The organism is Mycobacterium sp. IDUB_37, assembly GCF_055419245.1.
In genome coordinates, this window is sequence record NZ_JBVAXG010000003.1 from 178,739 (window position 1) to 236,409 (window position 57,671).

Genomic DNA, 57,671 nt, shown 5'->3' on the forward strand with positions numbered 1-57,671 from the left:
GCTTGCGACCGTCACGAAACCTGATGGCGCCGGCCCGCTGCGCCCGGCTCCGCCGCGCTTGCGACCGTCACGAAACCTGATGGCGCCGGCCCGCTGCGCCCGGCTCCGCCGCGCTTGCGACCGTCACGAAACCTGATGGTGCCGGCCCGCTGCGCCCGGCTCCGCCGCGCTTGCGACCGTCACGAAACCTAAACCAGCGGCCGGAACACCTGCAGCGCCCGGTATTTCGCGCTGAAGGTGGCCTCGTAGTACTCCTCGCCGACCTCGCCGTCATGGGCGACGACGGTCGCGGCATCCAACGAGGTGAAGCTGAATTCGGGAACCTGCATCTCGTGGTACAGCGGGCTGCGTTCCAGCCGGCCCAGCAACAGCGCCGTCAAGATCCGGGTCCGCGCCAACCGGCGACCCGTCTCGAGGATGCGTACATCGAGCAGGCCGTCATCCATGCGGGTGCGCCGCGAAGGCGCGAATCCCGTTGGGAGATATAGCGAATTGCCAACGAAGAACAACGACGTGTGCAGGATCTTGTTGTCGTAACGGATGCGCACCGGCTCTTCGTTGCGCAGCGTGTGCAGCATCGCATACAAACCGGCCAGCGGCTTGCCGATTCGATTTTCGAGCTTCTCCCGCTGTTGGACGAACGCGGGATAAGCGCCGATGCTGGCGGTGTTGACCACCATCTGGCTCTCGTTGAGGCGCACCAGGTCGACCGACGCCACGCTGCCCCGCCGGATCGTGTCGACGGTCTTGGCTACCGAGTCACAGCCGATGTCCTTGGCGAAATGATTGAACGTCCCAGCCGGGAAGACCGCCAGCGGCAGGCCCGTTTCGACCGCAACCGCCGCCGCTGCGGACACGGTGCCGTCACCGCCGGCCACCCCGAGCACCTCGGCACGTTCGGCGGCGGCGCGCAGCACCTGCAAGGGTTCGTCACCCTCGCCCAGCTCGACGATCTCGGCTTTCGGCAGTTCGGCGCGGACCTCGTCGGCCACCCGGGCTCCGGTGCCGCTGCCGGACGCAGGGTTGATCACCAGCACGACCCCCGCGCCGTCGGGCCGTTCCGGCGTCTCGATCCGAAGCGGTTCAGTTCTGGGCAGTTTGGTTTCAACGATCGGTGGCACCAGGCGGCTGCCCAGTACGGCAACACCCGAGCCGATGCCGAACCCGATGACGACATCGCCGGGGTAGTGCGCCCCAGTCGCCACCCTGGACAGCCCAACCAGCCCGGCCAGCAACGACAGGCCGAAGCCGAGCGTCGGGCTCTCCAACCCGACTCCGACCGCGAATGCGGCCGCGCTGGCGGAGTGCCCCGACGGCAGCGAGTTGGATGTCGGCCGGCGCCGGACCCGCCGGACCAACGGCACCGACTCATACAGGGGCCTCGGGCGCTGCCGGAGTCGCTTGGCCACCTGATTGGTCAGCAGGCTGGCAACCCCGAGTGACACCAAGCCGCGGGTCGCGCCGCGCTGCGCGGAGTTCTTTCTGGACGCGAACAGCACCCCGGCGATGGCGAACCACAGCTTGGAATGGTCGGCGGCCCGAGTCAGTGGCGGCATTGCGATGTCGAGCAGGGGTGTGGGGCTCTCGGCGATCGCCTCGAACAGTTCGCGATCGAGGCCGCCTAGGCCCTTGGTGATCTGTTTGATGCTGCGCGTAGGTCGCCAGGGCCGCCGGTTCATTGGGTACACCCTAGGGGCTTAATTCATCACTGCGCCGGGCGCTCCGCTTTACGCCGCAATGTCCAGGCCGGTATCCAGTGCGTCACCGTCTTCTGCTTGGACCCGAACTGCACCGGGTAGGTGACCAAACCCCACCAGTCACCCTGCTCGCAAACACCCCAACAGCTCAGCTTGCCCTCGACCACCTTGTGCAGCTGCAGGCCGTTGGGCTGGTAGCGGCCGGAGCGATGCGGCTCGCGCGGAAATAGCACGGTCAAGTCGATCAGCACCGTGACCGGCGGTTGCACCGGGCGAAACGGGCCCCGGAGCGGCTGCCCGTTGTATCCGATCGACGCGAGCCGCCCCATCGATCGATCATACGTTCGAATGCGGCCCGCGTAGACCCACCGGGCTGAATTGCCTTAGTAGACGCGCACCCAGTCGATGAGCATGTCCGACGGGTAGTTGCCGGCCGCAGGGTCACCGCCGCCGGAACCACCGACCGCCAGGTTGAGGACCGGGAAGACGGTGTAGTCAGGGTCGTTAAACGGCCACTCGCGGATGGGTTCGTCGAGGTTCTCGATGCCGGTAGCCGGAACCGAGAAGTAGGGCTGGGCACCCTCGGTGTAGTCGACCCAGAAGTACATTCCGGTCACGTCCCACCGGACCCGCCAGTTGTGCCAGTTGCCGTCCACGCCAATCGGGTTCGTCTCGAATGCCGTGCCGTCCGGGTTCGCGTGGACCGTGGTACCCGACGGCCAGGTGCCGTTGCCGTACCACTCGATGAGGTCGATTTCGCCACTGCGGCCTGGGTCGTCGTTGGACAACCACCAGGCCGGCCACATGCCGGGCCCCAGGCAGTTCATCTTGATCCGGGCTTCCCAGGTGGTACCGACACCGCCGCGCCAGAGGCCGTGGACCAGGCCGCCGAAGATGCCGCCGGCGTTGGTGGCCCGCAGCACCAGGTTGGAGTTGCCGTCCAGGAACACGTTTGCGCGGCTGTCGCGGTACTGGCCCCAGAACTGCGGCTGATCGAACCCGACCGGGTTCCGGATCGGCGTCCGGAAACCGGAGATACGCCACTTGGACGGGTCGGGCGCCGAGCCCGCGGGACCGTCGAACTCGTCGTGCCAGATGTAGGAACCGGTTCCGCCAGCTGCCGGAGCGGCAGGTGCGGGGGTTCGAGACGGGCTGGCACCCGCTATCGGGGCCGGGATCGCGGCAGCCAATGCGCCAAATCCCGCCATCATGATCATGCGGCGACGGTCCATCTGTGGCATGGCATGGAAGATAGCAGCCCAATTGACGTTACGCGGACTCTGGCGACTCGACGTGACCTAGCTCCCAGTCAGCTCTAAGGTCGGCGGCGCCGCCGCGGTTAGCGGGGCTCGCTGACCTTCACCAACGTCTTGCCGATATTGGCCCCGGTGAACAGCCCGTTGAGGGCGTCGACGCACGACTCGACACCGTCGAAGATGGTCTGTCGGTGCCGCAGTCGCCCCTCGGCCTCCCATTGCCGCAGATTCGCGAACGCTTCGTCGAAGCGCCCCCACTGGTCGAGTGAGTTGAAGCCCTGCATCGACGCGGTTTTCGACAGCAGATTCACGTAATTCGCCGGTCCCGGGTGCTCGCCGGTGAGGTAACTCGAGATGACGCCACACAGCACCACGCGCGCCTTCTGCGCCAGCCGACCCAGCACGGCGTTGAGGATCGGTCCGCCGACGTTGTCGAAGTAGACGTCCACCCGGCGAGGGCAGTGCTCCTTCAGGCCGGCCACCACGTCGCTGTTCTTGTAGTCGATGCACGCGTCGAAGCCGAAGTCCTCGACCACCGCCCGGCATTTCTCCGGCCCTCCGGCGATGCCCACCACCCGGGCCCCGGCGACTTTGGCGATCTGCCCGGCCACCGAGCCGGTAGCGCCCGCAGCGGCCGAGACCACCACCGTCTCGCCCGCCCGAGGGCGGCCGATGTCGGTCATCCCGAAGTAGGCGGTGGCACCCGTCGGGCCGTACACCGACATGATCGCCAGCTGATCGGTTTCACCCGGGATGGGTGTGCTGAAGATGTCGTCGCGGATGATCATGTACTCCTGGAATCCGGTCAGCGTCGTCACGATGTCGCCGACGGCGTAAGCATCACACCGTGATTCGACGACCTCTCCGATGCCAGCGGCCCGGATCACTTCGCCTAACTGCACCGGCGGCAGGTAGCTGGGCTGGTCATCGAGCCACGTCCGGACGGCGGCGTCGAGGCCCACGTAGGTAGTGCGCAGCAGCGCTTCACCTTCGGCGGGCTCCGGCGCCGGGCGGGTGACCAACTCGGTGTCGCCGGGCTGGACCAGCCCAACGGGACGACGGCGCAACAAGATCTGGCGATTCGGCAATTCAGGCACGTTGCCGAGCCTATTCGCCGCGGCAAGTGGTATGGGAGCATCTCACCATGAACTCAGAGGATGACCCCGAAGCCCGGATCAGGGAGCTGGAGCAGCCCCTGAGTGATCGGGCCAGCGCATCCGAACTGGGGCAGCCCGGCGGCTACAGCTATCCACCGCCCCCGTCCGGGCCGGTGCCGCCTCCCCTGTCCCTTTCGAAAAACCAGGCACCGCCTCCCCTGCCGGGGAACCTGACCCCGCCTCCATACGGCTACAACAGCCCGTACCCCGGGACAACGCCCCGCCCATCATCGGGAATCCGCTGGTTCTGGATCCTGGCGGCGGTTGGCATCGTCGGCGTTCTGTTGCTGGTGGGCGGTATCGCGGCCTACGCAGCCCGGCAGTTCTCACATGGCGACCTGGTGGTGATGTCGCCGACCGAAAGCACTTCGCCGGGCGGGCCCGCACCATCCGGCGACCCCCCCGGCAAGACCCACGTACCGGGTTCGGCGCCGCCACCCGCATCTACCGCGCCGGCCGGTCAGCCGGTGATCGTCTCCGGCATCGACCAGACCAAGACGATCCCGTGCAGCGGCAACACCATCACCGTCACCGGCATTTCCAACATCATCACGATCACCGGCCACTGCGGGACCGTGAACGTGTCAGGCCTGAACAACATCATCACCGTGGATACCGCCGACACCATCGAGGCGTCCGGCCTCAACAACAAGGTGACCTACCACTCGGGTTCGCCGAAGATCAATAAGGCCGGCAGCGGGAACGAGGTAAACCAGGGCTGACGGCTGTGCGCGATCAGGCCATCGCCTCGGCACGTGCCGCGTAGCCCTCGTACCCGGACTCCCTCGCCAACGACCCGAAGCGCTCGACCAGCTGCCGATACCCCGGCTCGTCGTCGCGTGCTCGTGCCACCAGCGCCCGTAGCAGCAGCACCGGAAGCTCGTGCAGCACAAAGCCCGGCTCGGTCGGTACGTTTGCCAGCCGATCGATCGCACGCTCACTGTCTTCGATGTCGGCCGCGGCGCCACGTGCCAGCAATGCCTCGACCAAGACCACCGTGGCGGGGCCGCGGAAGATCATCTCGCCACAGGCGTATTGCTCGTCGAGAACCGTTGCAGCCAAAGCGATCGCGCTGTCCAAGTCCCCCGATCTCGTCTGCTCTCGGGCAACCTCGATATCGGACATACGCCGCAGCGACAGGGTGAGCTCCTGATCGATGAACATCTGTCGCGCCTCGGCCAGGCATTCCAGTCCGCTGGCCACAGAATCGGTGTGCAACAACGTCGTTGCGCGATTGAGCAGTGCGTAAGCGAGTGCGACATTGTCGCCGGAGCGTTGGGCGATCTCCAAGGCCTTGGCACTGTGTGCGGCGTCCTGCGCATTGAGCAACACGGCACCGTTGTGTAGGGCAGACTGGTACTTGTACAGCTGCATGAACGGCTTGGCCGCCATGTCAACGGTTTTGGCGAGCGCGATGCCCGCCTCGAGATCGTCGCGCCATCCCGGTCGTCCCAGGTACATTCCCGCGGCGCCCTTGACGGTGATCGCCCACGCCAGCGGAGAACCGATGATGAAATCCCCCATGGTGGCATCGCCGTCGGCCAGATCGATCACCCGCTGTAGTAGCCGCAGGGCTTCCGTCGCTTCGCCGGCTTCCCACTTGGCTTGCGCTGCCGCGTAGAACAACCCCACCGTCATTGCCGGATCGCCGATCGACTCAACCAGCGTGGCGAACTCCGACGCCATCTCGGCCGCTTCGGAGTGCCGGGAGTTGAACACCAACGTGGTGAGGTGACCCGCCATTCCCAACGCCAGTGAAGCCTTGTCACCAGCGGCGGTGGTCAGCTCCCGCAGTTCCTCGAAGCCGGTGTCCGCGGGAGTGCCGCCTGCCTGAAAGGCACTGCCGCACAACAGGGCTCGCGGCGCGATACGCATGGCCAGCAACTCGGGTTCGTCGTCTGCGATCTGGTCCGCCGCGCTGACGGCCTGCTGCCAGCTGTCGCGGGCGGCCCGAATGTCGCGCGCGCCATACCATGTGGCCGCCTGCATGTGCCAGTCGTACGCGTCGCGCATGTCACCGGCCGCCGCATACTGGGTGGCGACGATCGCGGCTTCCTGACCAGTGAACCCACCGCGCGTTCGTTGCATCACACCGGCGACCCGTCGGTGCAGTTCGGATCTCCCGGACTTCAATTGAGACTCGTAGGCCACCGTCTGGATCAGCGGATGACAGAACGCAAAGGTCGCGTGCGGGGTGAACCCGACCTGTTCGACGAGTTCGGCTTCGACGAGCGGCGACACATCAATCGAATCCAGCAGGCTCTCCAGCAATTCCGTGTCGAACCGCGCGCCGACGACTGCGGCCGCGTTCAAGGTGCGCTTCGCCGTCGCCGACAGTCGGTCGATGCGGGCTCCGATGATGGCCTGCAAGCTGGCGGGTACGTGAATATGACGCACCTCGCGCTGGCACACGAAGGCGCCCGGAACGCCCTCGAGCTCACCTCGCTCAGCCAGATCCCGGACGATCTCCTCGGCAGCAAACGGTATGCCGGCAGCACGGTCGGCGATCACGGCAGCCAGGCTGCGGACTGAAGGATGCTCGCCGAGCAGTCCTTTGATCAGCTCGGCGCTGTGGGAGTCATCGAGCGGCGCGAGGTTGAGGTGATGCGCTCCGGGGGTCTGCGCAAGCGCTCCGGAATATTCGGGCCGGTAGGCGACCAGCAAAATCGCCCGCATCTTGACCACCGTTGCCGCGAATTCGGCAAGCATCGATTCACTGACGTTGTCGATCCAGTGTGCGTCCTCGACGATGTACGCCACCGGTTCCGTGCGTCGCGACGCCATGATCCTGATCCGATCGCCGAGACGACGGCGCCGGGCATCGGGACTGATGTCGGGCATTGGCGTGTCGCTGTCACGGATGCCGAGTAGGTCGTCCAGCAGCACCAGATCCTCGGCGCTGGCATCAGGGTTCTTGGCGCGGACCCGGGCACGCGCCGCTTCGACGGTGACGTTGGCGACACCGAACACCGCGCGCAGTAGTCGCGAGACGGCATGGATCGGGATGTCCTTAGTGTGCGACTCGCAGTAGGTGACGAACGCCTCGAAACCCGCGCTCGTCGCGGTCGCCACCGCTTCGCGGACCAACCGGGTCTTGCCGACGCCCGGGCGGCCGCTCACCGTGATGACGGCTCCGTGGCCGCCAGCGGCCCGGTCCAGCAACTCGGCGATGGCTTCCGTCTCGGACTGCCGCCCCACCAGGCGGGATTCGTGGCGAACCTTGCGGCGACACTCGAGGTCGGCCGCCAGCAGTTGCCGCGCCGGCACCCCGGCCGCGACCCCCTTGATGTGCACGACCTCACGGTCAGCGAGGACAACCCGATCCTCGACCAGCCGGGCGGTTGACTCGCTGAGCATGATGCCGCCCGGCGGGGCAGCCGATTCCATCCGCTGCGCCATCCCCACCTGCTCACCGACCGCGGTGTAACCGAGGTGGGTGGCGCCGACCTCGCCGGCGATGACCTGACCGGAATTCAGGCCGACGCGCAGTCGCAGGTCGATCCCGTCGCTGCGCGCCACCTCAACCGCCAGTTGCCGAGCCACCTGCTGCAGGTCCTGCGCCGCTAGGCAGGCACGAAATGCATGGTCTTCCAGCGCGATCGGCGCACCGAACAGCGCCATGATGCCATCACCGGTGAACTTGTCCACGGTGCCCGCGTAGCGCTGCACCACGGCGGCGCAGCGATCGACCAGTTCGGTGATCACCTCGCGCAGCCGCTCCGGACCCAGCGCCGCCGCGATGTCCATGGAGTGCACCACGTCGGCGAAGAGCACCGTCACCTGCTTGTATTCGGCCGGTTCGACGACCACCGTCAACGGCGAACCGCAGGCGTCGCAGAACCGGGCCCCCTTACGCGGCTCGGACCCGCAGCTGCGACATACGGACGAGGTTGCGGCCACAATATGGAGAGAATAGGCCGCGCTCGGCTACGCCGTATCGTCGGCCGATTCGGGCTTCGGATCGTCCCGGTGACGGGCGGAGGCATCGTCGAGGACGCTCACCGCGATGCCGTAGGGCAGGAACCGCACTTTGCGCTTCGGGTCTGTGTTGTTCTTGTTGGCACGCAAGGCGTCCAACTCGTTGGCATACACCTGCTCGACGAAGGCGCCGCCGTCGTCGTCGACGGTATAGATGGCCCACACCCCGTCACCGGCCTGGCCGGTGGTCTCCGGCTCCGGGCGGCTGCGCCGGGACACATCCTCAAAGATCGTCGACCATGCGGTTCGCCCGACGGGGCCACCGACCAACCTGCCGACCTTCTCGAACGCGTCGCGCAGGCCCTCGGTGCCCTCGCGGATCACCCGATCGAAATCGTCGGGGTCAAAACCAAATCCACCCTTGTCGCTCACGCGACCTCCTAGCCGATAAGACTGATAATGCCCAGTCTGCGCTCACGCGGCCGGATTCGCCACGCGGTTAAGCCCTGGGCTTAAGGCCCAGGCTCCGCCGGCGGCGGCGGTGGCGGCGGCGGGTTGAGCGGAATCGGAATCGAGACGAAGGGTAGGTGCAGGTACAACGTCGGCACCGGCGCCTGTGGTGCGGCGGGAGCCGGCGCGGCCGGCGGAGGCGCCGCGGGCGGCGGTGCTTGTACGGGCGCTTGCACGGGTGCCTGCTCGACCGGCGCCGCCTGTCGAGTCGGCACCCGACGGGGCTGCGGCGCCGGGGCCAGATAACCCGGGTTCTGAGCCGGTCTGGTGACCGTCTGCGGCGGTGCCTGTACCACCGGCGGAGGCGCGGGTGCCGCCACAGGCACCTCCACAGGAGGCGGCGCGGGCGGTGCCGAGCTGGGAATCGGCAACAGAACCTGTGCCGGCAACTCGGTGGCCGGCCCCTGCATGGCAGGCGTACCGACGTTTTCGGCGATGCTGGGCTGCTGAGCCGCCGTCGGCCGCACATTCGAGGCCAGCGAAACGATCAGCATCGCCGCCGCGACCAGACCGACGCCGGCCAACGCTCCACTGACCAGTGCCAGCGGCCGGCGCTTGGGTTCGGCCTCGGCAGTCGGGACGACGGTGGTTTCGTCCGCGTCCCCCGCTTCGTCTTCTACAGCGCTGTAGGCCAGGGCACCGTCGCCGACACCGGCCATGGCGCAGACGTCGAGGTAGCTCGGGGTGAGCGCCCGCGGGTTCACCTCGCCGGTGCCCGGATCCAGCGCGTAGGCCAGCGCGGACGTCGACGACGCGAACAGCGGCGCATTCGCCGAAGCCAACGCCGCTCCGCGAGCCAATGCCATCTCCGGCTCCTCCGGACCGCTGACGACAAGTGAAGTCGCAGCCTCCAGCGCGGGCTTGATCTCGACGATGTCGACGCCGCAGCCGATCAGAAACACGCCGTCGGCGCGCGACCTCGGTGCATCGAGACCAGCGACCAACGTCACCAACTCCGCGGCCACCGAGGTGCCCTTCAGCGAGTGGCGATGCAAGTCAACGATGGAGCCGTCGGCGATATCGACGACTGCCAACGTCGCACTACCGACTTCGACGAACAACATCGCGATGTGCCGATAGTCGAGCGCCGAACCCACCGTCTGCGCCAGCGCGGCCGCCGCGAGCAACGGAGACACCAACATCACGCTTCCGGCGTCATGCAGGGCCAGTTCAGCGCGCAGCGCCACGACCTGGCCGGGGTCCGTCCATGTCACCCCGGTCGATACCAGCTGATGACCGCCCTCGAGCACGCCTTCGCGAGTGCCGACCAACCCGGCGATCACCTGACCGGGCGCATATGACGCGTCCGTCTCTTCGTCTCCGTCGGTGCCTGACGCAGCGACCTCGATGCTGTCTTCTTCGACAGTGACACCGTCGGCGCTGGCCCCCTCGATCAGCACCAAGCGGACTGCTGTGGGTTCCATCGAAACCCCAAGCACTATGTCCATAGCCCCTCCCCGCCATGTACGGGCCAGCTTCGGGGTCTAGGCAACCGGCGCGCCGCGCGGGCCGCCGTCAACATGGTTCGCGCCCCACTGCTGGAGCAACCGCTTAGCTGGCCTGTATGCAGTTTGCCAGCTCAAACCTTACTCGCGCACATCGAAGTGGGGAGTGATTCTGATCAAGCTCAAATGAGACAGCTAAACGCGAGGTTGAGACTTTATGGGCTCCCGGGGGTGAAGAAGGGATTCTGTGCGCCCGGATTCTGCGGGAGCTGATTCTGCGGAACCCGATTTTGCGGAATCTGATTCTGCGGAGCCTGATTCTGCGGAGCCTGATTCGCCGGAACCTGGTTCGCCGGGACCTGAATCGGTATCGGGATCGGGATCAGCGGCACTTTCACCCACTGGGTGGTCATCTTCACCGAGGACGGGTCCGTCGCAGGTGGCTCCGAGGGCGGTGACTCCGCCGCCGGTGACTCCGGCTGGGTTGTGGTCGGCGTCATCGAGGGGGTCGTGTTGGCCGGCGGTCGCACGGTGGTGGTGACCGGCGCCGGCGGCCTTGTCGTCATTGCCGGTGGCGGTGCCGGAGGTGGCGACGGTGCCGGCGGCGGAGGTTCGACGCTGGTGGGCGCCGCGACACTGGGCGGCGGCGCTTCGCTCGGCGGCGGCGGAAGGGGGCTGGCCTCAACCGGACTGGTCGGAATGGCAGCCGGCAGCTTGGCAGCGGGCGATGACGTTATCGGTGCGACGCTGGGCACCACCGGGGCGTGATGGTTGGTGTGACGCTGCTCGACGGCAGTCAGCGTGATCGCCACCCCGCCAATCGCCGTCATGGCTACCGCGGCACACAAACCGATGAGCACCTGGGACACCCGAATACGGCGCCACGGCGGCTCTTTCGGCCGGTCGATCACGTTGAGCCGCATGGAGAAGCACGCGCCGTCATCGTTATAGGTCTCCGGGACCGACGCCCGCGTCAGTACCTCGGGGAACTCGGTTTGCGACCAAGCCAATTCGCGGTCGGTCAACGCATCGTGGTCGATCACCAGCACGTCGCGGGCGGGCGGGTCGATCACGCTGGTGCCGGCGGCGGCCTTGGCGGCCTGCGCCATCAAACCGATGGACGTTCGGGTTCGCATATCGAACCCGTCCCCGCGCTCAGCGAGCAGCAAGGCCCCCTTGGCCGCAGCGCTAACCGGCTGCGAAGACGTGAAGATGGGCAACCTGGTGTGGAATGAAAGACGCTGAGCGACAAGCGGAATAGCGGCTCCGCCGCCGACCGTCACTACGGCCGCGAGGTCGGCGAAGCTCGACTTGTTGCGGGCCAGCATGTCATCGAAGGCGTAGATGAAACCGGTCAGCCGGTCGGAGATCAGATCGTCGAACTTGTCCCGGCTCAGTTCGATACCGGTGGTGGAGCCGGCAATCTCGACGGCCAACTCGGTGAAACCTTCGGTGGACAGCCGCTCTTTGGCCTCACGGCACTGTTCGCTCAGGCGGCTGAGTTGACCGAGGACGGCGGTGCCGGAGGAGTCGTCATCCTCGTGGCCGAGTTCGTCCATGACATGCAGCAGCAACGCCTGATCGATGTGATTACCGGAGAAATCGTCGTAACGCATTGTGTCGCTGACGGGTTCGATGTCGCGCTTCATCTCCAGCAGCGTGACATTGGTGCCGGAAGCCCCGAAGTCCAGCAGGCCTACTACCCCTTCGCTGGGGACAGCTGCTTCGGCGTTGACCGCGGTGAGTGCAGCGATCGCATCGGGCACCAGGCGCGGCGCCATACCGCTGCGAACGAAGCCGACGTGTGTGCGAAGCGCGTTGCGCAACGCCTGCAAGGTGGCCGGCTTCCAGTGCGCCGGAACGGCAATCGCGATCTCCGACGAGCTCGCATCGGCTTCGGCCGCGATGACCATCGCGTCCAACGCCTCGACAGTCAGCAGGTCGGGATCGTGCGCGGAGCCGTCCGGGGAAATCAACGCTACAGAATCACCGATGCGTTCCACGAAGGCACTCATCAGAGTCCCGGGCTCGACCAGATTCGAATTCTGGCAGAGCACACCAAGTTTCGGGGCGCAGTGCGGATAGAGCGTCAGCACAGCGCGACGGATAACCGGAGAACTCTCGTTGGTCGCAGCAACCAGGTTCATGGTCCCGATCGACAACCCCAGCGGGTCGTACATATGGCGGATACCTCGTCGATTGCGGGTCGGTAGTCAGCGGGATAACCATATCCACTGGCACGCCGTATGTGCTTTGGCCGCAAGCCCATTGGTATACGGTCGATGTCGTGTCGTCACCGAAAAGGTATAGTCGCCAACTTGACAGATCACATCCTTTTTGGGCCCTCAAATTCGGGCGACAGAAACAGTGTGTTGCAATGACCTGGTGAGCAATGAGACTTACCCGGTGGCAGACGTCGAAGCGATCAAGCAGGTCAAGTACCGCTACCTGCGGGCGATGGACACCAAGCACTGGGACGAGTTCGCCGACACGATGACCGAGGACATCGTCGGCGCCTACGGGTCGTCACTGGGCAAGGAACTGCACTTCGACAATCGCAAGGATCTGGTGGAGTACCTGAGCTCGGCGATGGGGCCCGGTGTGGTCACTGAGCATCGAGTGACGCATCCGGAGATCACCGTCACGGGCGACACCGCGTCGGGCATCTGGTATCTGCAGGACCGTGTCATCGTGGCCGAGTTTGACTTCATGCTGATCGGTGCGGCGTTCTACCGCGATCAGTACCGGCGCACTCCGGACGGGTGGCGGATCAGCGCAACCGGCTACGACCGCACCTATGAGGCGACGATGTCGGTGACGGATCTCAAGTTCAACGTCAAGCCGGGCCGGGCCCGCGCAGACCTCAAGGACTGACGGACCTACTTCGCGATCGCGATCACGGCGCCGGGCTTCAGCCACTTGATGATCGACACCAGCGTGGCGTCGTCGATCGCCACGCAGCCCTCGGTGGGGCCGCCGTCGGTGGTGTGAAAGAAGAACGCGGCGCCACCCCCGGGAACCTTGTTCTTGTTGACGCCCATCACCACCGAATGTTTGTACTGCGGGATCTGCAGGTTCTCGCTGTCGCCGGTGTTGAAGGGGCACTGCGCCTTCTGACACACCTGCATGCTGTTGAAGGTGGGGCTGTTGTCGTCGCCGCTCCACCAGTGGTTCGGTCCAACCTGCGTATAAGGCAGTCCGCCACCGGGATTCGGCGCGGTGCCGAATGCCGAATCGAGGCTGTAGACCCCCATCGGGGTGGCCGGATAGCCGCTCTTGGCCTGCGCAGCCATTCCCGCGGAACCGACATGGGTGGGAATGCCGGTCTTGAGCGGCTGCCAGCCGGCCGCGGTGCGTTGGTAGACGTCCATCTTTGCGTTCGAGCCTCCGGTCGAGACGACCGAAACCACTTGCGTCGCATTACCAACCGAGTTTGCGAACCACGGGTTACCGGCCGCTCCCGCTGCCGGGGCCAGCGCTGACGCAAACGCCGCGGCGACAGCGATGGTGCCCACCACAGCACATAGCAGAGCCAGCAGTCTGCGCATCGCTTTATCGTCCGGCGGACGGAACCGGGGGTCAAGTAAAGGTTCAGATTCGGTTGTATTACGCCGTCGTGACAGGTCTGGGCCGAAAAGGGGGCGTCGGCCGAAATATCCATAGACACAGCAGGAAGTAGACGTAGCCCAGAGCCCAGCCGGCGACCACGTCCGAGGGGTGATGCACGTTCAACGCCACTCGGGCAATACCCACGGTGAATACCGCGAGTGCGCCCACCACGATCGCGAAGATCCGCAACGGCCGGCTCTTCACCATCGGCAGCACAAAGGTCAGCAGCGCCAGCACACACGCCATCGCTTCGAGCGCGTGCCCGGACGGGAACGACGTCTCCGGAATGTGCACCAAGGCGGTCGCCGGACGCGGTCGGCCGGCCAGTTCCTTGGCCACCAGCGTCACGAACCCGTTGAGGGGCGCACACGCGAGCAGCAGCAGCCCGATTCGCACGCGGCGTCGCGCCAGGGCGTACAGGCCCACCGCCAGCCCCAACAGTCGCAGCGGGTAAGGCCCCAGCCAGAAGGACACGTCAACCCAGAACCGCACCCAACCCGGATGCTTGATCCCGATGTCGTGCGCCGGGTTCAGCAACGACCAATCGAAGGCGCCGACCCAGCCCCAATGGTGCCGGTGTCCGATCCACAGTGCGGCGTAGAGCACCAGGGCCGCCACAGCAAGCGACGCGGCCTGCCAGACCACGGGGGAAACGCGAGGAGCAACTGGCTCAGGTGTTTGTCGGTCGGTCACGGGCTACCCGGACACCAGCATCGGTGCAGCGATAGTGAAACATCTCCATACTGGCGTCATGGCCGTGATTCTTCGTAGATTGTTCGGCGTCGGCAAATTGCCTGCCGACCTGCATGCTCAGATCGACGACGAGGGACTCATCCACCTCGCCGAGTTTGTCGCGGTCACCAGGAAGTTCAGCGGCTCGATTCCGGGACTGCGGTCGCAAGGCACCATCGCCAGCTACTCGGGTTCGCTGGCGTTCACCTCGCAGCGAGTTCTCGCGACGCTCTCCGTGGTGCCCAAGCTGGCCGGCCGTGCCGTGGACGTGCGATGGGACGACTCCCAGAGTGGCGCGGCGAAAGCGGAGATTTCCGCGACGGGATTGCAACTCGATCTCGACACCGCCGACGTCGACGAGCGGTTTCACGGCCACCTCTCGCTGCACTTCAAGGACGCCATCAGCGACGATGTGCTCGCACGCCTGCCGAAGCGATCGCTGGCTTTCGACGTCCCACCCGAGTACGTTTTCCGGGCGGTGGGCGTCACCTACAGTCCGTGACGGTCACGTTCCTACGATGGCCGAGTGACGGATCACGCGTTCACCGCAGCCGAGCGCCGCGCGGTCTACCGCGCGATCTCGCAGCGACGCGACATGCGCCGCTTCGTGCCGGGCGGCGACGTACCCGAGGAGGTGTTGACACGGCTGATGCAAGCCGCACACGCCGCGCCCAGTGTGGGTCTGATGCAGCCGTGGCGTTTCATCCGAATCACCGACCGGCAGCTTCGGGGACGCATCCACGCGCTCGTCGACGAGGAGCGCGCACTGACGGGGGCCGCTCTGGGACGACGGGAAGCCGAATTTCTCGCGTTGAAGGTCGAGGGCGTCCTCGAGTGCGCCGAGTTGCTCGTGGTGGCGTTGTGCGAGGACCGGGAGTCGCACATCTTCGGGCGGCGCACGCTGCCACAGATGGATCTGGCGTCGGTGTCCTGCGCAATTCAGAACCTCTGGCTCGCGGCTCGCTGCGAGGGCCTGGGCATGGGCTGGGTGTCACTTTTCGACCCGTCCAAGTTGGCGGCCCTGCTGCAGATGCCCGCCGATGCGGATCCGGTGGCAATCCTGTGTCTGGGGCCGGTGCCCGAATTTCCCGATCGGCCCGCACTGGAACTGGACCATTGGGCCGTCGCGCGCCCGTTGGCGGATTTCGTCTCAGAGAACCGATGGGCCCCAGGCCGGACACGAGAGGACGGTGCGGCAGACGGTGACGGATGAGCACTCTGAGCAAGTCCCACAGAACGTCCTGCTCGTGCACTGGCACGACCTCGGTCGTTATCTCGGCGTCTACGGCCACCCGGACGTGTCGAGCCCGCGGTTGGATCGCCTGGCCGCCGAAGGCATCCAGTTCACCAGGGCCCATGCCACCGCACCGCTGTGCTCGCCCTCTCGCGGATCGCTGTTCACCGGCCGCTACCCGCAGAGCAACGGCCTGGTGGGCCTTGCCCACCACGGCTGGGAGTACCGCTCCGACGTGCGCACCCTCCCCCAGCTGTTATCCGAATCAGGCTGGTATTCAGCTCTTTTCGGTATGCAGCACGAGACGTCCTACCCCAAGCGGCTGGGTTTCGACGAATTCGACGTGTCGAACTCGTTCTGCGAGTACGTGGTGGAGAAGGTCCAGCAGTGGCTGCAGGACTGGGCTTCGGTTTCCGATTCTTCCGACGGAGGCGCCCCCCACCCGTCCGGTCAGCCGTTCCTGCTGACGGCCGGCTTCTTCGAGACGCACCGGCCCTATCCGCACGACCGCTACGACCCGGCCGACACCGCGGCCGTGGCGCTGCCCGACTACCTGCCGGACACGCCCGAGGTGCGCCAGGATCTCGCGGATTTCTACGGATCCATCACCACCGCAGATGCCGCGGTCGGTCAGCTGCTGGACACGCTCTCCGCGACGGGTCTGGATGCTGACACCTGGGTGGTGTTCTTCAGTGACCACGGGCCGGCATTCCCCCGCGCCAAATCCACCCTGTACGACGCGGGCACCGGCATCGCCATGATCGTCCGTCCGCCCACCCGGCTGGCGTTGCCACCGCGGGTCTACGACGAGTTGTTCAGCGGCGTCGATCTGCTGCCGACGCTGCTGGGCCTGCTCGGCATCGAGGTGCCTGCCGACGTCGAGGGCACCTCGCATGCGGAGGCCTTGTTCGCGCCGGAAGCCGGTGGCCCGGTGCGCGACTACGTGTACACCACGAAGACCTACCACGACTCGTTCGATCCCATTCGGGCCATCCGCACCAAGGAATACAGCTACATCGAGAACTACGTGCCGCGCCCACTGCTGGACCTGCCGTGGGACATCGAAGAAAGCCCGTCCGGCCTGGCCGTTGCGCCTTTCGTCACGGCGCCACGACCGCAGCGGGAACTCTACGATCTGCGCGCCGACCCCACCGAGACGCGCAACCTGCTGGTCACCGAGGCCGGTGATGCCGGCAATGCCAGTAAAGCTGATGTCATCGCGGCGGACCTTGCCGTGCTGCTCAATGACTGGCGCCAGCGCACCGGTGACGTGATCCCGTCAGATTTTGCCGGCACCCGGATCGCCGAGCGCTACACCGAAACCTATCGGCAGATTCACCACACCACCCCGACCAGCAGGTCCGCGATCGCCACCGATCGCGGTATCGAGGACGGAGTCGAGCCCGGGTTAACCGGCTGAACGGCGCGCCCCGCCGACCTGCGCCACGATGAACACCCGACGGAACGGGAAGATGGTGGTGCCGTCGGGCCGGGGCGGGTAGGCGTCATCTAACAGCGGCACGAGTTCGGAGCGGAACTGCTCCCAGCCCTCGTCGTCGAGGCGCTCCCGCACCGGCACGAGCGCGGTACCGGTGATCCATTCCAGCACCGGATGCTGGCCGGTCAGCTGGTGCAGGTAGGTGGTCTCCCAAACATCCACCCGGCAGCCCGCGTCCATCAACAGATCCGCATATTGGGCCGGCGGGTGAACGACGGCGCCGACCCGAAACGGTATGTCCCGCATGATTTTCGCGTACGGCTCGCGACGCGCCAAGGCTCGCACCGCGGCGTGCGCCGCCGCCTCGAAGTTGCCCGGGATCTGGACGGCGATCCACGACGAGTCACTCAGCTGGCCCACCCACTTGGCCAGCAGTTCGGAGTGTTCAGGCACCCAGTGCAATGCTGCGTTGCTGACCAGCACGTCGGTGTCCGGCTGCGGCTTCCAGTTGCGGACGTCCCCGGTGGTGGCGTTGATGCCCCGCTCGCGGGCGGCCGCCACCATCTCCGGCGAACTATCGATCGCTTCGATCACCGCGCCGGGCCAGCGCTTGGCGAGGTGCCGGGTCAGGTGGCCGGGACCGCAGCCCAGATCCACCACCCGGCGCGGACGTTCCGCACCCACCCGCGACAGCAAGTCGTAGAACGGACGGCTGCGATGATCCGCAAATGCCAAGTAGACGTCGGGATCCCACATATCGACCTCCTGCTCGACACCCGAAATGGTCAAGGTCCGTCGGGTATGACAAACAAACCGTAATACCGGAACGGCTCGCAATGCGCACCCAACGGTACGAAATTAAATGACGATGCTGTCGAGTCCTCTCGCGCCCGGCAAAATGGGCGGGTTACCATCGGCGTAATGGCTGATATCTCGGGGATAGCCGAGGAGGCAGATCCGATCAATCCGCCGGTGCCCATTCCTGATGTGCCCGGCGGCGATGCCACTATCGAGGGATTGCCCCCTCGGTCCGCCTTGACGGCCCGCCAGCGCATCGTCGTCGAGGCTTCGGCGATCAGCGATCTCGCGCTGCGCACCACGGCCTCGTCAGTGCTGTCCACCACGGTCGCCCCGGCTGTCATCAGCAACAACCTGCGCCGGATCAACTCCCGGAGCGAGCGCGACAATCTGAAGTTCTATGCCGAACTCGCAGCCGAACACGACCCGCGGGTGTCCTTCCCGGCTCCCACGGAGCCGCCGGGCACAGTGACTCGGCGCACCAGCCCGCTCGCCGAACGGGTCGCGCTGGCATCCATCGACAACATCGCTTTCCCCAGCAGCTTCCAGCCCGTCAATCCGGCACTGCGCAAACGCTGGAGCTCACTGTCTGCCAATAACGTTGTGCGGGCACAGCATTGGCGCCACGACGACGGCCCGCGACCGACCCTGTGCGTGATCCACGGGTTCATGGGATCGTCCTATTTGCTCAACGGCTTGTTCTTCTCGCTGCCCTGGTATTTCCGGTCCGGCTACGACGTTGTGTTGTACACGTTGCCATTTCATGGCAAGCGAGCCGAAAAGCATTCGCCGTTCAGCGGTTACGGGTATTTCGCCAACGGACTGAGCGGGTTCGCCGAGTCGATGGCCCAGGCCGTTCACGACTTCCGTTCCCTCGTCGATTATCTGCACGGTACCGGCGTGGAACGCATTGCTCTGACCGGGCTTTCGCTCGGTGGGTATACCTCGGCGCTGGTGGCCTCCGTCGACGACCGGCTCAAAGCCGTGATCCCGAACTGTCCGGTCGTCACGCCTGGGGACCTTTTCGAGCAGTGGTTCCCGTCCAGCAAGCTGATCGGGCTGGGCTTGTGGCTGACCGGCATCTCCCGTGCGGAGTTGAAAGCCGGGCTGGCCTACCACGGCCCGCTGAACTACCAGCCGCTGCTCGCCAAGGACCGCCGGATGATCATCACCGGGTTGGGCGATCGGATGGCACCACCGGACCACGCGGTAGCCCTGTGGGAGCACTGGGACCGGTGCGCGCTGCACTGGTTCCCGGGCAGCCACGTTCTACACGTGAGCCAGCTGGACTACCTGCGCCGGATGACGCCGTTCCTGCACCGGTTCATGTACGACTGAACGATCACCCCTTGTCTGTAACCAATATCCAAAATCTGTAACCAATATCCAAATCACTCGATAGATGCCTGTTCGGCACGTCAGTTACATGTGTAGGCAGTGGGCAAGTCGACCTCTTACGTCTGACGCATGTGCATCGGGACATTCCCGTGGGGATCTGGGTTAGGCGACACACGCTTCGCTAGAGCCCACAACGAACGTGTACTGGTCGATCACGCATTCATCGTGGCTGGCGGCGAGATCACCAAGTCTGCACGCAACTGATCGGCAACGCCTTGAACGCCTCCAAACGCAGCTAAATCATGTTCATCGACCGCGATGACATCCCTAACGTCGACGTGGTCACCAAACCTGCCATTGCCCGCGGCCGCGCTCCCGCCACGTCAGACCCCTGGGTCGACGAACCACCCTTCTGATGCCACCCCGTGCCACGCGACGAGAGATTAGACCGTGCCAATGATCGATAGTGAGGCGATTCGCGGATAGAGGATTGCTGGTCCGAGCCACCGGGCTAGGAAACGGCGCAGTTCGGTTCCTTGACGTGTCGGCTCGCTTGGGTCGGTGAGCAGCGATTGCACAGTGCGTAGGGTCATTTCCGCAAGTTCATGAAGCGCGCTGTCGTCGAAGCCGTGAAGCTTCCAATCGATATCGAGGCGCCGAAACGCCGACAAGCAGAATGAGATCGCCGTGTCCGAGGTGAGGGAAACGGCAGGTTGGTCCTCGCCTCGCTGGCTGAGTAAGCCCTCCAATTGCGGGTCACCGGTGAGGTTCTCTACTGCGAACGCAATGATTTCAACGAGTGCAGTGACGGGGTCGTCGAGGCCGTTGACGTGAACCACAACTTGGTCGATGAAACCGTTGACGGAACGCATGGCGCTGGCGATCAGTAGTGCGTCGGCGTTGGGGAAGTAGCGGTACACCGTTTGGCGGGTGACTCCGAGTTTGCGGGCGACGTCGGCCAGACGCAGCGTTGATCCCTGTTCGGCGACCACTTCGTCGACCGCATTGAGAATGCGGGCGATTGCCTCTTCGTCTGAGGCGGGTGTGACACCCGCCCAGCCTCGGCTACGCATCCGTGGCCACCAGGATGTCGCTGTCGAACTCAATCTGCAGTGTGGTGGGGCCGGTCATTCCCAGCAGAGATTTCCAGGGGGCCGGGCCGACGCGGTGGGGTGCGGTGAGGCGACGAGTGAGGATGATGAGTGCTTCTGCCAGTTCCCGGCGTGCGAGGTTTGCCCCGAGGCAGTAGTGCGCACCACCGCCGAAGGTGAGGATCGCGGGCGCGTCCTGGCGGGTGATGTCGAAGCGGTCAGCACTGTCGTAGATTGCTGGATCGCGGTTGGCGGCAAGGGTATTCACTAAGACGAAGGTCCCGGCCGGGAACGTATAGCCGCCGAATTCAACGTCGCCTTGAGCGGCCCTGGGGGCGATACAGACCGCCGGTGAATGGCGCATGCTCTCTTCGACTGCCTGCATCGCAAGCTCGGGATGGTCGCCGAGTTTCGCCCACTGATCGGGATGCTCGCAGAGCACCTGCACCGAGGCGGCCAGTTGGTGTCGGGTGGTATCTGTTCCCGCCATGAGGAAGCCGGCCACCAGCATGCGCAGTTCGTCGAGATTGAGCCGGTCGCCGTCGCTTTCGGCGCGAATGAGCTCCGAGAGCAGATCGTCCGTCAGGTGGTTGCGGCGCTCGGCGACCATCTCGTCGACGTAGGCGTCGAGTTCGCTCCAGGACCGCATGATTGCGGCTTCATCGAAGTTGGCGTCGGGCTGGAAGTTGAAGGCCGTAAATATTTGGTCGGTCCAGTCTGAGAAGAGGTGCCAGTCCACGCTTGGCGCACCGATCAGCGCGCACATGATCGGCGTGGGGTAGGGCCGGGCGATGTCGGTCACGACGTCGCACTGACCACTGTCGATGACCTCATCGATCAGCCCGTTGACCACCTCGTGAATCGTGTCCTGCAGGCGTGACGTCGCGCGGGGAGTGAATGCCCTGGAAACCAGTTTGCGCAAGCGAGTGTGGGGCGCACCGTCAAGACCGAGAAGGCTGCTCATCATCTTGTCATACAGCGGGCCTGAGGTGATCCCCTGCGCTGCCAGCGTGATGCCAGGAGGCATTCTGAATCTGTTGTCGCGCAGCATATCCCGAGCCATGCGGTAGGACAGGATCTCCGGACCGAGGGGCCCGATCGCGATAGGAGCGCATGCCTGCGCCTCCCGGACGTCCCTCAGGATGTCATGCGGGGTGGCGTCCAGGCCGTAGTTGAAGGTAGGCAGACCGGCGTCGAAGACGCTCGGAGCGGTACTCACAGTCATCAATGACTCAACTTTCCGTGGCTACTAAGAATCAGCAGCACATATACGTTCCTGGCTTGAGCGTATGACCAGATTGGGCGGTCGTCAACATATCCGCCGGATATTCGCAGCTGGAAGCCCAGTCGGGCCGCCACGGTCATGCGTTATTCGATATGACGTCTATGTCATTGATGCGCAGACTCCGTCGCCGGGGTTGCACTTTGGCAGTGAGGAGCGAGTAACGACCGTTCACCTTCATCGCGGGCCATGAATCGGCGGTCGCACCAGTTCAAACGAGAACGGTCGCCCCCGCTTAGTTACACCTAAAGAGCAGGACCACTTTGCCCAAACCTGTTGACACAGACAGGCTTACACGACGGTTACACCGTTACAGATAACACTGTTCCCCACGATGCAAACCACGTTGCCGGCTGACGTCGGTAACTGTCTTTGTACACCTCTCAAACCGTTACAGATAACGCAAGGGCGGCGAAGCCGGGCGCAGCGGGTCGCGACCATCGGACCACGCCGATATCAACTGAGCGATATCACCTGCGTCGCGGCCTCGCTGGCCGGAACCCGGTGCGCCCCCGACGCGGGAGTAGGCCAGTCCAGGCTGCCGAGCAGGTCGGCCGACGCCTCGGTGTGCCCTTCCAGTCGCTGAGTGGACAGCGGGTCCAGTGCGGTGAGTACCGGCCGCTGGTTTCCTCGTTCCAGCGTCAGTCCTGCCACCGGTGCGGCATTGGTCGGGGCGGCTTCGGTCCGCAACGCACAGGCCGCGGTAACCGTGTAGTGGCCTCCGGGTCCGGCCTGGGCAATTTCGACCGCCGTCCAGATCTCCCGGGCCGACTGCGAGCGAACCTCGGCCAGCGTGGCCGGCAAGTCAGCGTCGGCGTTGACCCGGTATACCGCAACAAAGTCAGAATCGCCCTGCTGCACCGAGCGCCAGGTTTCGCGAGATGCCTTCTGCGCCTGGAAGTCCAGCAACTCGGGGACATCGTCGGAACTCACCGTGCCGGCTTCCCAGCCGATCTCACGAAGATGGTCGGCGAGCCGGCGGCCCGCCACTTCGGCGGTCTCGTGCAGCGGGACCTGCGCCGAGCGAGCCTGCAGCGCCGCCAGGTTGTCGACGGCCGACACGGTCAGCCCGATCCACGTCTCCAGTTCACCGGATGCTGTGTTCCGGTTGGTGACTCGGATGTGATCCGCCCGGATGCCGTAGCGGTCCAGGTAGCCGGCGATGAGCGCCAACGGCAGCACTTCGCCGTCCGACGGAGCCGCCGCGACCCGCAGCAGCGCGGTACTGCGAATGTTGGCTTCCGGCTCGGCGGCTCGGCTCGCCTGGTTCGAGGCGCGACCGGCTATCGCCAGCCGACGGCGCAGGATCGTGGTGAAGTACAGACCGCGCGACCAGCCGAACAGCAAGATCACCACTGCGACCGCGATGCCGATCAGCCAGTAGGCACGCGTGGACTGCCAGGGATAAGCCAGGACCGCAGGCACGACCACCAGTAGCGCCAGGGTTATCCTCCCGACGCCAGGCTTTGGGATTGAACTCTGGCTCACGAGGTGGGCTCCTTCCGGCGGCGCAATACCGCCACGGTCGCTGCGGTGATCACGACTATCAGCGTCAGCACGCCGGCTCCCGCCAGCGCGACGTTACGAGGTTTGGTGTCTTTGGCTGCCGGCGGCGGCGGGACCGTGACGGGCTTCACCGACGGGGGCGCACTCCGGTCCCCGGCGGCGGGTAGCTGCCAGGTCAGCGCGGCGACCGCATCCACGGTGCCGTTGCCGACGACGTTGGAGGGCTCCCGCGGGCCGTTCTGTGCCGTGGCGGTGATGCGGCGGACCACCTCGGCAGCCGGCAGACCGGGATACTTCGAGCGAACGAGCGCCGCGACACCGGAGACATAGCCGGCCGCATAGCTGGTGCCGCTGAGTGCAATCAGTTGCTGGTGGTCGTCGGGCAGACCGTTGGCCAGGCCACCGCCGTCCGCGTTGCTCACTGACGCGATGTTCTCGCCGGGCGCCGCAATGCCCACCCAGGGGCCGGCCATGGTGAACTTCGACGGCCGTCCGTCCGACGCCACCGAAGCGACCGACAGCACATAGGGCTGCCACCAGGACGGCACGGAGACCGACGTGACGCCGGCCCAGTTGCGCGGGTCGTTGGGATGGCTGAGGTCGGTCAGCGGGTTGGAGTCGCACGATGTGCCGCCAGCGACAGATCCGGTGGGTCCGCTGTTGCCCGCGGCGGCGACGATCACCACGTCCTTCTCCACCGCCGCGTACTTGATCGCCGCGCCGAGAGCAGCCTGATCGACCGTCCGATCGGCGGGCAGGCAGGTGATCGCGGAAATGTTGATCACCCGGGCCCCGCGGTCGGCCGCGTGCACAATGGCCCGGGCCAGCGCCTCGATGTCGATGGCGGCGCGCGCCAGCGTCGGGTCGCCGCCCGGCGTGCGTGGCGAAAACTTGGCCGAAGTCACCCGGATGGACAGCAGCCGTGCGGCCGGCGCGACGCCGGAGAAGCCATCTTCTTGACCGGGGGCACCGGGTTGGCCGGCAACGATTCCGGCGACCAGGGTGCCGTGGCCGTCACAGTCGGTCAGGCCGTCGGTGGTCTCCACGAAGTCACCGCCGGCGTCAACGTTGTTCAGCCGCGGGCCGGGCCGTACCCCCGTGTCGATGATGGCCACCAGTTGGCCGTCACCACGGGAAAACTGCCATGCCGCAGGAAGATTCAGCATGCCCTGGCTGGGTGTGGGTACGCCGGCATCGGTGCCGGGCAGGACTCCCGACACGCTGCACGGCCCACGCTGCTCCATCGGCTGCACCGGTCCCGGCGTCCCGTTCGGCGGTGGCGCGGCAGCGTCGACCACCGGCGGGCTGACCGCCATTGCCGGCGGCGCCACCATGCCTGCCATGCCTGCCTGCACCGCAATGAGTGCGGCCGTCAGGCAGGCCGATCCGGCACGCATCATCGATTGAGCACCCACGCGAACAGCCCGACCAGGTACGCCAACACCGGGATCAGCGACGCATCCAGCCCGGCGGCGACGAAGCCCAACAGGCGACGCAGCGGCAGCGAGTAGGTGTCGGCGGAGGCGATCGACGGGTTCAGCGCCACCACAACCCAGGCCAGAACGAGCACCGCGAGTACGACCACCGCGCCGACGGCACCGACAAAACGTCCGCTCGCCGTGTAGATCACCAGGAGCACTCCGGCCACCAGGAACGGCTGAGTGAGCAGCCATGCCTTGCAGGCGGCCGAATCCCACACGCGGGCGCGCAGGGTCGCCGCCAGCGATGTCGCCGCCACCGCATACCAGCCCGCGACGCTCAACGTCTCGGGACGCAAAGCGATGGCCACCGATCCGAGGACACTGAGCAGCACGGCGGCGGCGATGAACCCGTTCTGGTGGGCGTCGCTGATCCGTACCCGTCGCGGCAGATCTTCCAGGACCCGCAGCGATGGCGCCGATGGGGTCGGGTCGCCCGGCGCCGGGATGACCGGCAACGGGAACCGCGCCCACAACGCCGAAAGCTGTGCCGCCTGAATGGTGACGAGCAAGGCGACCACAATGAGCCCGGCGCCGAGAGCCAATGCCGAGAGCTGCCAGAGCAATTCAGCGCCCGCGGCCAGTGCCACCGCCAGGCCGATCACTGCCGCCGCGGTGAAGAAGCCGACCGCGCGTTCACGTTCCGCGCTGGGCACGATCAGTGAGATCAGCGACCAGGCGGCGACACCCGCCGCTGCCAACAGCACCTGAGCGGGCCCGAACTTGCCCGGCACCGCCAAGGCCAGTGCCGCGGCGATGGGCGCCAGCGCGGTGATCGACAACGCGATCCCGGTGCGTGGCGAGCGTGCGGTAGTCAGCAGGCCGGTGATCGCGACCACCGCCGCGATGGCGCCGGCTGCCACCAGTCCGGCAAGTGCACCGGTGGCATACCGATGCGCGACCGACAGGCCGGTTGCGACCAGCACGACGCCGACCACCGCGGCTAGCGCACCACGCTGGATTTGGCTGGTGCCCCAGGGGTGGCGCCGCGATGTCGAGAAGATCGCAGCAGCGTCGGCGATGTCCTCAACGATTCCCGGCGCAGCCGGACCGGCAGGTACCGGCTGCAACGCGAGCAGATCCCCGTCGACCACACCCACCGTGTCCAGGCTGGCGTCCAAACTGAACGGTGCCCCGCCGATGGGGGCCAGGCTCAGGTAGGGGGCCGCGCCTGCGTCCGCTTCACCCGCATTGCCGTTCTGCGCCGCCGGAACCACCAAACGCTGTACCGCAGGCAGGATTTCACGCAACGGCAACTCGGCGGGCAGAACCATCTCCGTCAACCGACTGTCCGCGAGGATTGCGACGCGGACGATCGGCAGGACGGTACCGGCCGTCACTGGACCCTCGAGTTGCGTTGGGGCCGTTGCTGAGACATCGTGCTCTCTTTCTGATTCTTGTTATGAGGTCTTGCTGTCAGGTTTTGCGCTCGTGGTGAGCCGTGCTCTATGACGTCTGTGCCGAAAAGTCTCGAGATAGCCGGTGGTCGGGGAACCATTCCCCGTCCGGCAAACAGGCTGTGAGTTGTTCTATCGCGACTGCGGTCGCAAAGGGTGTGCCCGGGCTGAACGTCGACACCCATTCGCCGTCGAAAGCCCGGGTTGGACTCACCAGTACCCGACCTGCCTTGGCGTCGACGAGGCTGAGACCCACCTCGGTGGTGGTGTGGTGTCCGTTGCGGTTGCAGCCCGCCACGATCTCGACATAGCTGCGGGGCCCGGAGAATACCGACTCCACCACCGCTCGCGCCGATGCCGGAATGCCAAGGTAGTCAAGGACTTCAGCGAGTGGCGTACCCGAACGCAGCCGCTCGTCGGCCCGTGCGCCGACGCGGGTCGGCATGCTGAATGCCTCGAACTTCGCGGGCGCCCGCTGCGAAAGTCCGACACCGAGGACGGGTACCAGCGCCCGCGGGTCATCGATGTCCATCACGGTGAAGGTGACCAGTTGCGCGCTGCGCAAAGCGACGACGGTGTTCGCTGCCGGCGCAGCCCTCCCAGCGACCCCGGCACGCTGCGCGACGATGCCGCGCAGCATCTCACCGGCGCTGCCGGCCTCACCGTTGGAGAGGGCGGGACCCAGGTAGCGCAGGTCGAGCCACCGGTCGGGGAAGCAGACCAGTTTGATCCACTCCGCGACCGTCGGGTTGATGACGCCATCGGCTGTCATCAACCCCATCCGAGTGAGCTCGTCCTTCTGGCGGTCGAAGAACGCGGTTCGTTCTGCGCTATCGCGATACGGTGTCGTGATCGCGAGCACCCACGGAAAGCTGCCCGCCCCAACAGTTTCCGCGATGAACCACGCCTGGTCGACCGTCAGCTCGACGGCATTGGGCTTTGCGTTCATCTAAGCGGTTGCTAACCGCCCCATTTGGCGGCTTCGGCCCCGTCCCGGGCCAGCATCGCCATGGTGTTCGACTCGTGCGTGCTCGCCATCGACTGGTAGGCCCGCACCAGGTCTTGCATCGCCTGGTTCCACTGCGCCTGCCACGCCTGATACGTCAGCCCGGTGTCACCCTGCCACGCGTTCTGCAGAGCAGCCTGCTCAGCGGAGATATCCGCACCCAACCCGCTCATCGTGCCCGCGTAGCCCGACATCTCCCCAGCGTGCGCCAGCATCGCCGGGTAGTTGTACATGATCTGCGACATAACTAAACCTCTCTAGACCTTCTCTAGCCTGTCCCGTGAATTCCGGCTCAGAATCCGGTGTAACTCGAAGCAGCAGCAGCGTCAGCGGCCACATACGTACCGGCGGCGTCACCGAGGTTCGCCTGCGCGATGTCCAGCAACGTGTTGACCCGTGCCGCCACCTCGACGAACCGGGCATGTGCGGCCTGAAACGCTGCCGCCGACTCGCCCTGGTGGAAAGCCTGCGCCGACATCGCCGCCTGCTCAGCCTGGCCGATCGTGTGCCGCAACAACCCCGCCTTGGCGCCGAACGCCGCCTGCGAAGACACCAACTGAGGAATGTGAGCGTCCAAAAGACTCACTGTGTCTCTCCTTTCGATCTTTTCAAAAATTGATTAACGACTGCTCTGCGGTAAATCGTCTCGCTGACGATCTGAGCCCCCCTCCTCGACCGACTGGTCCCATGTCCCCGGCACCATCGGCATCCGCGGACCGCTACCAAAGTCGTTCCCCGACAAAGCCTTCAGGCCGGCGGCTGACAGCAACGTCTCCGTCGCCACCGTTCCGGCGAAGCCCTGCCGCCCCGCTCCCCGATCGGAAGCCCCGGGGGCGTCGTCCCACACCGGGTCGACGCCGGAGTTCATGTCGAGATATTCGTCGCTGTGGTCGTGCAGCGGTGCGCGCCTGCGTCGCTTCGCCCGCGCCGACACGCTGCTGACCGCTGCCGCGCCCGCGGCGGGAATGGTCGCGGCCGGTGCTTTGGCGGAGGTGCGGCCCCCGACTGTCGGACCGAAGGTGGGCCCCCAATCATTAGGCCCGGCAACCGCATACGCGAAACTCGTTGCGGCCGGGGCCGGTGCCGACGGCGCGGGACTCGCGGGTGCACCCGCGGCGCTGGGAGCTGCCGGCGCACCGGCTGGACTCGCCACGGTCGGACTGAGTCCGGCGAGCGGCAACTGGTGCGCGGAAGCCTGCGCCGCGACGGGCGCGTCGTCAAGCGGGAGGTCGGGAAAGTCGAATTTGATCTGACTCAAAAAGCCCAGGCTGCCGAGTCCAACGGCGATCAACGCGGCACCCCACAGCGGCGAGCTGAGCGCAACTCCCCAGAAGGTGTAGCCGAACGGCTGGAAGAACGCCTGATACCCGAGCGCGAAGAGCAGCGGCCCCCAGGTCACAAGTGCGGCTTCCGGGTTCGTAGCGAAGTCGATGAGCATCTGCTCGATCGCCGGGAGCGGATTCGACAGGAAATCCCAGAGCATTTGGCCGTCGGGCAGTGCCAGCACGTATGCCTTCAGCAGCCCGACGATGGCATCGATGATGTTGGTGAATGGATTCGCCTCGGCAGCCGCCGATGCGGCCTCACCGCCGGGTGTCACCACTTGAGGCGCCGGTGTGGTGCGCGGCGCTGTCGCCAATGCCGCACCCGTGGCCGCGTGGTAGAGCCCCATGGTGGCAGCGGCCTGCGTCCACATCCGGAAGTAGTCGACCTCATTCAGCGCGATCGGGATCGTGTTGATACCAAAGAAATTCGTGCCAACCAGGACGCCGTGAACGACGTGATTGGCGGCCAACTCCGCCAACGTCGGCATCGCTGCCAGCGCCGCGGTGTAGGCGGTGGCCGCAAGCTCATGCTGGACCGCAGTCTGGGCCGCGTTGGTACTGGCTTTGGTCAGCCACGCCACGTAAGGCTGGTGTGCAGCCGCATACCGCTCGGCGCTCGGGCCCTGCCATACCCCCGCTTGCACCGCTCCCACCAAACCATCGAGTTCGGCTGCCGTCGCGGCATATTCGACGCTCAGCGCGTTCCAGGCTCCGGCTGCCGCTAGAAGCGACGACGGACCCGGCCCACTGCTGAGCAACGCCGAATGCACCTCTGGCGGCGAAGCGATCCAGACTGGCCCGAGCGGGGAGAGCATTCTCAGCCGCCCAGGATCCCGTAGGTCGCAGCGGCCGCCGCGTCACCGGCGATGTAGCTGGCACCGGCTTCACCGACACCCACACCGGCGCGTCCCAGTTCTTCGACACCCTGGGCCGCGACGACGGCATGCTCCTCGCCTTGCGCACTGAACCCGGCGGCGGTCTGCAGCGACACCGGGTCAGCCGCCGGCGGCACCACCGCGGTGATCAACGGAGCCGCGCTGGCATGCGCTGCCGCCAACCGCGCGGTAAGCGCCTCCACAGCGGCGCTGGCGGCTGCCAGCCCTTCAGGAACTACTCGCAACGTCATGACTGACTTCCCTTCTGTTGCGTATCACCGAATCCGGCCGCCTCACCGACGAGGGGATTGACCAGTTGTACGTAGGTCGGAGTGTCGCTGTCGGACAGCAAAATCCCGCGCCCGGCCGGCAGGCGGCTGAACCGCTGGCCACGGATCTTGCCGCTGTCCTGCGGGTTGCCGGTCAACATCAGCGTGGTTGCTTGCAGGTCATTGAATCTGCGCAGCAACGGATTCGTCATCAGTGCATGCGACGATCCGGAAGCCCGACCGGTCAGAATCACCCGTAGACCCAAGTCGCTGGCCTGGCCGAGCAGGCCGATGAGCGGGGTCCAGGGCCGTTGTCCCAGGTATGGCCCGCTGGTGGCCGCCGAGTCCGGTACCTGGTCGACGTCGTCGATGATCAAATAATGCGTGTGGCCCTGGTAGGTCCATCGCGAGAGCTCCGCTGTCGACAGACCCGCCGGCGGCCGCCGCGACTCGATGATGTTGGCCAGCCCGAGCATCGCCGGCGTGATCCGGTCGATGTTGGCCGTGTACTCGTTGTCCGGGAACAACGGCTCGTCGACGAGGTGCAACCGACGGTCCAGCACGGTGAAGGCCACCTGCTCGGCCGTCGAGTTCTCCCGGACCGTGCGGATGATGTGGCGCAACAGCGTGGTCTTGCCCGACTTGCTGTCACCGAACACCATCAGCAGCGGGTGTTCGGCGAAGTCGTGCACTACCGCCGCCAGGTCTTCTTCGCGCTGGCCGATCACGATCTGCTCCGGCCCCTGATAGAGCGCCCCGATCGCGGCCGGGGTCAGGTGAGTGGGCAGCAACCGCACCGGCGGTGCGGCCTGGCCCGGGTAACGGGCGTTGATCGCGGGGATCTGGTCCAATTCCGGTGCGGCGAAGAGGAAATGCTGCGCCGCCATGGTCAAACCGCGACCGGGCATGTCGTGCGGAACCGCATCGGCCGGGCGGGTCAGCGCGCCCGCTACGCGGACATTGCTGTCGCGCGCGTCGTGCAGCTTGAGCTCGAGACGCAACCCCAACCCGTCACGCATCGCCAGCGGCACCTCCAGCCAGCTCGGCGTGGTGATGACGACGTGGATGCCGTACGCCAGGCCAACGTTGACGAGTTCGGTCACCTTGGCCAGCAACGGGTTTCGGGTGTTGAACTGGTCGACGTTGTCGCGGCCGAAGCCGTAGAGGTTGTCGATGACGAGGAAAACCTCACCGAGGTCGTCACCCGGGGTCGAACCGTTCGTGTGCCCGTTGGCCGGGCGGTCGCGGAAGGCCTCCCGTCGCTGGCGGGACAGCAGCAGCTGCTCGAGTTCGCCGAAGGTGCGACGAATGCGCTCCGGCTCCAGCGCGGAGGCGACGCTACCGACATGGGCCAGACCCTCGAGCGCCCGCAGCTGCCCACCGCCGTAGTCCAGGCAGTAGAACGTGACCTCGCGCGGCGAGTGCAAGTTGGCGGCCGACAAGATAAACGTCTGCAGTGCAGTCGATTTGCCCGACTTGGGACCGCCGTGAATCACCACATTGCCGGCGGACGAGGTCGCGTCGTACAGCAGCGGGTCCCGACGCATCTCGAACGGCTTGTCGACCTCGCCGAGCGGCCAGCGCCATTGACGCGCCGGCACCCCGGCACGCGCCAGCACCGCGGTCAGCGGGATCGGCTCGTCGAGCGGCGGCAGCCAAAGCTGCGGTGCCCGCGGGCCATAACCGGCCAACTGCTCGCCGATGGTGGCGATCAGCTTGCGCGGCGGACCGAACGATTCGTCCTCGTCCGCGGGGATCACGGTGCCCGCGTCCGGCTCCACCAGTCCGGCGGTGAACAATCTCGGCTCCGGAACAGACTGCATCACCACGGCTTTGGTCGTCTGCGGTGGCTCATAGATGCCGTCGACGTAGGTCGAACGGAATTTGATCGGGGTGGCACCAGGTGCGGGCACCAGGAAGCCGATGCCTTTGTGCTCCTTGCCGGACTCGATGTGGTACGCGTCCTCCACGCCGATGATCTGACGGGAGACGCTGGAGCTGGCTACCTTCAAACCGACCCGGTAGGAGGTGTTCTTGTCGATGTCCTTGATCTTGCCGACGTCCAGCGTCTGAGACGCAAACAGAATGTGGATGCGGAACGAGCGGCCCTTGCGCGCCACGTAGTCGAACAACTCCGCATATTCCGGATGATCCGCCAGCATCAGCGTGAACTCGTCGGCGACCACGAAAAGCGTTGGGATGGGAGCCAAGTCGTGTCCAGCCGCAATAGCGTTCTCGTACTCAACCACCGAGTTGAACGCACTGCCCTGGACCCGGCGGCCCGCCTCGCGCAGCAGCATCTCGCGTCGGGCCACCTCGCCGCGCAGCGTGTCCGCGAACCGGTCGGCCAGCGACTTCTTCTCAGCCATGTTCGAGATCACCGCGACGACCTGCGGGAAGTCGCGGAAGCTGTCGGCGCCCGCCTCACCCTTGAAGTCGGCATAGATCACGATCAGCCGGTCTGCGGAGTGAGTTGTCAACAGCGACAACAGAATTGACATCAGGGTCTGCGACTTGCCGGAACCGGTCATACCGATCATCAAGCCGTGCGGGCCCATACCGCCTTCGGCCTCGTCCTTGAGGTCGAACATCAGTGGCTCACCGGTGGCGGTGACTCCGATCGGCACCCGCAACTCGTCGTCACGGTGCCGCGGCGCCCACAATGCAGGCACATCCAGATGCGATGCGTCCGAAATGCCCAGCAGGGTAGTGAAATTGGCGCCGCGGGTCGCCGCTGACCGCAACCCGGTGTGCGTCGGGTTGGAGTCCCAGCGGGAAAGGCGGCGCGCGAGGTGCGCGGCGTCGTTGGCGCCGAACTCGTCGGCGGCGTCGATGTAAGGCTGCCAACCTCCGGTCTGCCACCGCTCGATGGCGCCGCGCGCCACCCGCAATATCGGCTTCTCCGGGTCGGAGTACTGCTCCCGGTTGGGTGCCGTCGCCGAGAAGTGCACGACGGTGACGCCCGCACGACCCGCTGCGAGCGCTGAGGCGGTCAGGTCGTAGTCAGGGTCGTCGACGACGATCAGCAAGTGCCGCAGGGAATCTACCGGTTGACCGCTGAAGGCCGGACGGTCGTCGAAGGCTGAACCGAGTAGGTCGACCAGGTCGTCGGGGTCGGTTGTCAGGTAACGGGCCGGACCGACACCGTCGATCTGGCCGGGAACGTCGACATGCGGCAGCCACTTGAGCCAGGACCAGTCGGTGCCTTCCAAATCGCGGGTGGCCAGCGCCACGCCGAGCACCGTCGGGTCGTGCCACGTCACTGCTTGGGCGATCCAGGCGCGCACAGCACCTCGTACCTCAGCGTCGGCCCCTCCGGTTTCAGTGACCACCGTGATTCGTGAGACCTTGGTCAGGTCGATTCCGGTTGGCACGTCGCGGACTGTGCGCTGGGTGTCGAGCAGGCCGCGTAATGCGCTGTGCGACACCGGTTCCAGGTCGATCTCGTCGGCGGTGTCGTTGACCCGCAGGGCGGTGGCAAGTGGCGCGGTGTGCCGGCCGGCCCGCAATACCAGGAAGTCCGGGTCGTGCGGGTCGCGCTCCCATTGACGACGGGAGCCGGGCACCGAGGCCAGTGCCGCCGGTTCCGGATGCGACCACTGAGCGGCGGCACGCTGCTCTTCGGCTTGAGCCCGGATGTTGTCCCGCACCACCGACAGGTAACGCAGGTAGTCGGCTCGCTCGGCGTCGACCTCCTCAGTCCGCATCTTGCTGTCGTTGCCGCGGTAGAGCGCGGTGGCGGCCAGCAGGAGTACGAACGGGAAGAACAATGTCTGCGGCGAGATCACCCGCATACCGGTGGCGAACAGCGCGACGATCATGCCGACGATCAGGATGCCGATCAGGTACGGCATGGCCCGTCGGAACAACGACGGCGGAATCGACCGGGGTAGTTCCGGTGGCGCTTCGATGGTGATGGTGCCCTTGCGGGCACTCGGCGGCGCCAGCCGTCGGCGCGCCTCGAAGATCAGTCTGCTCATCGGGGTTCCCCTTCGGCGGATGCCGGACGTCCCGGCCTGCTGTCTGGCGGCAAGCCGTCATGCGCTAACAGCGCATCGGCGCGCGACAGGGTCGGGCCAGCTGCGAACAAAGAAAGGATTGACGATGGAATGGCGATCGGCGGCGACTCAAGACCAAGAGCCTCAACCGCCTTACCCTTACCGGCCGACCCGGACCGGTTGTCGGCCTCGTTGTCGATGCCGTAGCGCACCCCGGTGTCGGAAATCCAGAACAACGCCCCGGTGACCGGTGCCGCCGCACCGCCGGTCACGTTCTGGGCGAAGTACCCGGTACCCGGCGCGAGCGCGACTTTCGCGCCGCCACCGACCAATTCGACAGTGCGCAGACCCTCGTGTACTGGTAGCGCCGAACCTGAAAGCAAGGTCCAGGAGCTGGTGGCAGCACCGGAAGGCTTACTCCAGAACGCGCAGGTGACTGGATTGCTGGTCCCGCTGACCAGGGTCACCGGCTGGGCCGGAAAGCGCGTGGTGTCCAGCTGCCGCGACACGGGCAGCTTCGCGATCTCATCGGCGCCAAGCCGCGGAGGTTGCTGCAGGCCATACGAATTGGTGTTGCGCAAGATGGCTGCCAGGACGGGCGAGATCGGCTGCAGCCCGTCGGGCAGCACCGCGTAGTACAGCGAGCCGTCCGACGCATCCTTATTGAGCGCGTAGGACACCACTACCCCACCGATGGGCGCGGGGACAGCGAAGCCAGCCGGGTTGCCCGAGTTAGGAATCGGCGGCGCGGTCAGCGGTGCGGATTCCGGGATCGCGTTGAACAGACCTGCCGCAATAGGCCGCGGCGCAGGCACTTCGGTGCCCAGGCCCAATGCGTTGGTCACCGCGTGGTCCGCCAGATCGATCCGGCTGCGCTTGCCGTCCCACAGGATCCAGGTGCTGTTCCCGTTATCTACCAGGATTGCCTGCGTGGAGCCGATCGCGGCCGCCCGACTACCGTCGCTGAAGGGCTGGCCGCCGATGACGGTCACGCCGGTGCTGTGCGCGCCATGTCCGGGCTGCCCGGTGAAGCCGTCGCACACCGTCCAGGCGGCGTCGTGCGTTGTGTTCTGCACCATGCGTTCCGGCGCCCCGGGAATGCCGACCAGATTGCCACGCGGAAAGCGGTCCAGCTCCGTGCTTTTCACAGTGGTCGGGTTGACCGGCTGGCCGGCGATCAGCCGGGCCGAGGTCAAGTTGAGCACCGGGTGCAACTCGTCTCCGACCCGCACATACAGCGCGGAGGTGGACCGGTCGGCGAGGACCGTGTTGTTACCCACTTGTCCATTCGGCCGGATCAGCGAAAACACAAAGCAGCCAAGCAATCCGGTCACCAGCAACAGCACACCCATCAGCACCGCACGCGACTGGGTGCGTAGCGGGTCAACCAGCATCCTGGTGTCGTGCAACGCAATTCCGGAGGCGATGCGCCGCATCACGAACCGCCAACCGGTTACCTGGTGGCGGGTGACGAAACCGCGACGGTATTCCACCTTGTCGGGGTTTTCGTTGACCGGAGTGCGGGAAGTGAAGGAACGCCGGTCGTCTCCCCACTCACCTTCCGACTCATTCGTCTTATTGCTCATGCCGGCACCGAAAGTCCGAGCCCGCGGAGCAGCGGAGCCACCGTATTGGTGACATCTTGTGCGGTGATTGTCATCAAGTCCTCATCGGTGAATTCACCTGTTCCAGCCTGTTCGGAATGGTCAAGCCGGAACTCGCGCTCTTCCTCCGAGCGTTCGACGATGTTTCGCACGAACCGGCCGTTGCCCGCGATGTCCAGACTGCGCCGGTCGATGCCGTTGCTGTCGGGTGACGACGTCGCGGCCAAGTGCGTGAACAACCTCTGCATGTTTTCCAGCGCGGACTGCTCGAAGAGGCTGTCTCGTTGTTGCGCCATCAAATTCGCGATCTCGGTCAGCTCCGGCGGCTGGTACGACGGGAAGTCGATGCTGCGGGTGAACCGGGACCGCAGACCCTCGTTGGTGTCGAGGAACTTGTCCAAGTCGGCGCGATAGCCGGCGATGATGACGACCAGTCGGTCGCGGTCGTTTTCCATGCGCGCCAGCAAGGTGTCGATGGCTACCAGCCCGAAGTCGTTCTTGGCTCCGGTTGCCACCAACGCGTACGCCTCGTCGAGGAACAGCACGCCGTCGAGGGCACTGTCGATAATGGCGTTGGTCTTGGCCTCGGTTTCACCGATGTGCTGACCGATCAGGTCGGCACGGTGCACCTCGCGGATGTTCTCCCGTTTCAACAGGCCCAGACCGCAATAAATCTTTGCGACGACACGGGCGATGGTGGTCTTGCCCGTCCCGGGCGGGCCGGCGAACACCAGGTGGTGGGTGCGCTGGGCGACGGTCAACCCGCGCTGTTGGCGCAGCACGGCCATGGCGACCGAACTCTTCAATCGGGATACCTGGTTCTTGACCTCGTCCAGACCGATGAACTCGTTGAGTTGCACCTCGGCCTCGGCCAGCAGGGTGGCCTTGCGCTCGCGGGCCCCCGGGTCGACGAAATCGGCGTCGCTGGGTTCGGTTTCGTGGTTCCACGGGTCGCTTCGAGCCTCGATGCGCGCGGCGGTCGTGGTAACCATCCCGAAGCTCGGGTCCGACAGCGCCTGCTCGATCTCTTCGTTCTCCGGATTGGCCGCGTAGAGCTCGTGCAGTACCTCGCTGGCCGCCTCCTCATCCACGTGCGCGCGCAGCGCAAGGGCCTTGGCCAGCGCACCGTCGACCGCCGCGACGGCGATGGGCCCCTCCGGTTCCTCGAGGTATGAGAGGGCGGGGGCGAACATGCCCAGCCGGGCCAGTGCGGTGCCCAAGGTGATCTTGACCGCGTGCGCGAAGGACTCGTCGAGGTCGGGGTCGTTCACGATCGGGGTCAGCAGCTTGACGACGTCCGACCAGCGCTCAGCGCGGTAATTGATGACGACGGCAATCCAACGGGCCTCGCGCAGCTTCGGGCGGCGCTCGGCGATGTTGGTGACGACTTCGTAGGCCGCGGCGTACTCGCCCGCGCCTCCGGTCGCTGCCAGCGCTGCCGCATAGGCGAGGTGGAAGTCATCCGGGCTGGTAGCCCGGAATTGCAGGTAGAGGCCCGTGTCGTAGCGAAACCCGAGGGCCCCGCGATCGAGCTCCACCCGCCGTTGCAACACCCCGGAAGTCGCCGAGGTCCGCGACACCTGTTCGAGCACCTGCCTAGAGGTGTCTCCAGCCGCGGCCAGGCCCACCCAGGCGTCGCATTGCTCGTGCGCGACCCGCGTGAGTGCGCTGAAACCCGACCGCGCCGCAGTCAAGTCCGCCGGGCGTTGCCGCTCGTATACCGATATGCCCAGAGCGCGGCAGCAGGTAGCAAACCTGCTGACCACGTCGCTGTCTACCCTGCCGTCTGTCCGGGATGCACGGGTCTGAGCCGTAAGCATGCCGATATCACCGCGTTCCACGCCCGCGCCGTCTCCTGAAGTTAAGGTCGCCATTGGCTAAATTCACATGAAGCAAGCCACACGAAGTTAGCATTCCCTAAGCTAACTGTCGATACAGCCAAAATGGTGCGATTCACCACATAAACTCCTGTCACGAAGCCGCTGACCAGCAACATCTGAAAACTTCCGAAGCGTCAGGGCGTCAGGTTACGCAGCTTACTGAATATGATTTTCATTAACAACAGCGGGGTGCACTCGCCCCCGCTCGGGGTGCCGGGAGCCCTGCGGCATCAACGTATAGCCGCCGTCCAATCCGTGGACAACCGGCCTTCAAGACGGCGACCGAGGCGGTTGTGGGGATTTGCACGCGCTCATCGTCGACCCGATTGAGAAAGATAGGAAGGGTAATGATCCCGGAGAAGTTTGTATCCGGGCTGCGCCGACTACGGCTTGACGGCACTCACCAACGTGTTGCGGGCCAACATCGGCCCGGCCTCGGATTCGTCGCCGGGCGCCGGCCTGCCCACCTCGCGTAGGTAGTCGGGCAGGGGTGTTCCAACCGCGGTCCAGCCGTGTTCGCCGAACCACTCGGTGGCCGGGGCGCAACGCTCGTTGTAGACCAATTGGAAAAATGGGCGCTGGTCGCCGTCCGGAGCGGCGCGTTCTTCTTCGACCTTTGCCTGGAATTCGTCCTGCGGAAGCGGCGCTCCGTCCTCGACCGCGACGTGGCTACCGAGGCAAGTGAGTGCGTCGATGCCAGTGAACAATTGCTCCTGCGCAGCGGCCGGGAGATAGATCAGCAGACCCTCAGCGATCCAAGCCGAGGACAGCGTGGGATCGAAACCGTTGTCCTGTAATGCCTGTGACCAGTCGTCCCGGAGGTCGACGGCAATCTCACGGCGATGGGCGCGCGGTTGCACCCCGTGCTCGGCGAGCACCTGGCGCTTGAAATCGAGGACTTGCGGCTGATCCAGCTCGTAGACGGTGGTGCCGTCCGGCCAGGCCAGCCGGTATGCCCGTGAGTCCAGTCCGGCCGCCAAGATGACCACCTGCCGCGCCCCCGCCGCCGCCGCGCGCTGAAAGTAGGCGTCGAAGTATTTGGTGCGGGCGCCCTGAAAGTTCACGAAGTGCTGGCCGAAGTCGTCGCTCAGCAGCTCATGGTCGGGGGCGTTGTGATCGAGCACGTCGGACCATGAGCCGCCCACGGCGCGGCAAAAGAGCTCCGCATACGGATCGACGGCCAGCGGGTCGGGCTTCTGGGCCTCCAATGCCCGTGCCGTCGCGACGAAGAGCGCGGTCGACCCGACACTCGTCGTGATGTCCCAGCTGTCGCCTTCGCTTCGCACCCGACAACCCTACGTGGCGATGCTGCCTGTTCCCTGGGCTGACCGTCGCAGCCCTAGTTGCGTTCCGGATCCCAGGTCCGCGGCAGCATCGGAGCCCGGGGCCCACCGCCGAAGTCGTCGCCGGCCAGGGCGGTGATCCCCGCCGCATCGCCGGCGGATTCCTTGCGCACCGTGCCGGTGAATCCCTGGTCGCCGGCACCTCGACCCGAAGCCACGGTCGCCGGCTCGGGTGGAGCGGCCCAGTCGGGGTCGACATCGACATTCATGTCCGCGAACTCATCGCCGTATTCGCGCTGCACCGCGCGCCGTCGCCGACGACGGCGAGCCTGCTCACGCGCCGATGCCACGGTCGCGGCGGCCGCCGAATCCGGCTCCGATGCTTTTCTTCTGGCGCTGGCGCTGGCACTGGCGCCGGCGCTCATCCCCGAGCCATAGCCGATGCCCGGGCCACCGCCCACCAGGAAAGGGAATCCGAAGCCGGCAGGGGCTCCGCCAGCGGGCGGTGGTGCCGGAGCGGCGCTCGCGACGGTGCTGGTCACGGTTGCCGTCGTCGGCGCCGGGGCGGCGGGGGCAGCCGACGCGATGACACTTGGCGCCGACCCGGCGACCGGCAGCATCGCACTACCGGCGGCCGGCGGGACGACCGCGGCAAGTGCCGCCGGCTCGATCGCCGCCAAACCGGATAGACCCGCGAGACCCGTCAGCGCGCCCAGGTTGGCGACGGCGCCACCGATCGCAGCACCGATCAGTTGCGGGGATTGGAGCAGCGGAATGAGTTGGGCCACGTGGGTGGGCCAATCGAACTCGGCGAGCTCCACAACATATTCCAGCGCGCCCGCCGGGTTGGTGAACAGCTGCTGGACAAACGTTTCAAACTGCTGGCCGAATTCGAGGGATCGGGCGACCCACCAGATCGGTTGCGTCGCGTCGGTGATGTCGTGCATGTGCACGCCATTCAGGGTGCTTTCGAGCGGATCCCAATCGATCAGCCCACCGGTGAGCCTGCGCAGCAGTTCGGCAATGAGGTAGTCCAACGGGGTGGGGTCGCCGTGATCGTGGTCCTCGTGGCCGTCCCCATGGTCGTGATCGTCGTCGTGGTCGTCGTGGTCGTCATCGGCATGGACGATCTCGGGTGCCGGAGTGGTCACCGGCGTCGATGCCGCCGCAGCGCCCGTCACCGCGTCGTAGGTGGTCATGATGGTGGCCGCTTGGACCCACATCCGGATGTAATCGCCCTCGTTGAGCGCGATTGGGATGGTGTTGATGCCGAAAAAGTTCGTCGCCATCAACACGCCGTGGATCGCGTGGTTGGCGGCGAGCTCGACGAGGGTGGGCATGGCGGCCAGTGCGGTAACGTACGCGGCCGCCGCGGTCTCATGAAGGGTGGCCGCTATCGCACTCTTTGCGCTGACCTGCGTCAGCCAAGCGAGATAGGGCAGGTGCGCAGCGACGTACTGTGCGGCGCTCGGCCCCTCCCAGGCGCCGCCCTGCACCCCACCCAGCAACGCCGTGAGCTCATCAACCACCTCGGCGTATTCGGTGCTGAGCGCCGACCACGCGGCGGCGGCCGACAACAGAGATCCGGGCCCCGGGCCGGCGCTGAGCAGCGCGGAGTGCACCTCTGGCGGCGAGCCCATCCACATCGTGCCCATCCGAACACCCCTCCACCTGTTAGCTCAGGCTTTGGAGATTACTGACTTTGATAATCGTTTTCAATACGAATCGACCAGTCACGGCATAAGCGGCACCTGCCACAGGCGCATCTTGGGATCCAGCCACAGCCGCACCCAGGTCAGCTTCATTACCCTCAGCGCCCCGGTGATCAGCAGGAAGGCCATCGGCGCCTGGATCAGCACGGCGGTGACCACCGACAGCGCGGCATCTTCCGGCTTGGCGGTCATCAGGTCGAACCACGCGTCACAGATCAGCAGGATTCCGGTCGTGAACGCGGTGAGAACCAGCAGCTGACGGCGTAGGTATCCGAGCACCGCCGTCGCCCCCATAAAGCCCAGCAACAGGATGTCGAAGCCGATCCACGTGACTGGCCAGTTATGGGCGACATACTTCTGCGGCAGGGTCAGCGACAGGTACCCAATCCAGGGGATCATCACGATCAGGCCGCAGACAATCAGACCCAGACGAATGTGTCGCATCCTGTTCAGGACGGCGGGGTCTTCGATCTCCTCCAGCGGTTGCTCGAGGCGGGTTATGAGGTCCCGTCGCTCCTCCGGCGTCAGCGCCGCGATCATGTCGTCGGTCAAGATGGTTTGGGTCATAACCGGCCATTCTGCCCGGCGCCACCGACCGCCGGTCCGCCTCAGCTAAACCAGCGGACGGCCCGTCCGGATGCGTCGATCGAGATCCCAGAGCATCAGGTTGAACGGGAACTCGCGGAGGATGCGCGGCAGCAAGCTGTTCACGGTCCCGATCACTGCCATCAAGCGGTCAAAACGAAGCTGCATATCGGCGTCCCACGGCAGTCGCATCTCGTCACGGAACCGCTGCGGCAGGAAGCCGGTGGTAATCAGCAGATTGAATCCCTCCGACCGGTTGCGCAGCCACTCCGGCAGGCGGACACCCCGCACCCGCGACGCCGCGATCGGATAGAGAAACTTCCGAACGGTGTCGTCGATGTGCACCTTCTCGAGTGATTCCTGCCAGTACTTGTCGAAGGCAGCCCGATCCGCGGGCCACATCTCTGGCGGCACCTGCAGCGTGCTGCCGATCGACACCCCTTCCCGGTAGAGGCGATCGGCCTCGTCCTCAGGAATCTCACCGACGAAGGTGCGATAGATGTCAATGCCGCCCTTGTATATGCAGGCCGCTACCCACAGCTGAAGTTCCGGATCAAACGCGTTGTAGGAGACCGGGCTCTCGGGGGTCGAGTAGACCTGCGAGTGGGCGCGGTTCACCGCGCGACGGAACGCCGCCTTCTGGGCATCGGAGCCGGAATTCGCCACCGCGATATAGGTGAAGGTGGTGCGCGCCCGCTTGATCGGGTGACGATCGATACGGCCGCTCTCGACCCGGCTCTCGGCGACGCCGTGGCCGACGCCGGGCCGCGCCAGTTCCATGATCACGTTGGCCGGGCCGGCCAGCAAAGCCACGCCCATCATCCCGTAATCGCGTGCAATCCGTGCACGCCGCCGCCCAAGCTGCTGCGGTCGGGGCGGGTCCGCGATCGGACGCTCTACATGCGGAATCGACTGTTGAACGATCTGTTGCGTTGTCATCGTTGACTCCCGGCAGTCGAGCGCTAATTCTGGAAACGCGCGTTTCCTGATAGTGGCCGGTCTCTCGCGCCAATGTCAAGATGGTTCTCATGACCGGAGCAGCTGACAACTCGAACGCGCGGCCGTACCGCGGCGTCGACGCAGCCCAACGGTCGGCCGTGCGGCGCAACCAACTGCTGGCGGCGGGCCTGGATCTGCTGGGCACCGCCGACCAGGACATCTCGGAGCTGACCGTGCGCGGAGTGTGCCAGCGCGCGGGCCTGTCGGCCCGCTATTTCTACGAAAGCTTCACCGATAAGGACGAGTTCGTCGGCCGCGTCTTCGACTGGGTGATTGCCGATCTGGCCGCCACCACCCAAGCGGCGGTGGCCGCGGTGCCGCCGGAGGAGCAACCCCGCGCCAGCATGGCCAACGTGGTGCGAACCATCGCCGGCGATGCCCGGATCGGACGCTTACTCTTCAGCACCCAACTCGCCAATGCCGTCGTGATGCGCAAACGTGCCGAGTCGAGCGCACTCTTCGCGGTGCTGTCCGGTCAGTACGCCATCGACACGCTGCGGGCGCCGTCGAACGATCACGTTAAAGCGGCCGCACACTTCGCCGTGGGTGGCGTAGGTCAGACGCTGAACGCCTGGCTGACCGGGGACGTACAGATGGAGCCCGACGAACTCGTCGACCATTTGGCATCCCTGCTCGTCGAACTCACCGAACCCAGCCTCTACCGCGTCACGGAAACAGTGGCAGCCGCCACAGGCGCATCCCGGGGTCCAGGCGCCACAGCCGCATCATCGTGAGGCGCATGATTCGGGTGGCCCCGGTGATCATGGAGATCGCCACCGGCACCTCGATCGCCAACGCGGTGAAGACTGAAAGCCAGACGGATCACGTCGGTCACGATAGGTCGCGGACGGCTAGCTGACCGCCACCGGAGGCCGCCGGTCGGCCGCGGTCTTGGGTACCGCAGGCGTGTCCGCGTCGTTGAATTCCCTTACCCAGCAAGCGAATTCCAGCATGATGCCGTCGGGGTCCTGGAAGTAGAACGAACGCACGTACACCCCGGGGTGCAGCTTCGCGGCCACCTGCATCGGACTTTCGTCGTGGTTGAGCACCGGCCCCACCCGCACACCCTTGTCCTTCAGGCGCTGCCGATACGCATCGAACTTTTCCGCAGGCACGTGAAAAGCCAGGTGATTCATGGTGCTCACCGCGCTGGTGATGTCGCCAAGTCCAGGCAACGCGCCCGGCGAGGATATGCCCGGCACCCGGTCGGCCGCCTCGGTGAACCAGAAGAAGGCGACGCAGTCGCCGTTGCCGGCATCGAAGAAGAAGTGCTGCCCAGCGCCGCCGGGCAGGTCGAGCGACTTGATCAACGGCATGCCGAGGATGTTGCTGTAGAAGTCGACAGTGCGTTCCATGTCCGAGCACACCAGTGCGACGTGGTTGATGCCGCCGAGCTCGAACTCGGCGTTGGTGTTGTGCGGCTTGATCATCACGCGGCTCCTCAAGGGCTCACCATCGGATACTAAGATCCAAACCTGAATCTAACATCAGATTCAGGTCGGTACCAGAAAGGCGCAGGTGTCGAGTACCGCAGAACGGGTCACTCAGCGCGGCCGAGATACCCAGGCCGCAATCGATGCGGCCGCACGAACGGTGATCGCGCGCAAGGGAATTCTGGCTACCACCATCGCTGACATCGCCGCCGAGTCCGGCCGTTCGGCGGCGTCGTTCTACAACTACTACGACTCCAAAGAGGCGATGGTGCGCCAATGGGCGCTGCGCTTCCGCGACGAGGCGAACGAGCGCGCTCTGCCGGCAATGCAGCATGGCCTGTCCAACCGCGAACGCGCGCAACAGGCCGCCGCAGCACACTGGCACACCTACCGTCATCGGCTCGCGGAGATGATCAGCGTGTCCCAGTTGGCGATGATCAACGACGACTTCGCGCAGTACTGGGCCGAGATGTGCTCGATCCCAATCTCTTTCATCGCCGAATCGGTCAGACGGGCTCAGGCCGAGGGCTACGGGGACGGCGATGACCCGCTGCTGCTGGCGGAGGCGATCGTGGCGATGTTCAACCAGTTCTGCCACATCCAGCTCAGCCGGTCTTCCCGCAACGGCGAGCAACCCGACGATCAGGCCTGCATTCAGACGCTGGCCAACATCTATTACCGCGCCATCTACAGCAAGGAGGATCGGCCTTGACCGAGATAGTCCAGGAATTCGTCGGGCTGCCGTCGCGCACCGCTGGCCGGGCGGGCGCCGGCGGGCATCCGTGCCAGGGGCTCTACCACCGCGCCAAGGGGCACCTGCCCAAGGTGGCGATGATCGCCACGCACTATCAGATCGATTTCTCCGAGCACTACATCGCCGACTACATGGCTGAGCGCGGCATTGGTTTCTTGGGTTGGAACACCCGATTCCGCGGCTTCGAAAGCAGTTTTCTACTGGACCATGCGCTGGTCGACATCGGTGAAGGCGTGCGCTGGCTGCGCGACGTCGCCGACGTGGAAACGGTTATTCTGCTGGGTAATTCGGGTGGTGGATCATTGATGTCGGCCTACCAGTCACAGGCGGTGGACCCGAACGTCACACCGCTGGAAGGCATGCGGCCCGCCGACGGCATCACCGAACTGCCGGCCGCGGACGGCTACGTGGCGACCGCCGCCCACCCCGGGCGTCCGGATGTGCTGACTGCCTGGATGGACGGTGCCGTCATCGACGAAATCGACCCTGTCGCAACCGATCCCGATTTGGACCTGTTCAACGAGCAAAATGGACCACCGTTCTCCCCCGAGTTTGTGCAGCGCTACCGGGCGGCGCAGCAGGCGCGCAACCACGCCATCACCGATTGGGCCGAGGCAGAGCTCAAACGTGTTCGCGCCGCAGGCTTTTCCGATCGGCCATTTTCCGTGATGCGCACGTGGGCCGATCCGCGCATGGTCGACCCGAGTATCGAACCCACGAAACGGGAGGCGAATTCGTGCTACGCGGGCGTTCCGAAAAAGGCGAATCGCTCGGCGCAGGGTATCGCCGCGGCGTGCACGCTGCGCAATTGGCTGGGCATGTGGAGTCTGCGGGTCGCCCAGACGCGGGGCGAGCCACACCTGAGCCGCATCACCTGCCCGGCCCTGGTGATCAACGCCGAGGCCGATACCGGCGTCTTCCCGTCAGACGCCCGTCGCATCTACGACGCGCTGGCCGGCACCGACAAGACACAGGCTGCGATCGATACCGACCACTACTTCACCACCCCGGGCGCGCGGGACGAGCAGGCCGACACCATCGCCGACTGGATCGGCCAACGGTGGGCGTGACGCCATAACAGGCCCACCTACCGGCCCCCGTGGTGCATCAACCGACCGATTGTTAGCTTGGAAAGTGCTTGGCCGAAACAACCCCGATGCATGGGAAGGCGACCAGTGCCGATCGCGATTACCCCCGAACATCAAGACCTTGCCGATTCGGTGCGGTCCCTGGTGGCGCGGGTAGCACCATCAGAAGTGCTGCACGCGGCGTTGGAGACGCCGGTGAGTAACCCGCCGCCCTACTGGCAGGCAGCCTCCGACCAGGGTCTGCAGGGCGTGCATCTTGCCGAGTCGGTCGGTGGCCAGGGTTTCGGCATCCTTGAACTGGCCATCGTGCTGGCCGAGTTCGGCTACGGCGCGGTACCCGGGCCGTTCGTGCCGTCGGCGATCGCCAGTGCCCTGATCTCCGCGCATGACCCCGAGGCGAAGGTGCTCGCCGAACTCGCCTCCGGAGCGGCCATCGCCGCCTACGCGTTGGACTCCGGGCTGACGGCCACCCGCCAAGGTGACGTCCTGGTGGTTCGCGGCGAAGTTCGCGCGGTTCCGTCCGCCGCCCAGGCCTCGATCCTGGTGCTGCCGGTGGCTATCGACAGCCGCGAAGAGTGGGTGGTGCTGCGCGCCGAGCAGCTCGAGATCGAACCTGTCACCAGCGTCGATCCGTTACGACCGGTGGCACACGTGAGGGCCAATGCCGTCGAGGTCGGTGACGACGTCGTGTTGGACAACCTGAGCATGACGGCCGCCCACGCGCTGATGACGACCCTGCTGTCCGCAGAGGCGATCGGCGTGGCGCGCTGGGCAACCGACACCGCGTCCGGCTACGCGAAGATCCGCGAACAGTTCGGCCGGCCGATCGGCCAGTTCCAGGCCATCAAACACAAGTGCGCCGAGATGATGGCCGACACCGAACGGGCCACGGCTGCGGTCTGGGACGCGGCGCGTGCCTTGGACGAGACGAGCGAGCACGTCGAATTCGCCGCCGCGGTGGCGGCGACCCTGGCGCCGGCGGCCGCGCAGCGGTGCACCCAGGACTGCATCCAGGTACACGGCGGCATCGGCTTCACCTGGGAGCATGACACGAACGTGTACTACCGACGGGCGCTGCTACTGGCCGCCTGCTTCGGCCGTCATTCGGAGTACCCGCAGCGGGTGGTGCGCACCGCGACGACCACCGGGATGCGCGCGGTGGACATCGACCTGGACCCCGAAACAGAGAAGTTGCGCTCTGAGATCCGGGCAGAGGTGACCGCCTTCAAGGACATGGATCGCCACGAACGCACGGTCGCGATCGCCGAGACCGGCTGGGTGCTGCCCTACCTGCCCAAACCCTGGGGTCGGGCGTCCAGTCCCGTGGAGCAGGTGATCATCTCTCAAGAGTTCACCACCGGACGGGTTAAGCGACCGCAGATGGGCATCGCGGCATGGATCATCCCGTCGATCGTCGCCTTCGGCAGTGACGAGCAGCAGCAGCGGTTCTTGCCGCCGACATTCCGCGGCGAAATGGTCTGGTGCCAGCTGTTCTCCGAGCCAGGTGCGGGATCCGACCTGGCCGGGTTGTCGACCAAGGCGACGAAGGTCGATGGCGGTTGGCGCATCACCGGTCAGAAGATCTGGACAACCGCCGCGCAGTACTCCCAGTGGGGCGCGTTACTGGCGCGCACCGACCCGAGCGCTCCGAAACACAATGGCATCACCTATTTCCTCCTCGACATGAAGAGCGAAGGCGTGACGGTCAAGCCGCTGCGTGAGCTCACCGGCCAGGAGTTTTTCAACACCGTCTACATCGACGACGTGTTCGTGCCCGATGAGTACGTGCTGGGCGAGGTCAACCGGGGCTGGGAGGTCAGCCGCAACACCCTTACCGCCGAACGGGTTTCGATCGGTGGCAGCGACCTGAACTTCCTGGCGAGCCTGCCCGCGTTCGTCGAGTTCGTGCGGGACGGCCATTTCGACCAGGTCGCGCGGCACCGCGCCGGCCAGCTGATCGCCGAGGGCCACGCCGCCAAAGTGCTCAATTTGCGCTCGACGTTGCTGACCCTCGCCGGTGGCGACGCCATGCCCTCGGCGGCGATCTCCAAATTGCTCTCGATGCGCACCGGCCAGGGGTACGCGGAGTTCGCGGTGTCCTCCTTCGGCACCGATGCCGTGATCGGCGACCCGGCACAGCCGCCAGGCAAATGGGGCGACTACCTGCTCTCCAGCCGGGCCACCACGATCTACGGCGGCACCTCGGAAGTGCAGCTCAACATCATCGCCGAGCGGCTGCTCGGACTACCCCGCGACCCCTAGCGAGGTTGCGCTTCCCCAAGATCGGGCTGGTTCACCACCACGGGCGCCACCACGGTCGGTGATCCCAGCCCCCGTTACCCCAACCACCTCCCCAACCGCCGTGGCCCCAGCCGCCATTACCCCAACCACCGTGGCCCCAGCCGCCGTGGCCTGGTCCGCCATGACCCCATCCGCCGCCATGACCCGGTCCGCCGTGCCCGCCACGGACCGGAACTATGTGAGGTCCTGCCGTTTCGACGCTGGTGACTGGACCGGGTGGCGTGGCCTGCGCCATCGGAGCACCGAACAACATCGCTGACGCGACTGCGCCGGCACCCGCCGCGACCGTCGCCGCGATGCGCGCTGAATGCAATACAGACATTGGAACTCCCTCGGAGGTTCTCAACTGACAATTCCAATGCTATTCGCGAGCGCCAAATTCAACCATGAAAATTGCATCCAATTTTGCTGTATAAATGATGCAGATCACGCAAATACTGATGCGGTTTACACCGTTCAGTAAGTCACCATCACCAGCGATTATGCGGAAGTACTGAGATACTGAAACCTACTTACGCAATTCAGTAGCGAAAGTCTTCAACCCGTTCGAAATGCTGAAGGAATTCCGCCGCCCGAGTTGACTCTCCTATTTGCGCACAGCAACTGCCAAGGTATGGAACATACGCTGGCGCAACGACTGGCCCGCGTGAGAAAGGTCGCCGCATGAGCATCGAGTCAGGCCACGTGGCGCCAACCGGAGACGGGGCGCCGACCGAGCGGTTTGCCAGCTTTCGTCAGTCGCACCCGCAACCGCAACCGATGCGCCAACAGACAGACTTGAACTCATCGCCGATCCCTCCGGCGCTTCACCAGACCCCGCGCACTCAGCGAACCCGGCGGACCGTAGACCTGCCGGTGGCTACGCACCGGGCTCTGGACCGTTGGCAGCGCGACGCAGCCGATCACTTGGGTGTCGCCCGGGTGACGGGCCAAGAGGTGATCACCGCGCTGATCGATCAACTTCTGGTGGATCCAAGACTGGGTGCCCAGATCACCCGAGTGATCCAGGCACGACGGTCGGCAGGCTAGGCGGGCACGGGCCTACTCGGCCTCGTCCTTTGACTCGCCGCCCTTCGCGTCATCCTTGGCTTCACCCTTTTCCTGCTCCTCGGCCAGGTCCTTGGCCTTATCCTTCGCCTTCTCCTTGTCCTCGATGTCGAGCTCACGCAGCTCGCGCTTGAGGATCTTGCCGGTGGGGTTACGGGGGAGTTCGTCGAGGAAGATGACCTCGCGCGGCACCTTGTACCGGGCCAGCTCGTCCTTCACGTGGTTCTTGAGAGTGGCCTCGTCGACGTCGGAGCCTTCCTTCTTGACCACAAAGGCGCGCAACCGGTGGCCCCATTCCTTGTCCTCGACACCGAGCGCGGTGGCCTCCACCACGTCGGGATGCCCGCTGAGGCAATCCTCGACCTCGGCCGGGAAAACGTTCTCCCCGCCGGACACGATCATCTCGTCGTCACGCCCGCTGACGTACAGCAAGCCGTCCTCGTCGAAATAGCCAACGTCGCCCGAAGACATCAGGCCGTCGATGATCTGCTTGTGGCCGCCCCCGGTGTAGCCCTCGAAGGGGAACGCGTTGCCCACGAAGATCCGGCCGACTTCGCCCTGCGGCTTCTCCTTGCCGTTGTCGTCCAGAATCTTGACCTTGACGCCCTTGACCACAGGTCCCACGGTTGCCGCATTCTTCTGCAGATCTTGGGGTCCCGCGATGGTGGCGAACGCGATCTCGGTGGAGCCGTACATGTTGTAGATGACCGGTCCGAAATCCTTGAGCGCGCGCGTGGCCAACTCGGCACCCAATTGCGAGCCGGACACAAAGATGATTTTCAGGTTGGACAGGTCGGGCTTCTTGTCCATCTTCTCGATCGCATCGAGAAGTCGGGACAACATCACCGGCACCACCACCATGGCGGTCGCCTTGTGCTTCTCGAGGTCTTCCAACACGAGCGGCGGCTTGAACTTACGCCGCAGCACCAGCGTCGAGCCTAGAAAATGGCCGATCGTGGCGTGTAGGTAGCCGAGCGCATGGAACATCGGCGCCGGCAGTGAGGTGATCTCGTTGGCCTTGAACGGCACATGTGACAGGATGCCGCCGACCGGGGCCAGGGTTGGCGGGGTGCTGCGGTTGGCGCCCTTGGGCGTACCGGTGGTTCCGCTGGTCAGGATGATGATCGAGGCGTGCTTGCTGGGCTTGGGCGCAGGTTCTTTACTGCTGCGCTTGATCAGGTCAGCGAGCGTCTCGTCCTTACTGCCCGAATCTTCGTCGCTGTCCGGGTTGGTGCCCAGCGCGCGCAGAAATCCCAGATCCGGCTTGGCCTTGCTGACCACCTTGGTGTACTCGTCGTCGTAGATGATCACCTTGGCGCCTTCGCGCTCGGACACCTCTTTGACCTGCGGGCCCGAGAATTCACTGTTCAGCAGGATGATGCGGGCACCGGCACGGGCCGCACCGTAGTTGGCAATGACGAACCACCGGGTGTTGCGGGCCAGGATGGCTACCCCGTCGCCGCCCTTGACGCCCATCTCAACTAGGCCATTCGCCACCGCGTGGGCCGCCTCATCGAGTTCCTTGAAGGTGAACTCGCCGTCTTCGTCGATGACCGCGGCTCGATCCGGAGTGCGTCTGGCGTTCAGCGACGGCAACATGCCGAATTCGCCCCACTTCGCGATGTCCGTTGCCATCGCGGCGGTTTTCAGCGGCGACTCGATCTTGAACGCGCCTGCTTCGAAGATCTTGCGCACGTAGTGCAGTTCGGCGGCGCCACGTTCGACGTACTGCTGAATCTTCGCGGGGATCTGCCCGGGCAGGTCACTGAGGTTAGGCATAAACCTCACCATATGTGACGGGCGTCGCAGCGCAGCCAGGAGGTTTGCAGAGAATTACCATTGAGTCCTATGAGCGGTCCGGTGTCGCTGGAGGTGGCCGGCCGCGAGGTCGCCGTCACCCATCCCGACAAGATCGTCTTCCCCGGGTACGACGGTCAGCCCGGGCACACCAAACTCGATCTGATCCGGTACTACCTGGCCGTCGCCGACGGCGCGCTGCGCGGTGTGGCCGACCGCCCGATGATTCTCAAGCGGTTCGTCAAGGGCATCACCGAAGAGGCGATTTTCCAGAAGCGCGCCCCGGCCAAGCGCCCGGACTGGGTGGCGGTGGCCAAGCTGCAATACGCCTCAGGTACCTCCGCCGAGGAAGCCGTGATCCACGACCCCGCCGGGCTCGCCTGGGTGATCAACCTCGGCTGCGTCGACCTCAACCCACATCCGGTGCGCGCCGACGACCTCGATCACCCGGACGAGTTGCGCGTCGACCTGGACCCGATGCCCGGGGTCGACTGGGGGCGCATCATCGACGTCGCAATGGTGGCCCGCGAGGTACTTGAAGACAACGGACTGACCGCGTGGCCGAAGACGTCGGGTTCGCGGGGTTTTCACATCTATGCCCGCATCGCCCCCAACTGGCCGTTCACCAAGGTGCGCCTCGCGGCGCAAGCCGTTGCCCGCGAGGTCGAGCGGCGGGCACCCGGCCTGGCGACCAGCCGGTGGTGGAAGGAAGAACGCGGCGAGGAAGTGTTCGTCGATTTCAACCAGAACGCCAAGGACCGCACGGTCGCATCGGCCTACTCGGTGCGGGCGACCCCGGACGCCCGGGTCTCCACTCCCCTGCTCTGGGACGAGGTGTCCGGTTGCCGGCCGGAGAAGTTCACCATCGCCACCGTCCCGGGCCGATTCGCCGACGTCGGCGATCCATGGGCCGGCATGGACGATGCCACCGGCAGCCTCGATCAGCTGCTCGCACTGGCCGACGAACTGGGCCCACCCGAGCGTGCGCCCAAGGGCGCCAAGAAGAGTCCCGACGGCAGACGACAGTCGGTGATGCCCCTGATCGAAGTCGCCCGCACCAAGACCAAGGACGAGGCCATGGCCGCGCTACAAACCTGGCGTGACCGCTACCCCGCCGTCGCCGACCGACTGCAGCCCGCCGACATCCTGGTCGACGGAATGCGCGGACCCAGCTCGATCTGGTACCGGATCCGGATCAACCTGCAACACGTGCCTGCCGGGCAACGACCGCCACAAGAGGAATTGATCGCCGACTACTCGCCCTGGGAGGGCTACTCACCTCGCGAGGGAAACAAGTCTCGACCTCGGAACTGACGGGCCGGTAACGCACGCGATACTCTCACGCTGTGCAACAAGGATGGAGCCGGCGAGGATTCTTGCAGGTAGCCGGAGCCGCGGGATTGCTGGCGACCGGGGCCGCGGGGGCTGTGACGGCATGCTCCAAGCCGAAGCCGGCACCGGGCACCGCCGGCGGCGGGGCGGTGACGGTGACCCATCTGTTCGGTCAGACGGTCATACCGGAGCCACCCAAGCGGGTTGTCAGCGCCGGCTACACCGAGCAGGACGATTTGCTCGCCCTCGACGTGATGCCCATCGCGGTGACCAACTGGTTCGGCGACCAGCCGTTCGCGGTGTGGCCCTGGGCGCAATCCAAACTCGGTGGGGCACAACCGGTTCTACTCAGTCTGGACAACGGGATCCAAATCGATCAGATCGCCGGTCTTAAGCCAGATCTGATTGTCGCGACGAACGCCGGCCTGGACGCTGACACCTACCAGAAGCTCTCGGCCATCGCCCCGACCATCGCGCAATCCGACGGCGACGCGTTCTTCGAGCCCTGGAAAGACCAGGCCACCAAGATCGGTCAGGCGGTGTTCAAGGCCGACCAGATGAAGTCGCTGGTCGACTCCGTCGATAAGAGGTTCACCGAGGTCGCCCAGAGAAATCCCCAGTGGAAGGGCAAGAAGGCGCTGCTGATGCAGGGCCGGCTGTGGCAGGGCACGGTGATCGCCACCGCCGCGGGCTGGCGGACTGACTTCTTGAACCAGATGGGCCTGGTCATCACCGACAGCATCAAGTCCTACGCCACCGATCACCGCGCGGTGATCCCCCGCGACCACATCAAAGAGGTGCTCGATTCCGCCGATGTGGTGATCTGGCAGACAGAGAGCCCCGAAGACGAGCAGGCGCTGCTCGCTGACCCCGAGGTGGCGGGTTCGCAGGCGACCGCACAGAAGCGCCACATCTTCACAACGAAGGATCTGGCCGGCGCGATCGCCTTCGCTTCGCCGCTGAGCTATCCACTGGTGGCGAACCAATTGCCAGCGCAGATTGGCCCGATCCTAGGCTGATCAGGCCTAGCCGGCGCTTGCTTGAGCGTTTGCTAAGGCAGCTCTGGCAGTGCTCGAAGGTTCCTCGCCAGTCCGCTAGTGCCGGGCTACCGTGAACTATGAGCGTGACGGAGATCACCGACTTGGCATGCAGCGTCATTGATTACGGGGACCAGGCGCTGATGCTGCAATGCGACAGCACTGAAGAGGTGCTGGCGTGTGCGGATGCGCTGAAGGCGGCGCAATTACCCGGCGTGGTCGACGTCGTTCCCGCCTCGGCCACGGTGCTGGTCAAACTGGATGGGCCCCGCTTTCAGGGGGTGACTCGCCAGCGCCTGCGCAAGTTACGGGTTACCCCGGGCGCTCCCGGACTCGAAGTTGCTGACGCTTCGGCGGACACCGTCATTGTCGACGTCGTCTACGACGGGCCCGACCTGGCCGAGGTTGCCGACCGCACCGGCCTGAGCACCGCGCAGGTGATCCACGCGCACACCAGCACCCGTTGGCGGGTCGGATTCAGTGGATTCGCGCCCGGTTTCGCGTATCTGATCGGCGGCGACGAGCGGCTTCGAGTGCCACGCCGTTCGGAACCACGGACCTCGGTGCCGGCCGGATCGGTAGGTCTGGCCGGCGAATTCAGCGCGGTATATCCGCGCCAGTCCCCGGGCGGGTGGCAGCTCATCGGCCACACCGACGCGGTGCTGTGGGACATCGACCGCCCTGACCCCGCGCTGCTCACCCAGGGCATGTGGGTCCAGTTCCGGGCCGTATGAGGAGACCGGCGATGACGACGCTGGAGATTCTGCGCAGTGGACCGTTAGCCGTCGTCCAGGACCTCGGCCGCCCCGGCTTGGCCCACCTCGGCGTCGGCAGGTCCGGCGCCGCCGACCGTCGTTCCCACACGCTGGCCAACCGACTCGTCGCCAACCCTGCCGATCGCGCCACCGTCGAAGTGACATTCGGGGGTTTCGCGGCCCGAGTCCGCGGCGGCGACGTCGACATCGCGGTGACGGGCGCGGACGCCAACCCCAGCGTCAGCGGAACCATGTTCGGCACCAACAGCATTCAGCGGGTTCGGGACGGTCAGGTGCTATCCCTGGGTACCCCGCGGGCCGGGCTGCGCTCGTACCTGGCGGTACGCGGCGGCCTGTGCGTCACGCCGGTACTCGGCTCACGCAGCTACGACGTGATGTCGGCAATCGGGCCACTGCCACTGCAACCCGGCGATGTGCTGCCGGTGGGTGAACACAGCGACGAGTACCCCGAACTCGACCAAGCCCCGGTCGCCGCGATCGACACGCACCTGGTCGAGCTACAGGTCATTGCGGGACCGCGCGACGACTGGCTGGCAGATCCCGACGCCTTGGTGCATACCACCTGGATGGCCTCCGACCGTAGCGACCGAGTGGGTATGCGATTGGAGGGCCGGCCGCTGCGGCACCGCTGGCCCGATCGACAGCTGCCCAGCGAGGGCGCAACGCGGGGCGCAATCCAGGTGCCGCCCAACGGTTTACCGGTGATCCTGGGACCCGATCACCCAATCACGGGCGGTTACCCGGTGGCCGGCGTAGTGATCGATGAGGACATCGACAAGGTCGCCCAGGTGCGACCGGGCCAACAAGTACGACTGCATTGGTCCCGCCCCAGAAAGCCCCGGTAACCAAAGCCTGGTAGACAAAGATCGTGCACACCGCGCGCCTGGTCCACACCGCGGATCTCGACAGCGACACTCTCACGCGCATCTGCCGGATGGTCACGACGGCCTTCGCCGGCGACTTCGCCGACACCGACTGGGAACACGCCCTCGGCGGCATGCACGCGCTCATCTGGCACCATGGCGCGATCATCGCGCACGCCGCGGTGGTGCAGCGACGGCTGGTCTACCAGGGCAGTGCGCTGCGCTGCGGCTACGTCGAAGGTGTTGCGGTGCGCGAAGATTGGCGCGGAAAGGGACTGGTACGGGCGCTACTGGACGGCGTCGAGCAGGTGATGCGCGGCGCCTACCAGGTCGGCGCACTCAGCTCGTCGACCCAGGCCCGCGGACTCTACGCTGCCCGCGGCTGGACGCCGTGGCTCGGACCGACGTCGGTGCTCGCTCCCGAGGGCCCTACCCGCACGCCAGATGACGACGGGTCGGTGTTCGTCCTTCCGGTGAGTGTGAACCTGGACACTTCGGCGGAGCTGACGTGCGACTGGCGCGACGGAGACGTCTGGTAAACCGTCTCACAGCACCCCTGGTGGTGCGGTGATCGAAAGTTCACTCCCGGGTCACTGCTTGAAGCGCTCGGGCAACAAAGGATTCGTAACGTGATCGGTGGCTAAGCCGAATACGTTAGGAGTCTTCATGATTGCCGAGTGGGCCAGATCACACAGGGGCCGTTCGCACGTGATTTCGGACTGGGACCCCGAAGATGTCGTGGCGTGGGAGGCCGGGAACAAGAAGGTCGCCCGGCGCAACCTGATCTGGTCGGTTGCCGCGGAGCACATCGGGTTCTCCGTCTGGTCCATCTGGTCGGTGATGGTGCTTTTCATGCCCGCCTCGGTGTACGGCTTCTCCGCCGGCGATAAGTTTCTGCTGGGCGCCACCGCGACGTTGGTCGGTGGCTGCCTGCGGTTTCCCTACACGTTTGCCACCGCAAAATTCGGCGGACGCAATTGGACGATATTTTCGGCTATGGTACTGCTGATTCCGACCATCGGCAGCATGCTCCTCCTTGCCAATCCCGGTTTGCCACTGTGGCCTTACCTGGTGTGCGCGGCGCTTGCCGGACTTGGTGGTGGCAACTTCGCGTCGTCCATGACGAACATCAACGCCTTCTACCCGCAGCGACTCAAGGGCTCGGCGTTGGCCCTCAACGCCGGCGGCGGCAACCTCGGAGTGCCGATGATCCAGCTGATCGGCCTGCTGGTGATCGCGACGGTCGGCGACCGCCAGCCCTACTGGGTTTGCGCCGTCTACCTGGTGCTGTTGGCCGTCGCCGGCATCGGCGCGGCGCTCTATATGGACAACCTGAAGCAGTACCGCATCGAGTTGAACACGATGCGCGCGGTGCTGGCCGAGAAGCACACCTGGGTGATCTCGCTGCTGTACATCGGCACCTTCGGTTCGTTCATCGGCTTCTCTTTCGCATTCGGCCAGGTGCTGCAGATCAACTTCATCGCCGGGGGTCAGAGCACCGGGCAGGCAGCGCTACACGCCGCCCAGATCGCCTTCCTGGGACCATTATTGGGATCCGCGTCACGTGTGTACGGCGGCCGCCTGGCGGACCGTATCGGCGGCGGCCGCGTCACCCTGGCCGCGTTCTGCGCCATGATCTTGGCGGCTGGAATACTGGTCTCTGCAAGCACTTTCGGTGATCACCACCATGGCCCCGCGCCGGCCGCCACGATGATCGGCTATATCGCCGGGTTCGTCGCGCTGTTCATCCTGTCCGGAATCGGCAATGGCTCTGTGTACAAGATGATTCCGTCGATATTCGAGGCACGCAGCCACTCGCTACCGGTTAGCGAGGCCGAGCGGCGACAGTGGTCACGGTCCATGTCCGGCGCCTTGATCGGATTCGCCGGGGCCATCGGCGCACTGGGCGGCGTGGGCGTCAATCTCGCTCTGCGCCAGTCATATCTGACCAGTGGCACCGCGACGTCAGCGTTCTGGGTATTCGTCGGGTTCTACGTCGGCGCATCCTTACTGACTTGGGCGATCTACGTGCGCAAGCCGCTAGCGGCGACCAACCACCTGCCGGACAGTGCCGCGCCGGCCGGCCTGGCCTACGTCTAGACTGCCAGCGACCTACCAGACAACTGGAATTCAACTTTCAGCCGATATCGGCCCTGCTGAGTTGACTGCCGCCCTGCTCGATGTGAGCATCGAAACAGACAGCGGCGCAAGCCTCTTCACTTAAATGTGGCCACCGACACACCCCGCACGAATGTGACGAAAACCCAGGTGAGGGCAATGCAGCAGCAATGCTAGGTAACGAAGTGGAAATCTCGAGGGCATATAAAGGTGTTATGGCTCAGCCATCGTCTGCGCCACTAACTGGCTACCGGATAGCAGTGACATCAGCCCGCCGTTCGGAGGAGCTGTGTGCACTGCTACGTCGTCATGGAGCCGAAATCTTCGCCGCCCCGGCGATCAACATGATCTCACTGCCTGACGATGATGAACTGCACAGCAATACCGAAGCTTTGATCGCCGATTCGCCGGACATTCTCATCGCTCACACCGGGATCGGGTTTCGGGGCTGGGTGGCCGCGGCCGAGGGCTGGGGTTTGGCCACCGAACTCATGGAGTCCCTGTCGTCGGCGCGGGTGATTTCCCGTGGCCCCAAAGCGACTGGCGCACTGCGTGCCGCCGGCCTGCGCGAGGAGTGGTCGCCCGAGTCGGAGTCTTCACAGGAAGTCCTGGAGTATCTGCTCGAGGGCGACGTGGCCGGTAAGCGCATCGCTATTCAGTTGCACGGCGCCGCCGACGGCTGGGATCCGTTTCCGGAATTCCTCGCTGCACTCAGTGACGCGGGTGCCGAGGTGGTTCCGATCCGGGTATACCGTTGGACACCAACGCCATTGGGTGGCGAATTCGACCAACTGGTCACGGGGATCGGTCGACGACAGTTCGACGCCGTGAGCTTCACGTCGGCACCCGCGGCCGTAGCGGTATTGGAACGCAGCCGCGAACTCGACATCGAAGACCAGGTGCTGGAAGCTTTGCGCTCCGGCGTGCATGCCATGTGTGTCGGCCCGGTGACGTCACGGCCACTGATTCGCCGCGGCATCCCGACGTCCGCGCCGCAGCGAATGCGGTTGGGGGCCTTGGCCCGGCACATCGCCGAAGAACTCCCGTTGCTGGGTTCCTGCAGCGTCAAAGCTGCCGGGCACCTGATCGACATTCGGGGCACCTGCGTCCTAGTCGACGGTTCGGTCAAGACGGTTTCGGGGTCGGGCATGGCGATTCTGCGCGCATTGACGCAACGCCCGGGTGACGTTGTGGGCCGCGCCGAGCTACTCCGCGTGCTGCCCGGCAACGGCGACGACACGCACGCGGTGGACACCGCCGTGCTGCGACTGCGAACAGCTCTGGGCGACAAGAACATCGTCGCCACGGTAGTCAAGCGCGGATACCGGCTGGCCCTCGACAGCGATCCGGACGGCGGGCCTGACACGGAGCACGAGATCGCATGAGCCTGATCTTGACCGCGCACGGCACACGCCGCGCGGCGGGTATCGCAATGATCGGCGACCTTGCCGCCCGGGTGAGTGAACTACTGGACCGCAACGTCCAGGTCGCATTCGTCGACGTGTTGGGACCCACGCCCAGCGACATACTTTCGAGCCTGCCCATCGGTCGGCAGGATTGCCCGCCTGCAATCGTGGTGCCGGCCTTTCTATCTCGCGGGTACCACGTCCGCGCCGATCTGCCGGCACACATCGCGGCCAGCGGGCACCCGAACGTGAGCACCACGCCCGCTTTGGGACCCGGTCCGGAGATCGCCCAGATCC

General features: G+C 65.6%; 50 protein-coding genes (1 of these 50 cut by a window edge). 19 read left to right on the forward strand and 31 right to left on the reverse strand.

Translation table 11 applies throughout. From position 1 onward, the window contains the following. Nucleotides 1-188 precede the first annotated feature (188 nt). The 4 genes from ACZY1I_RS11640 to ACZY1I_RS11655 all read right to left on the reverse strand — a co-directional run bounded on the left by ACZY1I_RS11640 (nucleotide 189) and on the right by ACZY1I_RS11655 (nucleotide 4,050). Nucleotides 189-1,679, reverse strand: coding sequence for a diacylglycerol kinase family protein (locus ACZY1I_RS11640; RefSeq protein WP_463754547.1), 1,491 nt, complete (start codon nucleotides 1,677-1,679; stop codon nucleotides 189-191). A gap of 26 nt (nucleotides 1,680-1,705) precedes the next feature. Next, nucleotides 1,706-2,026: a hypothetical protein gene (locus tag ACZY1I_RS11645; protein ID WP_463754548.1), complete on the reverse strand. Its 321-nt coding sequence runs from the start codon at nucleotides 2,024-2,026 to the stop codon at nucleotides 1,706-1,708. 54 nt (nucleotides 2,027-2,080) lie between these two features. Beyond that, on the reverse strand, nucleotides 2,081-2,938 hold the full coding sequence (locus ACZY1I_RS11650; RefSeq protein WP_463754549.1) for a glycoside hydrolase family 16 protein: 858 nt from the start codon (nucleotides 2,936-2,938) through the stop codon (nucleotides 2,081-2,083). A gap of 98 nt (nucleotides 2,939-3,036) precedes the next feature. Continuing rightward, nucleotides 3,037-4,050, reverse strand: a complete 1,014-nt coding sequence (locus ACZY1I_RS11655; protein WP_463754550.1) for an NADP-dependent oxidoreductase — start codon at nucleotides 4,048-4,050, stop codon at nucleotides 3,037-3,039. 47 nt (nucleotides 4,051-4,097) lie between these two features. Here ACZY1I_RS11655 and ACZY1I_RS11660 point away from each other — a divergent pair, with 47 nt between their 5' ends. Continuing rightward, complete coding sequence (locus ACZY1I_RS11660; RefSeq protein WP_463754551.1) at nucleotides 4,098-4,832, forward strand: DUF3060 domain-containing protein; 735 nt, start codon at nucleotides 4,098-4,100, stop codon at nucleotides 4,830-4,832. A 13-nt stretch (nucleotides 4,833-4,845) separates the two neighbouring features. Here the strand turns inward: ACZY1I_RS11660 and ACZY1I_RS11665 are convergent, their stop codons facing one another. The 4 genes from ACZY1I_RS11665 to ACZY1I_RS11680 form a co-directional block, all read right to left on the reverse strand. Beyond that, nucleotides 4,846-7,920, reverse strand: a complete 3,075-nt coding sequence (locus ACZY1I_RS11665) for an ATP-binding protein (protein WP_463755092.1) — start codon at nucleotides 7,918-7,920, stop codon at nucleotides 4,846-4,848. 117 nt (nucleotides 7,921-8,037) lie between these two features. Then, the gene (locus ACZY1I_RS11670) at nucleotides 8,038-8,460 is read right to left on the reverse strand and encodes a hypothetical protein (protein ID WP_463754552.1); all 423 of its coding nucleotides are present in this window, start codon (nucleotides 8,458-8,460) and stop codon (nucleotides 8,038-8,040) included. Between the two features lie 80 nt (nucleotides 8,461-8,540). After that, nucleotides 8,541-9,986 carry a DUF7159 family protein gene (locus ACZY1I_RS11675; RefSeq protein WP_463754553.1) on the reverse strand — a complete coding sequence of 482 codons (1,446 nt, stop codon included), beginning with the start codon at nucleotides 9,984-9,986 and terminating at the stop codon, nucleotides 8,541-8,543. A 212-nt stretch (nucleotides 9,987-10,198) separates the two neighbouring features. Continuing rightward, complete coding sequence (locus ACZY1I_RS11680) at nucleotides 10,199-12,163, reverse strand: Hsp70 family protein (RefSeq protein ID WP_463754554.1); 1,965 nt, start codon at nucleotides 12,161-12,163, stop codon at nucleotides 10,199-10,201. A gap of 187 nt (nucleotides 12,164-12,350) precedes the next feature. On the opposite strand from ACZY1I_RS11680, the gene ACZY1I_RS11685 reads away from it, so the two are divergent. After that, a complete protein-coding gene (locus ACZY1I_RS11685) occupies nucleotides 12,351-12,857 on the forward strand; it encodes a nuclear transport factor 2 family protein (protein ID WP_463754555.1) in 507 nt (168 codons plus the stop codon). Between the two features lie 5 nt (nucleotides 12,858-12,862). Here the strand turns inward: ACZY1I_RS11685 and ACZY1I_RS11690 are convergent, their stop codons facing one another. Continuing rightward, a complete protein-coding gene (locus ACZY1I_RS11690) occupies nucleotides 12,863-13,531 on the reverse strand; it encodes a L,D-transpeptidase family protein (RefSeq protein ID WP_463754557.1) in 669 nt (222 codons plus the stop codon). Between the two features lie 58 nt (nucleotides 13,532-13,589). Then, complete coding sequence (locus tag ACZY1I_RS11695) at nucleotides 13,590-14,237, reverse strand: phosphatase PAP2 family protein (RefSeq protein WP_463754558.1); 648 nt, start codon at nucleotides 14,235-14,237, stop codon at nucleotides 13,590-13,592. 106 nt (nucleotides 14,238-14,343) lie between these two features. On the opposite strand from ACZY1I_RS11695, the gene ACZY1I_RS11700 reads away from it, so the two are divergent. Genes ACZY1I_RS11700 through ACZY1I_RS11710 form a run of 3 tightly spaced genes read left to right on the forward strand, consistent with a single transcriptional unit; the run spans nucleotide 14,344 to nucleotide 16,978 of the window. Further along, the gene (locus tag ACZY1I_RS11700; RefSeq protein ID WP_463754560.1) at nucleotides 14,344-14,826 is read left to right on the forward strand and encodes a hypothetical protein; all 483 of its coding nucleotides are present in this window, start codon (nucleotides 14,344-14,346) and stop codon (nucleotides 14,824-14,826) included. A gap of 24 nt (nucleotides 14,827-14,850) precedes the next feature. Beyond that, nucleotides 14,851-15,537: a 5,6-dimethylbenzimidazole synthase gene (bluB, locus tag ACZY1I_RS11705; RefSeq protein WP_463754561.1), complete on the forward strand. Its 687-nt coding sequence runs from the start codon at nucleotides 14,851-14,853 to the stop codon at nucleotides 15,535-15,537. Beyond that, the gene (locus ACZY1I_RS11710; RefSeq protein ID WP_463754563.1) at nucleotides 15,527-16,978 is read left to right on the forward strand and encodes a sulfatase family protein; all 1,452 of its coding nucleotides are present in this window, start codon (nucleotides 15,527-15,529) and stop codon (nucleotides 16,976-16,978) included. Before bluB ends, ACZY1I_RS11710 begins: the two co-directional genes overlap by 11 nt. On the opposite strand, the gene ACZY1I_RS11715 is transcribed toward ACZY1I_RS11710, so the two are convergent. Beyond that, nucleotides 16,967-17,752: a trans-aconitate 2-methyltransferase gene (locus tag ACZY1I_RS11715; RefSeq protein ID WP_463755093.1), complete on the reverse strand. Its 786-nt coding sequence runs from the start codon at nucleotides 17,750-17,752 to the stop codon at nucleotides 16,967-16,969. The two genes, ACZY1I_RS11710 and ACZY1I_RS11715, sit on opposite strands and share 12 nt — an antisense overlap. Nucleotides 17,753-17,917: 165 nt before the next feature. Here ACZY1I_RS11715 and ACZY1I_RS11720 point away from each other — a divergent pair, with 165 nt between their 5' ends. Beyond that, complete coding sequence (locus tag ACZY1I_RS11720) at nucleotides 17,918-19,132, forward strand: alpha/beta hydrolase family protein (RefSeq protein WP_463754564.1); 1,215 nt, start codon at nucleotides 17,918-17,920, stop codon at nucleotides 19,130-19,132. 443 nt (nucleotides 19,133-19,575) lie between these two features. On the opposite strand, the gene ACZY1I_RS11725 is transcribed toward ACZY1I_RS11720, so the two are convergent. The 17 genes from ACZY1I_RS11725 to ACZY1I_RS11805 form a co-directional block, all read right to left on the reverse strand. Next, nucleotides 19,576-20,205, reverse strand: coding sequence for a TetR/AcrR family transcriptional regulator (locus ACZY1I_RS11725; protein ID WP_463754565.1), 630 nt, complete (start codon nucleotides 20,203-20,205; stop codon nucleotides 19,576-19,578). Then, a complete protein-coding gene (locus ACZY1I_RS11730; protein WP_463754566.1) occupies nucleotides 20,198-21,448 on the reverse strand; it encodes a cytochrome P450 in 1,251 nt (416 codons plus the stop codon). Before ACZY1I_RS11730 ends, ACZY1I_RS11725 begins: the two co-directional genes overlap by 8 nt. A 513-nt stretch (nucleotides 21,449-21,961) precedes the next feature. Then, complete coding sequence (gene eccE / locus ACZY1I_RS11735; RefSeq protein ID WP_463754567.1) at nucleotides 21,962-22,993, reverse strand: type VII secretion protein EccE; 1,032 nt, start codon at nucleotides 22,991-22,993, stop codon at nucleotides 21,962-21,964. After that, complete coding sequence (mycP, locus tag ACZY1I_RS11740; protein WP_463755095.1) at nucleotides 22,990-24,411, reverse strand: type VII secretion-associated serine protease mycosin; 1,422 nt, start codon at nucleotides 24,409-24,411, stop codon at nucleotides 22,990-22,992. The genes eccE and mycP overlap by 4 nt, the downstream gene beginning before the upstream one ends. Beyond that, nucleotides 24,408-25,829 (reverse strand): type VII secretion integral membrane protein EccD, encoded by a 1,422-nt coding sequence (gene eccD, locus ACZY1I_RS11745; RefSeq protein ID WP_463754568.1) that lies wholly within the window; start codon nucleotides 25,827-25,829, stop codon nucleotides 24,408-24,410. Before eccD ends, mycP begins: the two co-directional genes overlap by 4 nt. Nucleotides 25,830-25,935: 106 nt before the next feature. Continuing rightward, on the reverse strand, nucleotides 25,936-26,835 hold the full coding sequence (locus ACZY1I_RS11750) for an ESX secretion-associated protein EspG (RefSeq protein WP_463754569.1): 900 nt from the start codon (nucleotides 26,833-26,835) through the stop codon (nucleotides 25,936-25,938). 11 nt (nucleotides 26,836-26,846) lie between these two features. After that, nucleotides 26,847-27,137, reverse strand: coding sequence for a WXG100 family type VII secretion target (locus ACZY1I_RS11755; RefSeq protein ID WP_463754218.1), 291 nt, complete (start codon nucleotides 27,135-27,137; stop codon nucleotides 26,847-26,849). A 47-nt stretch (nucleotides 27,138-27,184) separates the two neighbouring features. Further along, nucleotides 27,185-27,478: a type VII secretion system protein EsxG gene (gene esxG, locus ACZY1I_RS11760; RefSeq protein WP_463754570.1), complete on the reverse strand. Its 294-nt coding sequence runs from the start codon at nucleotides 27,476-27,478 to the stop codon at nucleotides 27,185-27,187. A 33-nt stretch (nucleotides 27,479-27,511) separates the two neighbouring features. Beyond that, nucleotides 27,512-29,032, reverse strand: a complete 1,521-nt coding sequence (locus ACZY1I_RS11765) for a PPE domain-containing protein (protein WP_463754571.1) — start codon at nucleotides 29,030-29,032, stop codon at nucleotides 27,512-27,514. Between the two features lie 2 nt (nucleotides 29,033-29,034). Further along, the gene (locus ACZY1I_RS11770) at nucleotides 29,035-29,343 is read right to left on the reverse strand and encodes a PE family protein (RefSeq protein WP_463754572.1); all 309 of its coding nucleotides are present in this window, start codon (nucleotides 29,341-29,343) and stop codon (nucleotides 29,035-29,037) included. Beyond that, the gene (gene eccCa, locus ACZY1I_RS11775) at nucleotides 29,340-33,341 is read right to left on the reverse strand and encodes a type VII secretion protein EccCa (protein ID WP_463754573.1); all 4,002 of its coding nucleotides are present in this window, start codon (nucleotides 33,339-33,341) and stop codon (nucleotides 29,340-29,342) included. The genes ACZY1I_RS11770 and eccCa overlap by 4 nt, the downstream gene beginning before the upstream one ends. Beyond that, nucleotides 33,338-34,945, reverse strand: coding sequence for a type VII secretion protein EccB (gene eccB / locus ACZY1I_RS11780; RefSeq protein WP_463754574.1), 1,608 nt, complete (start codon nucleotides 34,943-34,945; stop codon nucleotides 33,338-33,340). Before eccB ends, eccCa begins: the two co-directional genes overlap by 4 nt. Beyond that, nucleotides 34,942-36,804, reverse strand: coding sequence for a type VII secretion AAA-ATPase EccA (gene eccA, locus ACZY1I_RS11785; protein ID WP_463755096.1), 1,863 nt, complete (start codon nucleotides 36,802-36,804; stop codon nucleotides 34,942-34,944). The genes eccB and eccA overlap by 4 nt, the downstream gene beginning before the upstream one ends. A 422-nt stretch (nucleotides 36,805-37,226) precedes the next feature. Beyond that, nucleotides 37,227-38,129 carry a class I SAM-dependent methyltransferase gene (locus ACZY1I_RS11790; protein ID WP_463754576.1) on the reverse strand — a complete coding sequence of 301 codons (903 nt, stop codon included), beginning with the start codon at nucleotides 38,127-38,129 and terminating at the stop codon, nucleotides 37,227-37,229. A gap of 53 nt (nucleotides 38,130-38,182) precedes the next feature. Beyond that, nucleotides 38,183-39,781: a PPE domain-containing protein gene (locus tag ACZY1I_RS11795; RefSeq protein ID WP_463754577.1), complete on the reverse strand. Its 1,599-nt coding sequence runs from the start codon at nucleotides 39,779-39,781 to the stop codon at nucleotides 38,183-38,185. A gap of 78 nt (nucleotides 39,782-39,859) precedes the next feature. Further along, complete coding sequence (locus tag ACZY1I_RS11800; protein WP_463754578.1) at nucleotides 39,860-40,405, reverse strand: hypothetical protein; 546 nt, start codon at nucleotides 40,403-40,405, stop codon at nucleotides 39,860-39,862. A 45-nt stretch (nucleotides 40,406-40,450) separates the two neighbouring features. Then, nucleotides 40,451-41,362, reverse strand: a complete 912-nt coding sequence (locus tag ACZY1I_RS11805) for an oxygenase MpaB family protein (RefSeq protein ID WP_463754579.1) — start codon at nucleotides 41,360-41,362, stop codon at nucleotides 40,451-40,453. Nucleotides 41,363-41,451: 89 nt separating this feature from the next. On the opposite strand from ACZY1I_RS11805, the gene ACZY1I_RS11810 reads away from it, so the two are divergent. Beyond that, nucleotides 41,452-42,156 carry a TetR/AcrR family transcriptional regulator gene (locus ACZY1I_RS11810; RefSeq protein WP_463754580.1) on the forward strand — a complete coding sequence of 235 codons (705 nt, stop codon included), beginning with the start codon at nucleotides 41,452-41,454 and terminating at the stop codon, nucleotides 42,154-42,156. A 117-nt stretch (nucleotides 42,157-42,273) separates the two neighbouring features. Here the strand turns inward: ACZY1I_RS11810 and ACZY1I_RS11815 are convergent, their stop codons facing one another. After that, nucleotides 42,274-42,852: a VOC family protein gene (locus ACZY1I_RS11815; protein WP_463754581.1), complete on the reverse strand. Its 579-nt coding sequence runs from the start codon at nucleotides 42,850-42,852 to the stop codon at nucleotides 42,274-42,276. Nucleotides 42,853-42,940: 88 nt separating this feature from the next. Here ACZY1I_RS11815 and ACZY1I_RS11820 point away from each other — a divergent pair, with 88 nt between their 5' ends. From ACZY1I_RS11820 to ACZY1I_RS11830, 3 genes are all read left to right on the forward strand, one after another. Then, on the forward strand, nucleotides 42,941-43,567 hold the full coding sequence (locus ACZY1I_RS11820) for a TetR/AcrR family transcriptional regulator (protein WP_463754582.1): 627 nt from the start codon (nucleotides 42,941-42,943) through the stop codon (nucleotides 43,565-43,567). Continuing rightward, complete coding sequence (locus ACZY1I_RS11825) at nucleotides 43,564-44,679, forward strand: alpha/beta hydrolase family protein (RefSeq protein WP_463754583.1); 1,116 nt, start codon at nucleotides 43,564-43,566, stop codon at nucleotides 44,677-44,679. The genes ACZY1I_RS11820 and ACZY1I_RS11825 overlap by 4 nt, the downstream gene beginning before the upstream one ends. A 105-nt stretch (nucleotides 44,680-44,784) precedes the next feature. Beyond that, nucleotides 44,785-46,959: an acyl-CoA dehydrogenase gene (locus ACZY1I_RS11830; protein WP_463754584.1), complete on the forward strand. Its 2,175-nt coding sequence runs from the start codon at nucleotides 44,785-44,787 to the stop codon at nucleotides 46,957-46,959. Nucleotides 46,960-46,990: 31 nt separating this feature from the next. On the opposite strand, the gene ACZY1I_RS11835 is transcribed toward ACZY1I_RS11830, so the two are convergent. Beyond that, complete coding sequence (locus ACZY1I_RS11835; protein WP_463754585.1) at nucleotides 46,991-47,320, reverse strand: hypothetical protein; 330 nt, start codon at nucleotides 47,318-47,320, stop codon at nucleotides 46,991-46,993. A 341-nt stretch (nucleotides 47,321-47,661) separates the two neighbouring features. Between ACZY1I_RS11835 and ACZY1I_RS11840 the strand changes: the two genes are divergently transcribed. Then, the gene (locus ACZY1I_RS11840) at nucleotides 47,662-48,027 is read left to right on the forward strand and encodes an ATPase (RefSeq protein ID WP_463754587.1); all 366 of its coding nucleotides are present in this window, start codon (nucleotides 47,662-47,664) and stop codon (nucleotides 48,025-48,027) included. A 12-nt stretch (nucleotides 48,028-48,039) separates the two neighbouring features. Here ACZY1I_RS11840 and fadD2 read toward each other — a convergent pair whose 3' ends face one another. Continuing rightward, entirely contained in the window at nucleotides 48,040-49,824 is a 1,785-nt protein-coding gene (fadD2, locus tag ACZY1I_RS11845; protein WP_463754588.1) for a long-chain-fatty-acid--CoA ligase FadD2, read from the reverse strand. Nucleotides 49,825-49,884: 60 nt separating this feature from the next. On the opposite strand from fadD2, the gene ACZY1I_RS11850 reads away from it, so the two are divergent. The 8 genes from ACZY1I_RS11850 to ACZY1I_RS11885 form a co-directional block, all read left to right on the forward strand. Then, entirely contained in the window at nucleotides 49,885-51,156 is a 1,272-nt protein-coding gene (locus ACZY1I_RS11850; RefSeq protein ID WP_463754589.1) for a DNA polymerase domain-containing protein, read from the forward strand. Between the two features lie 32 nt (nucleotides 51,157-51,188). Further along, nucleotides 51,189-52,193, forward strand: coding sequence for an ABC transporter substrate-binding protein (locus tag ACZY1I_RS11855; RefSeq protein WP_463754590.1), 1,005 nt, complete (start codon nucleotides 51,189-51,191; stop codon nucleotides 52,191-52,193). A gap of 98 nt (nucleotides 52,194-52,291) precedes the next feature. Continuing rightward, complete coding sequence (locus tag ACZY1I_RS11860; RefSeq protein WP_463754591.1) at nucleotides 52,292-52,945, forward strand: 5-oxoprolinase subunit B family protein; 654 nt, start codon at nucleotides 52,292-52,294, stop codon at nucleotides 52,943-52,945. Between the two features lie 11 nt (nucleotides 52,946-52,956). Then, nucleotides 52,957-53,832: a 5-oxoprolinase/urea amidolyase family protein gene (locus ACZY1I_RS11865; RefSeq protein WP_463754592.1), complete on the forward strand. Its 876-nt coding sequence runs from the start codon at nucleotides 52,957-52,959 to the stop codon at nucleotides 53,830-53,832. A gap of 20 nt (nucleotides 53,833-53,852) precedes the next feature. Next, complete coding sequence (locus ACZY1I_RS11870; RefSeq protein WP_463755097.1) at nucleotides 53,853-54,389, forward strand: GNAT family N-acetyltransferase; 537 nt, start codon at nucleotides 53,853-53,855, stop codon at nucleotides 54,387-54,389. Nucleotides 54,390-54,516: 127 nt separating this feature from the next. Beyond that, entirely contained in the window at nucleotides 54,517-55,950 is a 1,434-nt protein-coding gene (locus tag ACZY1I_RS11875; RefSeq protein WP_463754593.1) for a nitrate/nitrite transporter, read from the forward strand. 233 nt (nucleotides 55,951-56,183) lie between these two features. Further along, on the forward strand, nucleotides 56,184-57,353 hold the full coding sequence (locus ACZY1I_RS11880) for a uroporphyrinogen-III synthase (RefSeq protein WP_463754594.1): 1,170 nt from the start codon (nucleotides 56,184-56,186) through the stop codon (nucleotides 57,351-57,353). Beyond that, nucleotides 57,350-57,671: the start of a sirohydrochlorin chelatase gene (locus ACZY1I_RS11885; RefSeq protein WP_463754595.1), read on the forward strand. 410 nt of this gene lie beyond the right edge of the window; the window shows 322 of its 732 coding nt (coding positions 1-322); the start codon lies at nucleotides 57,350-57,352; the stop codon falls past the right edge of the window. Before ACZY1I_RS11880 ends, ACZY1I_RS11885 begins: the two co-directional genes overlap by 4 nt.

What these genes read in the sequence shown, in the direction of transcription:
- ACZY1I_RS11800 (WP_463754578.1), bottom strand. Translation starts at nt 40,405, where the DNA reads ATGACCCAAACCATCTTGACCGACGACATGATCGCGGCGCTGACGCCG.
- ACZY1I_RS11690 (WP_463754557.1), bottom strand. Translation starts at nt 13,531, where the DNA reads ATGCGCAGACTGCTGGCTCTGCTATGTGCTGTGGTGGGCACCATCGCT.
- ACZY1I_RS11765 (WP_463754571.1), bottom strand. Translation starts at nt 29,032, where the DNA reads ATGCTCTCCCCGCTCGGGCCAGTCTGGATCGCTTCGCCGCCAGAGGTG.
- ACZY1I_RS11675 (WP_463754553.1), bottom strand. Translation starts at nt 9,986, where the DNA reads ATGGACATAGTGCTTGGGGTTTCGATGGAACCCACAGCAGTCCGCTTG.
- ACZY1I_RS11835 (WP_463754585.1), bottom strand. Translation starts at nt 47,320, where the DNA reads ATGTCTGTATTGCATTCAGCGCGCATCGCGGCGACGGTCGCGGCGGGT.
- ACZY1I_RS11755 (WP_463754218.1), bottom strand. Translation starts at nt 27,137, where the DNA reads ATGTCGCAGATCATGTACAACTACCCGGCGATGCTGGCGCACGCTGGG.
- ACZY1I_RS11680 (WP_463754554.1), bottom strand. Translation starts at nt 12,163, where the DNA reads ATGTACGACCCGCTGGGGTTGTCGATCGGGACCATGAACCTGGTTGCT.
- ACZY1I_RS11815 (WP_463754581.1), bottom strand. Translation starts at nt 42,852, where the DNA reads ATGATCAAGCCGCACAACACCAACGCCGAGTTCGAGCTCGGCGGCATC.
- ACZY1I_RS11660 (WP_463754551.1), top strand. Translation starts at nt 4,098, where the DNA reads ATGAACTCAGAGGATGACCCCGAAGCCCGGATCAGGGAGCTGGAGCAG.
- ACZY1I_RS11860 (WP_463754591.1), top strand. Translation starts at nt 52,292, where the DNA reads ATGAGCGTGACGGAGATCACCGACTTGGCATGCAGCGTCATTGATTAC.
- ACZY1I_RS11645 (WP_463754548.1), bottom strand. Translation starts at nt 2,026, where the DNA reads ATGGGGCGGCTCGCGTCGATCGGATACAACGGGCAGCCGCTCCGGGGC.
- mycP (WP_463755095.1), bottom strand. Translation starts at nt 24,411, where the DNA reads ATGATGCGTGCCGGATCGGCCTGCCTGACGGCCGCACTCATTGCGGTG.
- ACZY1I_RS11700 (WP_463754560.1), top strand. Translation starts at nt 14,344, where the DNA reads ATGGCCGTGATTCTTCGTAGATTGTTCGGCGTCGGCAAATTGCCTGCC.
- ACZY1I_RS11650 (WP_463754549.1), bottom strand. Translation starts at nt 2,938, where the DNA reads ATGCCACAGATGGACCGTCGCCGCATGATCATGATGGCGGGATTTGGC.
- ACZY1I_RS11640 (WP_463754547.1), bottom strand. Translation starts at nt 1,679, where the DNA reads ATGAACCGGCGGCCCTGGCGACCTACGCGCAGCATCAAACAGATCACC.
- ACZY1I_RS11720 (WP_463754564.1), top strand. Translation starts at nt 17,918, where the DNA reads ATGGCTGATATCTCGGGGATAGCCGAGGAGGCAGATCCGATCAATCCG.
- ACZY1I_RS11795 (WP_463754577.1), bottom strand. Translation starts at nt 39,781, where the DNA reads ATGGGCACGATGTGGATGGGCTCGCCGCCAGAGGTGCACTCCGCGCTG.
- ACZY1I_RS11805 (WP_463754579.1), bottom strand. Translation starts at nt 41,362, where the DNA reads ATGACAACGCAACAGATCGTTCAACAGTCGATTCCGCATGTAGAGCGT.
- ACZY1I_RS11880 (WP_463754594.1), top strand. Translation starts at nt 56,184, where the DNA reads ATGGCTCAGCCATCGTCTGCGCCACTAACTGGCTACCGGATAGCAGTG.
- ACZY1I_RS11750 (WP_463754569.1), bottom strand. Translation starts at nt 26,835, where the DNA reads ATGAACGCAAAGCCCAATGCCGTCGAGCTGACGGTCGACCAGGCGTGG.
- eccB (WP_463754574.1), bottom strand. Translation starts at nt 34,945, where the DNA reads ATGAGCAATAAGACGAATGAGTCGGAAGGTGAGTGGGGAGACGACCGG.
- fadD2 (WP_463754588.1), bottom strand. Translation starts at nt 49,824, where the DNA reads ATGCCTAACCTCAGTGACCTGCCCGGGCAGATCCCCGCGAAGATTCAG.
- ACZY1I_RS11840 (WP_463754587.1), top strand. Translation starts at nt 47,662, where the DNA reads ATGAGCATCGAGTCAGGCCACGTGGCGCCAACCGGAGACGGGGCGCCG.
- ACZY1I_RS11730 (WP_463754566.1), bottom strand. Translation starts at nt 21,448, where the DNA reads ATGACTGTGAGTACCGCTCCGAGCGTCTTCGACGCCGGTCTGCCTACC.
- ACZY1I_RS11875 (WP_463754593.1), top strand. Translation starts at nt 54,517, where the DNA reads ATGATTGCCGAGTGGGCCAGATCACACAGGGGCCGTTCGCACGTGATT.
- ACZY1I_RS11865 (WP_463754592.1), top strand. Translation starts at nt 52,957, where the DNA reads ATGACGACGCTGGAGATTCTGCGCAGTGGACCGTTAGCCGTCGTCCAG.
- ACZY1I_RS11715 (WP_463755093.1), bottom strand. Translation starts at nt 17,752, where the DNA reads ATGTGGGATCCCGACGTCTACTTGGCATTTGCGGATCATCGCAGCCGT.
- eccCa (WP_463754573.1), bottom strand. Translation starts at nt 33,341, where the DNA reads ATGAGCAGACTGATCTTCGAGGCGCGCCGACGGCTGGCGCCGCCGAGT.
- ACZY1I_RS11810 (WP_463754580.1), top strand. Translation starts at nt 41,452, where the DNA reads ATGACCGGAGCAGCTGACAACTCGAACGCGCGGCCGTACCGCGGCGTC.
- ACZY1I_RS11770 (WP_463754572.1), bottom strand. Translation starts at nt 29,343, where the DNA reads ATGACGTTGCGAGTAGTTCCTGAAGGGCTGGCAGCCGCCAGCGCCGCT.
- ACZY1I_RS11725 (WP_463754565.1), bottom strand. Translation starts at nt 20,205, where the DNA reads ATGCGTAGCCGAGGCTGGGCGGGTGTCACACCCGCCTCAGACGAAGAG.